At 57.0% G+C, this 50786-nt stretch carries 47 protein-coding genes; 24 read left to right on the top strand and 23 right to left on the bottom strand.

What is annotated here, in order from left to right:
* Both VGK48_02100 and VGK48_02095 read right to left on the bottom strand, forming a co-directional pair.
* The coding region (locus tag VGK48_02100; protein HEY2379951.1) for a tetratricopeptide repeat protein at positions 1 to 2218 on the bottom strand (2218 nt) is incomplete at its 3' end.
* Positions 2219 to 3040, bottom strand: a complete 822-nt coding sequence (locus tag VGK48_02095; protein HEY2379950.1) for a hypothetical protein — start codon at positions 3038 to 3040, stop codon at positions 2219 to 2221.
* A 195-nt stretch (positions 3041 to 3235) separates the two neighbouring features.
* Here VGK48_02095 and VGK48_02090 point away from each other — a divergent pair, with 195 nt between their 5' ends.
* The 3 genes from VGK48_02090 to VGK48_02080 are packed head-to-tail and all read left to right on the top strand — an operon-like array spanning position 3236 to position 5874.
* Positions 3236 to 4108, top strand: a complete 873-nt coding sequence (locus tag VGK48_02090) for a hypothetical protein (GenBank protein ID HEY2379949.1) — start codon at positions 3236 to 3238, stop codon at positions 4106 to 4108.
* Between the two features lie 3 nt (positions 4109 to 4111).
* A complete protein-coding gene (locus VGK48_02085; protein HEY2379948.1) occupies positions 4112 to 4774 on the top strand; it encodes a hypothetical protein in 663 nt (220 codons plus the stop codon).
* Positions 4771 to 5874, top strand: a complete 1104-nt coding sequence (locus VGK48_02080) for an ATP-binding protein (GenBank protein HEY2379947.1) — start codon at positions 4771 to 4773, stop codon at positions 5872 to 5874. The genes VGK48_02085 and VGK48_02080 overlap by 4 nt, the downstream gene beginning before the upstream one ends.
* A gap of 147 nt (positions 5875 to 6021) precedes the next feature.
* On the opposite strand, the gene VGK48_02075 is transcribed toward VGK48_02080, so the two are convergent.
* Entirely contained in the window at positions 6022 to 6393 is a 372-nt protein-coding gene (locus VGK48_02075) for a four helix bundle protein (protein ID HEY2379946.1), read from the bottom strand.
* Between the two features lie 118 nt (positions 6394 to 6511).
* On the opposite strand from VGK48_02075, the gene VGK48_02070 reads away from it, so the two are divergent.
* On the top strand, positions 6512 to 9700 hold the full coding sequence (locus VGK48_02070; protein HEY2379945.1) for a fused MFS/spermidine synthase: 3189 nt from the start codon (positions 6512 to 6514) through the stop codon (positions 9698 to 9700).
* A gap of 150 nt (positions 9701 to 9850) precedes the next feature.
* The gene (locus tag VGK48_02065; protein ID HEY2379944.1) at positions 9851 to 10672 is read left to right on the top strand and encodes a VWA domain-containing protein; all 822 of its coding nucleotides are present in this window, start codon (positions 9851 to 9853) and stop codon (positions 10670 to 10672) included.
* A 92-nt stretch (positions 10673 to 10764) separates the two neighbouring features.
* Here VGK48_02065 and VGK48_02060 read toward each other — a convergent pair whose 3' ends face one another.
* A complete protein-coding gene (locus tag VGK48_02060) occupies positions 10765 to 10989 on the bottom strand; it encodes a hypothetical protein (GenBank protein ID HEY2379943.1) in 225 nt (74 codons plus the stop codon).
* Positions 10990 to 11126: 137 nt separating this feature from the next.
* On the opposite strand from VGK48_02060, the gene VGK48_02055 reads away from it, so the two are divergent.
* The 4 genes from VGK48_02055 to VGK48_02040 all read left to right on the top strand — a co-directional run bounded on the left by VGK48_02055 (position 11127) and on the right by VGK48_02040 (position 13896).
* A complete protein-coding gene (locus tag VGK48_02055; GenBank protein HEY2379942.1) occupies positions 11127 to 11735 on the top strand; it encodes a hypothetical protein in 609 nt (202 codons plus the stop codon).
* Between the two features lie 213 nt (positions 11736 to 11948).
* Entirely contained in the window at positions 11949 to 12536 is a 588-nt protein-coding gene (locus tag VGK48_02050; protein HEY2379941.1) for a sigma-70 family RNA polymerase sigma factor, read from the top strand.
* On the top strand, positions 12533 to 13099 hold the full coding sequence (locus VGK48_02045) for a zf-HC2 domain-containing protein (GenBank protein ID HEY2379940.1): 567 nt from the start codon (positions 12533 to 12535) through the stop codon (positions 13097 to 13099). Before VGK48_02050 ends, VGK48_02045 begins: the two co-directional genes overlap by 4 nt.
* Positions 13096 to 13896, top strand: a complete 801-nt coding sequence (locus tag VGK48_02040; protein ID HEY2379939.1) for a hypothetical protein — start codon at positions 13096 to 13098, stop codon at positions 13894 to 13896. The genes VGK48_02045 and VGK48_02040 overlap by 4 nt, the downstream gene beginning before the upstream one ends.
* Positions 13897 to 14130: 234 nt before the next feature.
* Here the strand turns inward: VGK48_02040 and VGK48_02035 are convergent, their stop codons facing one another.
* A complete protein-coding gene (locus tag VGK48_02035) occupies positions 14131 to 15171 on the bottom strand; it encodes a hypothetical protein (GenBank protein HEY2379938.1) in 1041 nt (346 codons plus the stop codon).
* Positions 15168 to 17129, bottom strand: a complete 1962-nt coding sequence (locus VGK48_02030; protein HEY2379937.1) for an RNB domain-containing ribonuclease — start codon at positions 17127 to 17129, stop codon at positions 15168 to 15170. Before VGK48_02030 ends, VGK48_02035 begins: the two co-directional genes overlap by 4 nt.
* A gap of 235 nt (positions 17130 to 17364) precedes the next feature.
* On the opposite strand from VGK48_02030, the gene VGK48_02025 reads away from it, so the two are divergent.
* The 3 genes from VGK48_02025 (at position 17365) to VGK48_02015 (ending at position 23421) form a co-directional block, all read left to right on the top strand.
* Positions 17365 to 18894 (top strand): DUF6178 family protein, encoded by a 1530-nt coding sequence (locus tag VGK48_02025; protein ID HEY2379936.1) that lies wholly within the window; start codon positions 17365 to 17367, stop codon positions 18892 to 18894.
* A gap of 100 nt (positions 18895 to 18994) precedes the next feature.
* Positions 18995 to 19726 carry an SDR family oxidoreductase gene (locus VGK48_02020; protein ID HEY2379935.1) on the top strand — a complete coding sequence of 244 codons (732 nt, stop codon included), beginning with the start codon at positions 18995 to 18997 and terminating at the stop codon, positions 19724 to 19726.
* Positions 19727 to 20097: 371 nt separating this feature from the next.
* Complete coding sequence (locus VGK48_02015) at positions 20098 to 23421, top strand: carboxypeptidase regulatory-like domain-containing protein (GenBank protein HEY2379934.1); 3324 nt, start codon at positions 20098 to 20100, stop codon at positions 23419 to 23421.
* Between the two features lie 65 nt (positions 23422 to 23486).
* Here VGK48_02015 and VGK48_02010 read toward each other — a convergent pair whose 3' ends face one another.
* A complete protein-coding gene (locus tag VGK48_02010) occupies positions 23487 to 24428 on the bottom strand; it encodes a FecR domain-containing protein (protein ID HEY2379933.1) in 942 nt (313 codons plus the stop codon).
* Positions 24429 to 24632: 204 nt separating this feature from the next.
* Between VGK48_02010 and VGK48_02005 the strand changes: the two genes are divergently transcribed.
* The gene (locus VGK48_02005) at positions 24633 to 25259 is read left to right on the top strand and encodes a ribonuclease H-like domain-containing protein (GenBank protein ID HEY2379932.1); all 627 of its coding nucleotides are present in this window, start codon (positions 24633 to 24635) and stop codon (positions 25257 to 25259) included.
* A gap of 14 nt (positions 25260 to 25273) precedes the next feature.
* Complete coding sequence (locus VGK48_02000; protein HEY2379931.1) at positions 25274 to 26437, top strand: glycosyltransferase family A protein; 1164 nt, start codon at positions 25274 to 25276, stop codon at positions 26435 to 26437.
* Between the two features lie 99 nt (positions 26438 to 26536).
* On the opposite strand, the gene VGK48_01995 is transcribed toward VGK48_02000, so the two are convergent.
* Complete coding sequence (locus tag VGK48_01995; GenBank protein ID HEY2379930.1) at positions 26537 to 26794, bottom strand: hypothetical protein; 258 nt, start codon at positions 26792 to 26794, stop codon at positions 26537 to 26539.
* A gap of 34 nt (positions 26795 to 26828) precedes the next feature.
* Here VGK48_01995 and ligD point away from each other — a divergent pair, with 34 nt between their 5' ends.
* Positions 26829 to 29390, top strand: a complete 2562-nt coding sequence (gene ligD / locus VGK48_01990) for a DNA ligase D (protein HEY2379929.1) — start codon at positions 26829 to 26831, stop codon at positions 29388 to 29390.
* Between the two features lie 87 nt (positions 29391 to 29477).
* Here the strand turns inward: ligD and VGK48_01985 are convergent, their stop codons facing one another.
* Positions 29478 to 29618: a hypothetical protein gene (locus VGK48_01985; protein ID HEY2379928.1), complete on the bottom strand. Its 141-nt coding sequence runs from the start codon at positions 29616 to 29618 to the stop codon at positions 29478 to 29480.
* Between VGK48_01985 and VGK48_01980 the strand changes: the two genes are divergently transcribed.
* On the top strand, positions 29617 to 31278 hold the full coding sequence (locus VGK48_01980; GenBank protein ID HEY2379927.1) for an FAD-dependent thymidylate synthase: 1662 nt from the start codon (positions 29617 to 29619) through the stop codon (positions 31276 to 31278). The genes VGK48_01985 and VGK48_01980 overlap by 2 nt on opposite strands.
* An 83-nt stretch (positions 31279 to 31361) precedes the next feature.
* On the opposite strand, the gene VGK48_01975 is transcribed toward VGK48_01980, so the two are convergent.
* The 5 genes from VGK48_01975 to VGK48_01955 all read right to left on the bottom strand — a co-directional run bounded on the left by VGK48_01975 (position 31362) and on the right by VGK48_01955 (position 34705).
* The gene (locus tag VGK48_01975) at positions 31362 to 31670 is read right to left on the bottom strand and encodes a tetratricopeptide repeat protein (GenBank protein HEY2379926.1); all 309 of its coding nucleotides are present in this window, start codon (positions 31668 to 31670) and stop codon (positions 31362 to 31364) included.
* Positions 31671 to 32000, bottom strand: a complete 330-nt coding sequence (locus VGK48_01970; GenBank protein ID HEY2379925.1) for a 6-carboxytetrahydropterin synthase — start codon at positions 31998 to 32000, stop codon at positions 31671 to 31673. It abuts the gene before it with no gap.
* A 69-nt stretch (positions 32001 to 32069) separates the two neighbouring features.
* Positions 32070 to 32192: a hypothetical protein gene (locus VGK48_01965; protein HEY2379924.1), complete on the bottom strand. Its 123-nt coding sequence runs from the start codon at positions 32190 to 32192 to the stop codon at positions 32070 to 32072.
* Positions 32193 to 32308: 116 nt separating this feature from the next.
* Positions 32309 to 34264: an aconitase family protein gene (locus VGK48_01960; GenBank protein HEY2379923.1), complete on the bottom strand. Its 1956-nt coding sequence runs from the start codon at positions 34262 to 34264 to the stop codon at positions 32309 to 32311.
* A 147-nt stretch (positions 34265 to 34411) separates the two neighbouring features.
* Positions 34412 to 34705, bottom strand: coding sequence for a hypothetical protein (locus VGK48_01955; protein HEY2379922.1), 294 nt, complete (start codon positions 34703 to 34705; stop codon positions 34412 to 34414).
* 280 nt (positions 34706 to 34985) lie between these two features.
* Here VGK48_01955 and VGK48_01950 point away from each other — a divergent pair, with 280 nt between their 5' ends.
* Entirely contained in the window at positions 34986 to 36446 is a 1461-nt protein-coding gene (locus tag VGK48_01950; protein ID HEY2379921.1) for a lipase maturation factor family protein, read from the top strand.
* A 32-nt stretch (positions 36447 to 36478) separates the two neighbouring features.
* On the opposite strand, the gene VGK48_01945 is transcribed toward VGK48_01950, so the two are convergent.
* Positions 36479 to 37165, bottom strand: a complete 687-nt coding sequence (locus VGK48_01945; protein HEY2379920.1) for a hypothetical protein — start codon at positions 37163 to 37165, stop codon at positions 36479 to 36481.
* A 213-nt stretch (positions 37166 to 37378) separates the two neighbouring features.
* Here VGK48_01945 and VGK48_01940 point away from each other — a divergent pair, with 213 nt between their 5' ends.
* Entirely contained in the window at positions 37379 to 38005 is a 627-nt protein-coding gene (locus VGK48_01940) for a nucleotide excision repair endonuclease (GenBank protein HEY2379919.1), read from the top strand.
* Between the two features lie 474 nt (positions 38006 to 38479).
* Here the strand turns inward: VGK48_01940 and VGK48_01935 are convergent, their stop codons facing one another.
* Positions 38480 to 39964 (bottom strand): leucyl aminopeptidase, encoded by a 1485-nt coding sequence (locus tag VGK48_01935; GenBank protein HEY2379918.1) that lies wholly within the window; start codon positions 39962 to 39964, stop codon positions 38480 to 38482.
* Between the two features lie 475 nt (positions 39965 to 40439).
* Between VGK48_01935 and VGK48_01930 the strand changes: the two genes are divergently transcribed.
* Positions 40440 to 42767, top strand: a complete 2328-nt coding sequence (locus VGK48_01930; GenBank protein ID HEY2379917.1) for a DEAD/DEAH box helicase — start codon at positions 40440 to 40442, stop codon at positions 42765 to 42767.
* Positions 42760 to 43881: a ribonuclease H-like domain-containing protein gene (locus VGK48_01925; GenBank protein HEY2379916.1), complete on the top strand. Its 1122-nt coding sequence runs from the start codon at positions 42760 to 42762 to the stop codon at positions 43879 to 43881. The genes VGK48_01930 and VGK48_01925 overlap by 8 nt, the downstream gene beginning before the upstream one ends.
* A 122-nt stretch (positions 43882 to 44003) precedes the next feature.
* On the opposite strand, the gene VGK48_01920 is transcribed toward VGK48_01925, so the two are convergent.
* From VGK48_01920 to VGK48_01905, 4 genes are read right to left on the bottom strand one after another with little or no spacing between them, the layout of a single operon-like run.
* On the bottom strand, positions 44004 to 44267 hold the full coding sequence (locus tag VGK48_01920; protein ID HEY2379915.1) for a hypothetical protein: 264 nt from the start codon (positions 44265 to 44267) through the stop codon (positions 44004 to 44006).
* Entirely contained in the window at positions 44254 to 44406 is a 153-nt protein-coding gene (locus VGK48_01915) for a hypothetical protein (GenBank protein HEY2379914.1), read from the bottom strand. The genes VGK48_01920 and VGK48_01915 overlap by 14 nt, the downstream gene beginning before the upstream one ends.
* Positions 44403 to 45122 (bottom strand): endonuclease III, encoded by a 720-nt coding sequence (gene nth / locus VGK48_01910; protein ID HEY2379913.1) that lies wholly within the window; start codon positions 45120 to 45122, stop codon positions 44403 to 44405. Before nth ends, VGK48_01915 begins: the two co-directional genes overlap by 4 nt.
* Complete coding sequence (locus tag VGK48_01905; GenBank protein HEY2379912.1) at positions 45034 to 45363, bottom strand: zinc ribbon domain-containing protein; 330 nt, start codon at positions 45361 to 45363, stop codon at positions 45034 to 45036. The genes nth and VGK48_01905 overlap by 89 nt, the downstream gene beginning before the upstream one ends.
* Before the next feature lie 67 nt (positions 45364 to 45430).
* Between VGK48_01905 and VGK48_01900 the strand changes: the two genes are divergently transcribed.
* From VGK48_01900 to rpiA, 3 genes are read left to right on the top strand one after another with little or no spacing between them, the layout of a single operon-like run.
* On the top strand, positions 45431 to 45892 hold the full coding sequence (locus VGK48_01900) for a response regulator (GenBank protein ID HEY2379911.1): 462 nt from the start codon (positions 45431 to 45433) through the stop codon (positions 45890 to 45892).
* A gap of 16 nt (positions 45893 to 45908) precedes the next feature.
* On the top strand, positions 45909 to 46457 hold the full coding sequence (gene folE / locus VGK48_01895) for a GTP cyclohydrolase I FolE (protein ID HEY2379910.1): 549 nt from the start codon (positions 45909 to 45911) through the stop codon (positions 46455 to 46457).
* A 24-nt stretch (positions 46458 to 46481) separates the two neighbouring features.
* On the top strand, positions 46482 to 47135 hold the full coding sequence (rpiA, locus tag VGK48_01890) for a ribose-5-phosphate isomerase RpiA (GenBank protein ID HEY2379909.1): 654 nt from the start codon (positions 46482 to 46484) through the stop codon (positions 47133 to 47135).
* 105 nt (positions 47136 to 47240) lie between these two features.
* On the opposite strand, the gene VGK48_01885 is transcribed toward rpiA, so the two are convergent.
* The 3 genes from VGK48_01885 to VGK48_01875 all read right to left on the bottom strand — a co-directional run bounded on the left by VGK48_01885 (position 47241) and on the right by VGK48_01875 (position 50047).
* Entirely contained in the window at positions 47241 to 48527 is a 1287-nt protein-coding gene (locus VGK48_01885) for a M48 family metalloprotease (GenBank protein HEY2379908.1), read from the bottom strand.
* Between the two features lie 181 nt (positions 48528 to 48708).
* Positions 48709 to 49596, bottom strand: a complete 888-nt coding sequence (locus tag VGK48_01880; GenBank protein ID HEY2379907.1) for a hypothetical protein — start codon at positions 49594 to 49596, stop codon at positions 48709 to 48711.
* A 139-nt stretch (positions 49597 to 49735) separates the two neighbouring features.
* Positions 49736 to 50047: a Rieske 2Fe-2S domain-containing protein gene (locus tag VGK48_01875; protein HEY2379906.1), complete on the bottom strand. Its 312-nt coding sequence runs from the start codon at positions 50045 to 50047 to the stop codon at positions 49736 to 49738.
* Positions 50048 to 50112: 65 nt separating this feature from the next.
* Between VGK48_01875 and VGK48_01870 the strand changes: the two genes are divergently transcribed.
* Positions 50113 to 50786, top strand: a 674-nt coding sequence (locus tag VGK48_01870; protein ID HEY2379905.1) for an aminotransferase class I/II-fold pyridoxal phosphate-dependent enzyme, incomplete at its 3' end; no start/stop codon positions are given.

The following is a 50786-nucleotide window of genomic DNA, read 5'->3' as shown; positions in this document are numbered from 1 at the left end:
CCTCGACTTGTGCCTCGACCTCGTCCCGTTTGACCGGAACGCTGCGCACAGTGAACAGCGAGTCTGTCATAACCCAGATCAACAGCCGGTCCTTGAGCAAGGCATATTCGAGAATTTGTGAGTCCTTCGGTATGCGGTGCTGAGTGCTGGAGGGGTCGGGATTTGCCCGGGTCTGTTCGATATCGGGGTTGAATTCAGCCAGAAATTCGAGGAAAAGCTTGGCGCGATATTTCTGAAGATAAACCCATGCGGCGTCCGGGTTGCCTTGATCGAATGCAAATTCGATCGCCGAGTCGTACAATTCGCGGCGCGAATCGTCGAATTTGACCCGCAGGCTTTCGGACTTGAGGTACTGGTCGTCATCCTCGACGACCTGGATAGCCTCATCATATTTCTTCGATGCTTCGCTGGTGCGGCCGGTGTCTGCGTAAACCTGCGCCAGCAGCATCAGAGATTGGGACAGATGCGTCGAGGCATTGAACGGCAGCTGCGACGAGATTCGAAGATTCTCCTGCAGCACGGCCTCCGCCTGATTGAATTGCTTCCGGTGGATTTCACTTCTGGCTTTCACGATGCCGAGCCAGAGGGCGCCTTTATCGCGGTCAAATCCATCGGGAACTTTCTTGAATGCGTCTTCGGCCACCTTGAGGTATCGATCCGCCTGGTCGTGTTGAGACATCGATTCGTAAAGATCGGACAGCGTCGACGCCGTCGTAAATTCGATTCCGGCAGATTCATGGCTGCGGGCGACGGATTCATTGGCAAAGAGAATGGCCTTTTCGGCCATGCCGTGGCGGTAAAGAATAGAGCCGATCAACCAGTCCAGAGTGGCGATTTTTGAGGCGGAGGCAGCATCATCGTTTGTCAGGCATAAACATTCAAGGGCAAGACTCAAGGCTCCGTCCTGGTCTCCCGCGGCATATCGATAGGCGGCGAGATAATACAGCACGCGGATCCGATCATGCGGAGCGTCGAGATCGAGGAAACTCTGATTCGCTTCCGTCAGGAGGTTGATCATATTGTCATAGCTCGGCGTTAATCTGACGGTCGATCCGTATATCGACAGCCCGCGCGCGGCGAGCCAGATAAAACGTTCCTTCCTGGATATTGTGACCAGGTGTTCGAGCGACTGTTTTGCCTCGTCAAACCGGGCCAGCCGGATCAAAGTGTCCACGAGGTTCAAGTCGATCCAGAGACGGTCGAAGACCGAATCCGTCTGAAGCGCCAGTTGTTTGGCATGAGTATAAGCTTCGAGGCTCGCGGGATAATTTTCCGCTAAATATGCATCGGCGCCTGCTTTGACATCCTTTCTTATTTCAACAGTGCGATCCTTTGAGTCGCTAAAGAGCGGCGCAAGCATCGCTGAAATTGTCCGGTCGCCATAACGGCGCTCCATTTGAGAAGCGATAAAATGCAGTAAGGCCGATGATTCTTCCTCGTCCGAAGTGGCGTATTGCATGGCGACGCGGCGGCAGAGTTCGGGATTGTCGTCGAACAACCGTTCGGCTTCGACCAGGTTGTTCGATTCCACGGCCGTTCTCAGCTGGTCGACAATACCGCCTTCATCGATATGTTCCGGATTCGCGAGCTCGTGGTACCAGTCCGACTTTTCGTCGCGCCCGGCATACGCATGCAGGGCGTTTTCTGCAAGATTGTGGAATCGCAGCTTGCGAAAGAGGACGACGAGATTGAAGCGGGGTTCAACGGCTTTCGGGTCGGACTTCAGGGCGCTCTCAAAAGCGTCCTGGGCTTTCAAAAGAAACGCCGGATCGTTTCCGGCCAGTGCAAGGAAGCTGGCGCCGAGATTGTTCAGCGCCCCGGCATTGCCGGAGGTTTTAGGATCGGCTTGGTTGGTCGACTCGACGAACTTCTGCCAGTTTCCAGCGGCCAGATAGAGCAGACCCTGAAGCGTTTGATGGTTTTTCAAGCGCGGCTGCTGGAGGAGAAGAAGCTGCGCTTTTCCAAGCTCCTGCGCCGCGGATGCTTGATGGAGAAGCGGTGCGTAGGGGGTTCCGGACAAACGTCCGCCGCCCGGCCGCTGGCCGCTGTATGCCGCGTCGATCAGTTGGTGTATCTGATTGCCGGAGTAGGCATCCCGGGCGAAGAAGAAAACGCCAAGAGAACCGAAACAGAGCACGATCAGAGCGGCGATGAAACCCGCGGACCTGCCTCGCTTCGCGAATGACGTAATGTCTCCTCCTTCGCCCGGGCCGTTCAACTAGGGAACTGCAACCAGACTGCACATGATCCAGGCGTCAAGCATCATGAAATGATGGCCGGCGTGCGGCGTCGGCGCCGGATCGCCGGTCGCACCGACTTTCCTCGGGACAACGTCGAAATCAAGCGCCGCTGGCCGCTCGACGTACGGGAAATAGTGGTGGAAGTGATCGGCGAACGGGTCCGTAGAGTCCATTCTTTCCGCGGTATATTCCACCCGCAGCTCACGGGTTGTCTGGAGCGGAATATTGACCTTGCCTTCGTCCAGTTTCAACGTGCCGGCCGATGATAAATCAATCCTCAGGGCATCCGCAACCTGGCGCGGTCGGAATGATGTCACTTCCTGGCCGTTGTCGGCGCGGACGAAGGTATAACGGACCGGCGTCACTTCCGACGTCGTTATAGATCGAATGGCATTCCGCGGAATTGAAATCAATCCGGGGCATTGATCGATGTGAGATTTGACGTCGTTCCCGTAGAACTCCTTCATGCGGATCAATTCCGGCGCTACGATCTTCGGGTCGGCGGACGCAACGCCGGGAGCATCGATGGCGCCTTTTCCTTTAATAGCGAGAATCCTTTTTTCTCCAACTTGCGGTACCACAGACAATGTAGCTTTGTGACCGGGGGCCTTCGGAAAACCGAGCCGGATCACTTCCGGGTTTCCGAGGTCGACCATGACCAGGCCTTTAACATATAGAGAAGTTATATCTGCCCCAGCGGTATCTACTGCAGAGGTGGATGCAAGTGCTGGAATTGCCATGGACATAGCGCCGGCGCCGGCGACAACACCGATAAATTCACGTCGATTCATTCGTTTCATCTGGGACTCCTTCTTTAGTTGTTTTTAGGTTTGAACAGCGACTTCCGGTTTTCAGCCCAGTGGCGGAAAAACCCCATTTACTTAAGAAGACGTAATTCCTTAGCCCCGACATTCAAATAATTTTTTTAAATTTGAAAAATTTTTTGCGTGTTGGCGCACGCGGATTACGTCTTCTTCTAGTAGGAGGGTAAATAGGTGAGAGGTAATGAACACGGCCAGTGCATCGCTGAAGAGACCTTAACCGAATACCTGGAAGGCGTTCTAGATCCAGCACTTAAGGCCGCAAGTGAAGGCCATCTGATCTCCTGCGATGACTGCCGGGACAGGTTGGGTTTCTTCATGCGGCTGTTGGACGAAGAAGTAGCCGCAGAAGAGACTCAAAAGCTCCAAGTCATTACTGCTGAGTGGGATCGGAAGAAATCCAGCGGGCGGCTTTCCCGCGGCGCGGGGATATTTCCTTCCCGGTTCATGGGGTTCATCGGAGTTGCAGCGGTCCTTATTGTCGGAGTGCTTTCCGTCCGGTTTGTCCTGGAGCGCCAGGCAGAGTCCAACTCGGCAAGCGAAGTCGTCGAGCTGTTACTGACTCATCAGCGGCCATTCGAGTCGCGTCTGGCCGATGAACCGCACGTTCCGATGGCCCGGACTCGCGGTCCCGAGGATCCGGGCGTTTCCTACGGGCTTCTTGCCGGTGAGATGACTCGTCGTGGAGCCGACAGTCATCAGATGGGGCGTTTCTACCTTCTTCAGAAGGACTTTCCAAAGGCAATCCCATATCTGGAGATTGCCGCCCGGGAGGTAGGGGCCACGGCGGCCGTGCACAATGATCTGGGGGTTGCGTATCTGGAAAGCGGCGATCCGATGAAGTTGGAGCAATCTGGAAAAGAATTACGCCGCGCACTGGATCAGGATCCGGCATTTGCCGCCGCAGTGTTCAATCTGGCGTTGTTTTATGAGCGTACCAACCAGCCCGTGATGGCTGAAACGCAATGGAAGCGCTACCTGGCTCTGGATCCCCGATCGGACTGGGCTATGGAAGCGCAAGGACGGCTTCAAGGATTAAGTCGCTGAAATATGTCTGACAACATCCGGCGGTTTCGCTGGCAGAAGGCCAGCGAAACTTCCGCTCCTGATCTACTGCGCGAGTGTGGAGAGAAGTTGACGGACCGCGTCCTCTGGTCAAAGTTCCAGGAGCGGTTTCAAGGTCTGATCTTCCTCTATTTGATGCGAGCCATGCGTCTGAGGCGAATTCAAGACGACGCTGCCGACGTGGTTCCGGACCTGGCGCAGGAGGTTTATTTGCGGCTCGTCCAACACGACGGCCGGATCCTCAGAGGCTTTCGAGGGACGACGGAGTTTTCGGTCATGGCTTTCCTGGCGCGGATTTCATCATCGGTAGTTCAGGACTATCAACGGGCGGCCGCAAGCGACAAGCGGCGGGGCCAGGTTGTCCCCATTGAGACTGCGCGCGCAGCCGAACTCGGCGGCATGCCGTCGACGGATTCGCCGGAATTCGACTCGAGCCAGCTTGGCTCCATCCTGTCGTGGATCGATGTAGAGCGGATCGTTGAAGGCGATCCGGACCGCAAGAATGCCCGCAGGAACGCACTTATTTTCAAACTTCACTACATCGACGGTTTTCAGTCGGGCGAGATCGCCCGGCACCCGGGCTTCGAACTGACGAAGTCCGGTGTCGAAACTATACTCGCGAGATTAAGGAAGAGAATTCAGACATGAACGAGAACTTCAAGGTTGTCGAGTTCAAAGGATCTGGACTTGCCTCCCCCGGGCCGTATCAGGAAGTCGCATTGTATGTTCGCAACCTCCTGAAGTGTGATTATGCCCTGGTCGCGATCCCGGAAAAGGATTCGATCCGCATTCAGGCGATTGCGGGTGCGGAACCGGAGACCCCGGTCAACCTGGCCGCCGACCTCCTGGCGCGGCTGCGGGACTGGGGACCGATCGTGGTTGACGATTCCCGGATGATCGCTGCCCCGGTCCTGCAGGGCAGCCACATCATCGGCGTGCTTGTGGGTTATTCCGGCCAGCCAGGGACATTCACTGCTGACGATCTGGGTAGGCTATTGGAATACGGCCCCGCCGCCGCCGAACTCCTGATCGACGCCGGTTCGGGCCAGACCAGAACCAATTTCAGTACAGATGAACTCCTGCACTTCTCACGCTTGATCACAATCGGTGAACTGTCCGCCTGTTTTGCTCATGAGGTGACGAATCCGCTCACGCTCGTTCGCGGTCATCTCCAGTTTGTTGAAGAAAGTCTGCCCGCCGGGCACCCCTTGAGAATCAACTTCGAAGTGATCGACCGGGCCTCGCGGCGCATCGAGGAGATGACGAAGCGGATGCTCGACTTCAGCAAAAAGCGGACAAAACGGACCGAACCGTGCGACATCGCCGAAATCATCTCGGACGCTCTGCGGTTCATCCAGCCGTACACCCGTTCCCAGTTCGTCGATGTCGATGTCCAGCTTGAACCGGAAATACCGATGATCCGGATGGATCGCTGGCAGATGGTTCAGGCTGTCGTCAATATCCTTCAGAACGCCGCCGACGTTATGGCGGACCGGGATAGACGCTGCGTATCCATTACAGCCCGCGTCGACGGCAGCCGGCTTCAAATTGCGATTTCCGATACGGGACCCGGAATTTCACGGGTGAATATCGACAAGATTTTTAATCCCTTCTTCACGACCAAAGGTGAACGCGGTACGGGACTCGGTCTCTACATCACCAGACAGGTGATGGATGAGCACCACGGTGCCATCGACGTCCAGACCAGCGACCGCGGAACGACTTTCCTAATAAGCCTCCCTCTTTAGGCTGTAGGGCGGGAGCAACCTCCAGGATGGAGGTTTCCCGCCCTTTCTTTTTTTCTCCTTCAAATTTCAAATTGGAAATTGGAAGTTGTTTCATTGCATCAATGAAGAAATCGCCGATTTGGCGGTTTCCGCATCTGAATTTGGAAACTATTGATTAAGTTGGCGTGCCGTTCGAACTGAAGCGGCGACAATCCGGCAAAGTTCCTGGTTTTCCGCGACTATCGGTTGTGTAATTTCCGCGGGTACCAGCGCCGTTTCGTTAATCAGTTGAAGCCAGACGTCCGTCTCATTCAGTTCCTTCAACACAATCCTCAGCTTGTGGATGAAGTCCATCCTGCTTTCGGCGGCACGCGCTTCAGCGTAATTTGCTGCTGTAGCGCTGGCGGATCGCAGCATCTGACTGGATATATGCCGGCCTATCTGCGTTCGGCGTAGCTTCGGGCAGAGCGTCAGTATTTGCGCTGCAAACTGGACCAGCCGCCTTTGAAGCTCAATGCCTCTTGATGGGGTCGCATTCATGAGCCGTCCTCAGGCACGCGTGATTCCCAAAATGATGCATTGAAGCAACCTCCAATGCTGCAACCTCCAATATTTTCAAACCATTATTTTCCATTCATTGCATTACAATCCCCGCCGTATGTTTGCCAAACGCTTGAATTCAACCTCGATCTTCTATGTCATCTTCTTCCTGTCCGGCGCCACCGGCCTGGTTTACGAAGTCATCTGGGTGCGCCTGACCGGTCTTGTATTCGGGAACACGTCCCACGCGATCTCGACGGTGCTTGGCGCGTTCATGGCCGGGCTGGCGCTGGGAAGCTGGAAACTGGGCCGGCGGGCCGACCGGACGCAGAATCCGTTGCGGCTCTATGGCCTGCTGGAGATCGGGATCGGTATTTCCGCGGCCCTGGTGCCCCTGGTGTTCCGGGCGCTGGATACGTTTTACTGGGCGATGGCTCCGGCCCTTTCTTCGATTCCAGCGGGCGGCGGCATCGTCCGCTTCGGAACCAGCTTCATCGTTCTGATCACGCCGACGTTTCTGATGGGCGGCACTCTGCCCGTTCTGACGCGCTTTTTTACAGAACGCCTTGACGAGGTGGAAGGCAAGGTCGGCGTCTTGTATGCGCTCAACACGTTTGGCGCGGCCGCAGGTTCCTTGCTGGCGGCGCTTGTGCTTATTCCAGGAATCGGAAATATCCGGACCACGATCATCATTGCGAGCATCAACGTCATCATCGGCGTGTTCGCGATATGGATGTCGAGCCGCATTCACGAGGCGGCTCGAAGGCCCGGTCCTGCCGAACAGGAGACGCCTGTTTCCATGGCAGCGGATGATATCCGCAGTTCGAATCCGGCCGCGGACCGCCTGGTGCTGATGACTCTGGCGGTTTCCGGTTTTGTCTCGATGATGTATGAGGTGTCGTGGACCCGCGCGCTCTCGGCGATCATCGGCAGTTCGACCTACGCCTTCTCCATCATGCTGGTGACGTTTCTGATCGGTATCGCGCTGGGCAGTTCGATCGTCAGCCGGCGCAAGCCCGTGGCTACGCTCCGGCTGCTTGGATTGATGCAGGTTGGAGTGGCGATCGGCGGCGTGGTTTTTCTGCTGGGCTACCTGGCCGCGCCGTACGCGTTGCTGGCGCTGATCCGGGCGTTTTTTTATTCTTTCCCGGCAATCCTCACGATCCAGTTCATTCTCTGCGCCGGCCTGATGATTCTGGCCACGCTGTGCATGGGGGCGAGTTTTCCGATCGCAAGCCAGTTGTATTCGAGCAAATTCACCATCCTCGGCCGCAGCATCGGCAATATCTATTCGATCAACACGGTGGGCGCGATTATCGGGTCGCTGCTCGGCGGATTTGTCCTGATGCCCCTTATCGGCACGGAACGAACGATCCTGGTAGGCCTGTTCTTCAATTCGGCGATCGCGCTTCTGTTGCTCACGGAAGCCCGAACGGCGAAGTTTGCGCAAGGCATTGCCGCCGTCCTTCTGCTGGTTGCCACCGTTTCAATGCGGGGCGGCATGTTCTGGAAGCCGGCCTCCCTGGATCGCGGCATCCTGGTTTATGCGAAGGCGCTCGGTTCACGGCCGGAGCTCACCGTGGACGAGAACTATCAGGACACGGACGTGGTGTACTTCAAGGAAGGCAACAATGCGACGATCTCCGTCCGCAAGGGAGAGAACTACCTCGCTCTGCGGACGAACGGCAAAGTCGATGCGTCCAACCGCGACGACATGATCACGCAATTGACCGTGGGCTGGTTGCCGGGCTTCTACCATCCGAATCCGAAGGATGCGCTGGTGATCGGCTACGGTTCCGGCGTGACCGTCGGCGCTGTGACTTCGATCAAGGAGCTTCAAGACATCGACTGTATTGAAATCGAGCCTGCCGTCTATGGCGCCGCTCCCTGGTTTTCGACGATCAATCGAAAGAGCTACGAAAATCCGAAAGTCCACCTCATCTTCAACGACGCGCGCAATTACATGAATACGACGCGCAAGCAGTACGACATCATCATTTCGGAGCCGTCGAATCCCTGGATCGCGGGCGTTGCCAGCCTTTTTACGGCGGAGTTTTATGATCGCGCTTCGCAGGTCCTCAAACCGGACGGAATTTTCGCGCAATGGATTCAGCTCTACGAACTCGATCCCGAGGATCTGCGGATGGTGTTGTATGAGGTTCAGCGGAAGTTCCCTGAAGTCTCGGTCTGGGTGACAGATTCCGATTTGATCATCATCGCAAGCCGGCAGCCGCAGAAACTCGATATGTCGCGTGTGGCGGACATCGTTCGCTCCGATCCCAGCATGGTTCGGGATTTCCGCGATTTCCTTCACACCGATCAGCCGGAAGGACTCCTGGGATACTACGTAATGTCCAGCGATGCTGTACGGAAATTCGCGTCTCATGCGCGCCGCAATACCGACGACCATCCGTTGCTGGAATTCCACGCGCCCCGGCAACTCTTTACCGACACCCGCGATCTGAATCTCGATCTGCTGTACGAATCGAAGGATGGCCTGCTGCCGGCTGGAGCCGTGGCCGACCCGGAGAGCGCCTATTCCGGAATGATCGAACCGTTTCTGGTCTTCAAGCGGACGAACCTGGCCAACCAGGCGATGGCTCGTCTGGCGCAGGCTCCCAAAAAGGAGCCTGCATCGCTTCAACTGGCAATCGCCAAGTTGAATATGGATTCCGGAAACTTTGTGCGCGCTGCGGACTCTCTGAAAGAGGCCGACATGCAGCTGAAGCCGGACAGTCCCCTGCGGGGGGAAGCGGAGGAGCTGGCGGGCCTGCTGTACGACGCGATGGGAAATGCCAGTGACGCGAAACGTCATTACGAAAACTCCGTCAAGGCCGATCCGTCACGTCCGCTTCCTTTCAGGAAACTTGCCGAACTGGCGGCAAAAGATCAATCCTGGAGTGAGGCGGGCGATTGGATGGAAAAGTACGTGGCGACCCAGCCTCAGCAGCCCGGCCATTTCTGGGCAATGCTGGGCGATTATCGTCTGGCTGCGGATCAGACCGAACAGGGAGGGGAGGCGCTCCAGGCCGCCTTACATGCCGACCCGTATGTTTACTGGGCGCACTACCGGTTGGCTCGGGTCTATGAAAAAGGCAAGGACACGGAGGATGCGATCAAGGAATATGAGTTCGTCGTGCGGTATGCTTTTGATCGCGATCCCGACGTCTATGTGAAGCTTGCAAACCTGTATACAAACGCGGGACGGAAAAAGGACGCTCTCCGGGTTGTGGAAAAAGGGCACAGAATTTTCGCCACCAATCCTGCGATTTACCGTCTATATCGAGAACTGCAGGTCGGGAGCTGATGGTAAAAAACGTATGCAATATTGCATCATTCGAAGTTCCTTCATTTGAAATTTGAAATGCAGAAACCTCCAATGCTGCAACTTGCGATAGCACACGGCAGAGGCAACGGGTACAGGCCGGTTTTCATTGTCTTGTGCCTCTTATGCTTCTTGTGTTCCTTCCTGTTCGCTTCTCAGACGCTCAAGGTCGACGTCAACCTCGTCAGCCTTTTCGCCACCGTCAAAGATCCGCAGGGGAACTTTGTTTCCAACTTGAGCAAGAGCGATTTCCGGGTTTACGAGGACGACCAGCCGCAGGATATCCAGATCTTCGAAAAGCAGGATAAGGTCGATTCATCCATCGGACTGTTGATGGACAGCAGCGGCAGTATGGTCGACATCATGCCGTTTATGAAACGCGGCATCCGCGATTTCACGCGGGCTCTGCCTAAAACCGATGAGTACTTCGTCGTTTCGTTTGGAACCAATGTTCGGCTTGTCCACACGTCTTCACAGCCCCAGCGCGACCTTGAGGACGCTCTCACAAAGGTGCAGGCTTTCGGCACCTCGTCTCTCTTCGACGGCCTGCTGTATTCGATGGAACGAGTGGAAAGGTCGGATCGCCCGCGCAAGGCATTGATTGTTTTCACCGATGGTGATGACAACGCCAGCAACGCCGGCCACGGCCGCGTCGTTCAGGAAGTGCAGAATTCGGCCGTGCTGCTGTATTTCATCGCGATCGGTTCTCCGATTCTGGTGGACTCGCACACCCTGGAGCCGCTGTCGGACCTCAGCGGCGGCCGCACGTTGTATGTGCCGAAAAGCGAGGCGGTGTCTCCCGTCATGAATCAAATTCGCCAGGAACTCTCCCAGCAGTATTACCTCGGCTACTACATCCAGAAGCGCCCAGGCTTCCATCGCTTGCGAGTGGCGGTTCCCGGTCGGAGCGATCTGAGAATCCGCGCAAAGACCGGGTATCTCGGGGGCAGTTAAGACCATTGGATCAATGCATCAATTGACGTTGCTTCATTTCTTCATATGAAGCAACTTCCAATGATGCATTGATCCAATGGTCTTAACCGGTCTTAGCTGGCCTCGTTAAACGGAAACACCTGCCTGGGGCCTGCTTCGTGATAACCGTTCCACTGAGCTTCGAATGAGGTGTCGTCGATTTTGTAAACCTGAAAAACCGGCAAAGGCATGCATACGGAATGTGTCGGGCAGGATTTCCTGATTTGCAGGACCGTCTGGGCCGGTTGCGCAGTAAGCTTCCGGATCAACTTCAACTCAGCATCGGTAAAGGTCGTCATGGGATTGATTCTCGATCTCCATTTCCAGTTTTCAATTTCGAATTTCCAATAATATCAACGTTTGGACCACATCTGTCCGGGACTTGGAGCATAAACAACACAATTGGTTGTGTTCGAAAACGTCCAGGAGGCAATAGATGGTCGAGCTAAGATTCCGCATCCGAAACAACGTTTTCAATGCGCAGGAAGCCGCAGCGCGCCGCGCGACGATCCGTCCACTGTCATTATGCTTGCCGTCGGTTGAAGAGGCGGCATTGCTCGGTGAAGTGGATGAAACCGGACGCGTCATTCCGCGCCGAGGGGTTTTCTACACCGGCACTCTCCGGACCGGACCCGTGATTGAAGGTTTCGAAGATTGTGCGCTCGGTGAATTTGTCAGAGCCCAACTGGAAGCGCTTTCGCAGAACGGTGAGCCGCCGGCCCGCGTCGAGGTTCACGGACTGGATCCCTTCCTGGAAATGGCGGAGCCCGAACAGACCGAAAAGCTGCGGGACCTGATCAGTGTTTGCGAATTCCGCTCCAACGAATTTACGCCGGAGTCGGCGGTCCGGTTTTTGAAGGAAAGCGGATTCTTCGATGAATACATCATTGTGGGCGTGAAGCGCGGCAATGGCTGGCGCCGTTCGCGATGCATCACCACATTCGAGGGCCGTCCCGCTGACGCGGCCACCATTCTCGGCCATCTCGCCGAATATTTCGGCAAAGAAACCCAGGACGACAAGCCGCATGACGACCGGCACATGTAATACGTCCGAGGTCGAGCAGATCGAACGCACCTGCCCGAACTGCGGGGCACAACTCGACGAGCAGAAATGCAAGCTCGTGTGCCCCAACTGCTTCTATTTCAAATCCTGCAGCGATTTTTAGTTCTAATTCAAATTCGAGATTGCAAATAGAACTAAATAGTTCTCAACGGATTCCTGCCTCTGACAGTATTAATCATCAGAAAGGCAGCGTGAATGGAACTGCGCGCATCACCGTTGTGGATGACCGGCATCGGGTCCGAAGGGGATTCCGGGATTGAATTTGCCCGGGTCCTCGAGCGGGCGGTCTCCGGCGATGTTTCGGCTTTTGAGCAAATCGTCATTCGATACGAGCGCCGGGTGTTGACGCTCGCGTGGCGGCTGCTGGGGCGCGGGGAAGATGCGGAAGACGCTTCGCAGGAAGTCTTCCTGAGAGCGTTCCGGTTTTTGCACCGGTTCGATTCCCGGCGGCCTTTTGAGCCCTGGCTGGTGAAGCTCACCGTCAACGTTTGCCGCGATATCGGACGCAAGCGGCCGGTCGTGACGGATCTGGATACCGAAAGCCTGCGTGCCCGCGGCGACCCGCACCAGGAATGGAGTGCCGAGGAACAAAAGCAGATTCTTCACGCGGCTCTTCAGGATCTGCCCGGGAAGGAACGCGCCGCCGTCGTCCTTCGCGATATCGAAGGATTTTCGACGGCCGAAGTGGCGGAGATTCTGGGTTCGAGTGAGACGACGGTGCGTTCTCAAATCAGCACTGCCCGGCTGAAGATCAGGAAGGCTCTGAAACGGAGACGAATATGACTTGCCGCCATTCGGAAAATGAACTGGCCTTGTATGTCGAGGGAGATCTGCCTCCGGCAAAGGCGGACCAGGTGGATGTTCATCTTCATTCATGCCCGGTGTGCCGGCAATTTGTGGACGAACTGCGTGAAACGCAATCGACGTTCAAGAGTATCCGCCAGGAAACGGTCAGCCCGCAGGCGCTGGCTCATCTACGGACGCGAGTTCTCGGGCAGGTGGCTGCGCAGAACCGGAGGCCGGGGTGGGGACGCTGGGTTTATGCGCTGGCGGGAGTGGCGTTTGTGGTTGTGGTGGTGGCCGGAGCGTTGTCGAGGTACGACCGACCGGTAGCGAAGGTGCAGGCAGTGGCGGTGTCTCCTCCTGCTGTTTTGCAACCGTCAGTGGCGCTGCACGCCGAAGTTGTTGCCGATAAACAACCGCCGAAACCGCATCTGCGGCGCAGCCACCGTCCGCCGGAGACGAAGGCTGCTGAGCCGCCGAAAGAGATCATGGTCAAGCTGCTGACGGAGGATCCGAACGTCGTGATTTATTGGTTGGTCGATCAGAATGGAGGTGCGCTGTGAAGGGATTAAAAAGATTCTTATCCATCTTGCTGATAGGCGGTCTGTTGCCGTTGAGCGGTTTCGCCGCAATGCAGGGCCAGAGACAGACGTCAGATAATCCCGATGTGGAGCGCTTGCGCATCCAGGCTGAGGATCAAGCCAGGCAAGAAGCAGAGCAGCGGGACTGGGAGACGAAGATCTTCTCTGTCCGATATGTGGATCTCCTGCAACTGAGAAACGCCTTGTCCATGTTTCGTGCAAGGATGCAATCCAGCCCGGAGCTGCATGTGCTTTCGGTTAAAGCGCCCAAGGAAATCATGCCGGCGATCGAGGATGCCATCAAGCGTCTGGATGTCCCGCAACCACCGCAACCACGAAAAGAAGCGGAATTGACGATTTACGTGGTTCTCGCGTCGGATCAGCCTGAAACGGCGCCGGCGATTCCTTCGGTCCTGAACCCCGTGCTCAACCAGCTGAAAAGCGTGTTGTCATACAAGGGCTACAAGCTTCTCGATACGTTGATCACCAGGAGCGGTAATACTTTTTCCACGATGCCGACCCGGCTGGATGGAACGATTGCGCTCAGCGAAAACTCAAAGCCCTCTTATGGTTTTTCTGCCAGCTTCCAGATCGTGAACCCGGATGGAAAAGGGCAGGTGTTGCGGTTAGATAACATGTCATTCCAGCTTAGTGGCATGGGCGTGAATGCCCGCGTCGCAAGCGCCGTGGAGATTCCGCAAGGCCAGCAGGTCGTCGTCGGAAAAGCCACGTTAGGGGACAGGGCTCTGATTCTCATCATGTCCGCCAAGTTCGACTGACGGCTCAGGAAGACCGAACATTCCCCGCCTTTCCAAGGCGGGGTGGCTGCGCCATCAAAAATGGTCCTTTCCTTAGCGGCGCAGACGGGGCGGTTATCAAATTCAAACAAAAAAGGTACGCTTCGCGGTTCGTTGATAACCACCCCGTCCGCGCGGCTAAGGAGGCTTCGCAGCTTCTTGTTGATCGTGCGGCCACCCCTCCTTGGAAACGGAGGGGAATTGTCGCCGAGCCTTTCAAATTAAACCACTACCCAGCAGTCTCTTCAGCAGGAGCGCGAGCGGGTATTGAGGGTCCTCCTTCAACAGGGTATCGAGTGACCGGATACACTCCTCGTTTTTTCCCGAATCCAGCAGCTTCGCCGCTACGAGATATTTCTTATTCGCCGCAAACGGGCGATCCATCGCCGCCCAGGTTCCAGATTTTTCCGTCCCCGCGCCCCGCCCGGGCCTCTCGTCCTTTAATACCCTCTCCAGCAACGCCGCAGCCGCCCTCGGCGTCTCCTCGCTGTTAAGTACCTGCAGGATTTTGTCTTCAGTTTCCGGATCACTCCCCCGCGCGAACAAACCGGCCAACGCCAGCAGGTCCTCGTGAAATATGGGATCGTCTCCGTGCACGACGATCTCTTCCAGAATGCGGTCCACAGCGGACGGTTCGTCGCACTCGATCAGCAATTGAAACCAGCGGAACGGAATGTCTTCGTGAGTGTGCGGCTTCAGAGAATACAGAATGTAGTGGCGGGGCAGCGGCCACATCGAGCGAACATACTGGTAGGCTTTGCCCTCCAGATCCTCAGGGAGCATCGGCTCGGAGATCGCATGCGCCAGGACGCGGGCGCTGACGGCACAAGGACTGCCGCCGAGCGCATCCAGGGCCGCTGCCGCCGTTTGGCGATCGTCCGGCGACTCGAACAACACATCGGCAGCCGTGGTCAGGCGATCGTCCGGCTCTGCGGCCGCGCAGGTTTCAAGCCTTTCGAACAGGTACGCCGCATAGCTCTGGATAATTTCCGGAAAGTCCCTCAGCGGCGTCTCGATGTCTTCGATGGCGCGCAGCAGCCGTCCGGACCCGGGCCTGGGATCCTTGCGAAGATTCAATGCCATGTCCGCCCGGATATCGAGCCGGCGTTCGACGTGTTCGGCGATCCCCGCCTCGATCAGTCTCCCGAATTCCGGCTCGTCCAATGAGACTTTATCTTCTTCGATCAGCCGCCCGAGTTCGTAAAGCAGAAAGTCGTCGCACGGGATCCGGTAATCGAACTTTTCCAACGGATTCATACGTTCGATTGCCGCAACCGGATGTCGCCCCTCGCCGGATCGACGGATTCGATTGCGACATCAATCGTCACTCCAGGCAGGGCCTTGCCCGCGGCAGTCAATTTCGCGCGCAGATAATAGTCTTTCAGTTCGACATTTCCCTTGGTGTCGAGCACAACGGCCTGCAAAGGGTCGTTCGCCTTATAGCGCGACAGGTATTCCAGCAGCCAGTAATTCGTCGAACGATCTTCGATTGCGCGAATCTCCTGCTCGGCGGCTTCGGCGCCCGCCAGGATTTGCAGCAAATCCTCCCGGCCGTACGGGATCGGTTCTGCTCGAAGCAGTGCGGTGAATTGCCGTTGCGTCACCAGATCCGCATATCTCCGGATCGGAGACGAGGCCTGGGTATAGGCCGTCAGGCCCAACCCGGAATGCAGTCCCGGAGTCAGTGAAAGGCGCGATCGTTTAAAAGTCTTGCGCAATCGTTCAAAGGCCAGCGCTTCCACGGCGGGAGCCTCTTCCACAGCGACAGCCTCCCGCGGCTCCTGCGTCCGGTAGATCACGCCGAGAGCATTGACCGACGCGAAATCCGCCGAAAGACCGTTGGCCAGGATCATCATTTCGCTGACGATGAGCCGGGATGGGGAATTCGGATCGATCACGTGGACTTGGATCTCATTTCCGCTGACATGAATCTTGAGTTCCGGCCGCCGGAAGGTGATGGCGCCCCGCGCCGCCCGTGCATCGTGCAGTTGGGTTGCGATCCGATGCAGAGTTTGAAGCGCCGCATCGTCCGCTTTCAGGCCTTCATCCGCCTGATCGTACGACCAACGTCTGGCGATGTTAATCGTCGAGAGCGTGATGCGGTAGCCCAGCCGGTTGCCTTGCTCGTCGAAGCGGACCTCGACAGTGTAGGCGGGACAGGGCCGTCCGGCGTTCAGGCTCATCAGGTCGGTCGACAGCCGTTCCGGAAACATCCGGACGCTGCCGGTCGGCAGATAGATCGTCGCTGAACGCTTAGCCGCTTCCGCGTCGAGCAGATCGCCCCTGGAGATGAACGCCGAGACGTCTGCAATATGGATCCCGACAATAATTTCGTTCCCGTCGTGCACGACGGTGAGCGCGTCATCGACTTCGCGCGTGTCCTCGTCGTCGATGGTAAACGCCGCCAGGTTCTGGAAATCCGTACGCGCCGGGCTGGGAACGTACGGAGCGAAGGCGGCGGCGGCCTCCTGGAACGGCTCAGAGAATTCGGTTTCGATTCCCGCCATCACCAGGAACCGATCGGTTGCGGCGTGAACTCTCCCGGCAGCCAGCAGGATCTCGTAGGCCGCGTCTCGCGCTTTTGCCGGGCCTACAATTTCCGCGAGAAGATTACCCACTTCGTCGCCGGTTCGATGCCGCAGCCAGTTCTGGATGCGATCGATGAGAGGTTCCGCATCGGCCGGGATGACGCCGTTTTTCGTCTTCAGCAATTGAGCAATCCGCTTCGTTGCGTGCTCGCGAAAATCTTTGCGTTCCTGCTCACGCTGCCGGCGGGTGCGTTCAGCGCCGACCTGCTCGTCTGTCCTGGCCTGAAACTGCGCGCCCCTCCGTTTGAAGAACAGGTTATCTTCGGACAGGGCGCGAAACACCGCGGACGCGGCCTCCGGCGTGGCTTCGGCGAAGAACAATTCGGCCAGTTCTGTGGTTTCGAGATCGCGGTGCACTTCATTGACGGACTGCCAGAGCAATTCGATATCGATTTGCGATTGATGCGCGGCGACCTTGTCGGCCAGCTGCCGCGCTGCGGAAGGGAAGTCGTCCTCCGTAACCGGCCGGTGGGCAATGACGACGCGGTCCCCTCCGACACTGATATTCCGGCCTCGCGGATCGACGACGTGCAGCCGGTCCCGTTCCTGTTTGCGCACATATCCGACGCGCAATTGGTCTCCATCCAGGAACTCGACCATGTGTCCTTCCAGGAACATCACCGACATTCTAAACGCTGCGACACCAGTGAAGACTTCTTTTGCCTGTTAACAAACCTCGAATAAGCGATTCCCATTAAACACTTCCCATTTCCCCAATTTCTCCATAACTATTCTGTCCCTTCCACCGTCAGTCCTATCGATCAGGGACAAGGTGAAGATTGGGGCGATGGGAAGTGTTTAATGAGAATCGCTTATTCGAGGTTTGTTATCAGGGTGTCCGTTCACGCTACACTGTTCTCCTATGTCCAACGAAATGCTGAGTCCGCTGGTCGGATCTTCACTGCGGGTCGAGAACCGGGAAGAGCTCGACGAATTCCTGTCGCGTCCGGACGCCGCGCACGTGGTGCGGACCGCGTCCTTCGAGGAAGTATTCTTCACCATAAAACACCTGGGGCTGGCCGACAGCCTCGATCTGCTGTCGCTGGTTTCCGGCAGGCAGGTGCGGGGTTTCATCGATCTGGATTGCTGGCGGAAAGACACGTTCGTGCGAAAGCCGTTCATGGAGTGGGTGACCGCGTTTATTCAGTCGGGCGTGGAGGAAACCATGAAGGCGATCTCCGGAATCGACGAGGCGGTGACCGCGTTGTTCCTGAAAGATCTGATCCATGTGTATGAAATCGATCGTGACGATCCGCCGACGGGCACCCAGATGATCTTCACGCCGGATAACCGTTTCGGCGTCGAGCCGCTCGAGGAGGGGGAGCCGGCCACGATCGGGATGCTCATCCTGGATGCGCTGTTCAAATACAACCCGGCGCTCGGTACGCAGATTCTCACAAGGGTGCGGTATACGACCCGCGTCGAGCTGGAGGAAGTGGCGTACGACAACAAGAATCGCCGTCTCGAGATGCACGGGTTTGTCGATTACTACGATGCAATGTCGATCTACGCCATTCCGCCCGCATCCAAGCCTGAAGCCGTAGCTGATCGCGAAAAGCCGACCGAAAGCATTGCCGGCGAAGAAAATCCCGGCAACCTGCCGGCTGTGTTCGCGGACTCGCTGCTCGGCGGCGTGTTTCTGATGAAAGCATTCGGCCAGATCACGGATCCGGAGGAATCGGACCATTTTGCGCAGGAATTGACGGCGCTGGGAAACCGGATCCTCTCGGCCAACCTGGTGAACCTCGGAGAACTTGAAGGCATCCGGCCAGCGCTGGAAGAGATGCGGGACTTTCTGACCATCGGTTTGGAATACCTCACCGGCGGCCGTCCCGAATCCGCGCCACAGGTGCTGCGAAAGAGCTATATCCAGACGATTTTCAAGATCGGCTTCGACCAGGCTGCTCGCCTGCGCGATGAGGCCGATCGTCTCGCCCAGTTTCCCGGTTTTCAAACAGCGGCCCTCGATGAAGAAGACCAGCAGTTCCTGGAAGCGGTACGGCGGTTCAAACCTCTGGTGATCGAGGAGGGGCGCTACCGGAATTTCCAATCCCTCGCGGACGTCGAAACCGCACGAACCCGCCTGCATCAACTGCGGGACATGGTCCAGGTTTTCCTGGCAGCGTTTCCGGGAACCGCACAATCGTTCCGCCGCACCTTCAACACGGCCACGATTCAGTTTGGTGTCAGCGGGAAGCTTGAGCCCAAACCGCTCCAGGCTGCCGAAGTTGAAGCTTTCTTTAAGCAGGGATTCCAGCTGCCGGAAGTCGAGGTTCCGGCGGGGATTCGACCCTTCGCGGAACGCTGGTGGGCAGACCTTCGCGAAGAGTTCGAGCCGCTCGTGGGAAAACCGGTTGATCCCCGGTTTATCGGCAGCATTTATATGGAGTAAGGGGCCGAAACAGGTTTTAGCCGCAGATGACGCGGATGACGCAGATGCGCCATCCGCGTCATCTGCGGCTAAATAACTTTGACGGAGCCGGGGTGAAACATTGAAAGGTAAATCGATCATTCTCGCCGGCGGCTCTGGCGGACTGGGAGCCTTTTTAGCAGAGGAACTGGCCGCCCGCGGAGCTGTCCCCGTAATCGGGTGCAGGACCAACCAGGAACGCGCGGAGGCGCTCGCCGGCCGCCTTTCGGAAAAATATGGTGTCCGGATACCGGTTGTCGTGGGCGACGTTCTGGACAGCGCCGTCCGGGCGGCTCTTATGGATGCAGCGCAGGATGCCGGAGAACTCTATGGTCTGGTACCCCTCCTCGGGAATCCCGCCAGAATACCGATCGAACAGGCAACCGAACACGATCTTATTGAATCCATGCGCGTTAACTTCGCCGGCCCGGTGCTTCTGGCGCGTGATTTTGCCGCGGCTGCCGGAGATCGGGACGGGACGATTGTGTTCATCTCCACCATGCAGGCCGTGGCGGCGTTTCCCGGCAGCACCGTTTATGCGGCACCGAAGGCCGCTTTGACCCATACAGCCCGCATCCTGGCGAAACAGTGGAAGATCCGCATCAATGTGGTCGCACCCGGCGTCAATAACGCTGGAATGGCCTTGGAAAGCGTCAAAAGCGGCAAATACGATCCGTTTGTGGAGAAGAAGGCCATTCCCCGCTACGGTCGTCCGCAGGACGTCGCCCGGGCCATCCTCCTCTTTCTGGAGCCGGACAATTACATCACCGGCCAGGTTTTGACGGTGGATGGCGGGCTAACCCTCAAAATTTAAGCACTTTAAGGCCTTCCAGGCTCAAGATTTGCAGGACAGGATCGTGATTTTGAAAACAGGATCATGGTTTGTCAAACCAGGATCGTGATTTTGAAAACCACGATCCCTACCTAACGGGTCGGGTCTGACCCCCTAAAATAAAGATATTGTTGACATCCAGACGCTCTATCTTGAATATTTTAACGAGAACGGTTCAAGCGCCTGAACTCTCACCCCCTCGCGACCAGGGCGAAACACTTGAAGCGCAGACTTTGGAAACTGTCGAACACGTTCGCTAATTGGCCTGCCGCAGGTGACTTTTATTCAAAAAATTGCAATAGATCGATGACTAGTAATGTCTCTTTTCAACTCTCGAGAAGGAGGGTCAGTGAATGTTTTCTAAAACCAGATCATTGATGCTTGTGGCGTTGGTGATAGTCGGACTCGTCGGAGCGGTGCCGGGTCTGTTCGCTCAGGCTAGCGACGGCGTCATCCTGGGCACCGTAACGGATGCCACTCAAGCCGTGATTCCGAACGCGATGGTGGCGGCGACGAACAAGGCCACCGGCATCGTGTACACGGCGACGACGAATTCCGTCGGCGAGTTCCGGATCAACAACGCCCCGGTCGGTACCTATGACGTCAACATTACAGCGAGCGGGATGACACCGCAAAGACTGGCGAATGTGCAGGTGGAATTGAATCGAACCTCCACCGAAAACATCACCATGCAGGTGTCTTCGGTAAGTGCAGATGTCGTCGTGCGTGAAGCGCCGCCGCTGATCGACTCGTCGACCTCTCAATTGGAAACCACCTTCAAGGCGGATCAGGCGGTCAATCAGCCGATGGCCGGCAACTTCATCAACGACACCGGCGTATTGAACTTGAGTTTGCTGGCGCCCGGCGTCACGCAGAGCGGCGGTATGGGTTATGGTGAAGGACCGTCGGTCGGCGGCCAGAGGCAAACGAACAACGCGTTCTTTGTCGACGGCGTGGACAATAACCGTCATGACGTGACGGGGCCGACTGTGACCGTGCCTAACGACGCCGTCGCCCAGTTCTCGATTCTCGAGAACCAGTTCAGCCCGGAGTTCGGCGGCGCCTCCGGAGGCATTTTCAACATCGTCACGCAGAGCGGCACGAACGACATTCACGGTTCCTTGTATGAGTACGTCAACAACCGGAACATGAACGCCCTGGACGGAAAAGTGGCGGCACAGGGATTCCCGGCACCCGGTGTGCGTATTCCCCGTCTCGATTACAACCGCGTGGGCGGAACGGTCGGCGGTCCCATCATCAAGAACAAGCTGTTCTATTTCGGGGATTACGAGTATTCGCCGGAAGGCCAGGCTTCGGTTCCGGGCTCGCCCATCGTTGGCCCCACGGCCGCAGGCTTTGCCACGATCGCGGGGTTGCCGGGTATCAGCGCGACGAACCTCGGCATTCTGACGAAGTATCTGGCGCCCGCGCCCATTGCGAACGCGCCTTCGATCACGGTCGGTGGCGTGGCGATTCCGACGGGATCCATCAGTGTTTCGGGTCCGTCGTTCTTCAATAAGCAAAATATCGTGGCCTCCATCGACTATGACGCAAGCAATTCCGATAAGATCCGCGGCCGGTATATCTACAACAGGTACAATAGTATCGATACATTCGCGCAGTTGCCTGTCTTCTATACGCCGGTTCCGGACAATCGACACCTCTTTTCAATCTCAGAGTTCCACACCTTCTCGGCGACGGCGCTCAACGAATTCCGGGTTTCTTACAGCAGGAAGAACAATAACTTCCCGGTTGGGAACTTCACGTTCCCCGGCCTCGACCAGTTCCCGAACCTGCAGTTCGACGATCTGAATCTTCAGGTCGGTCCGGACTCGAGCGCCCCACAGGGATACATTCAGGGGCAGCTTCAGGCGAACGAGAATTTCACCAAGACGTTTTCCAGGCACACGGTCAAGGCCGGATACCAGTTCCTGGACGTGATCGCCAGCAACTCTTTCATCCAGCGTGAACGCGGCGACTATGACTATACGATGGTCGATCTGTACCTGCATGACCTGAGCCCGGATAGCGAGGGTGAGCGCAGCGTGGGAGTCACCGGAGGAACGCCTGCGGGTTATCTCTTCCATAGCATGTACGTCAATGACGACTTTCGAGTAAAGCCCAACCTGACGTTGAACCTCGGCCTGCGGTACGAATACATGACCGTGCCGGTTCTGACGCGTTACCAGAAGTTCAGTGCTCCGGCGAATGTGCCGGGACTGATCACGTTTGCGGAACCGACGCCCCAGAAGACGAACTGGGCGCCGAAGATCGGATTTGCCTGGACTCCCAGCGGCAGGACCGATTGGGCCGTGCGCGGCGGGTTCAGCCTCAATTACGATCTGACGTACAACAACCTGAATATCAACGCGAAGCCGGCGTACTTCCAGCAGACGCATGACGTCGACTTGACCATGCAGACGCCGAATTTCCTGAAGAATGGAGGCCTGCTGCCTTCCAACGCGATCGTGATCACGACCGATCCCGTGGCGGCGCGTGCGGCCGTTGCATCGTTCATGCCGAACGAACAGATCCGGCCGTATTCGATCAATTACACCGTCAGCATTCAGCGAAGTTTCGGCAGCAACTACACGATCGAAGCCCGTTACCTCGGCACCAAGGGCGTTCACCTGTTCGTGCAGGATCAGCTCAATCGCATTTCGAACATTACTCCGACGAACGGCCTGCCGACGTACTTCACGATGCCGAGCCTTGCGACTCTGGCAACGCTGCCCCGGACACTGGGTGGCCTGCAGGATCAGCTCAACGCCATGACCGGCGGGAATGGCTCCAACAGCTATGCGGCAGCGGGATTCCCCAACACGATCACGGCTTACGAGCCCATCGGGAATTCCAAATACAACGGCTTGGCTCTTCAGCTGATCAAGCGGTACACCAACAACTTCTCCTACGCCGCCGCTTTCACATGGAGTCATGCACTGGACGATTCCACCGCGACAGTGTTCAGTACCGAACTGACGCCGCGCCGCGGCCAGGATTTCGGCAATATGCGTAACGACTGGTCGACTTCGGCTCTGGATCGCCGTCTCAGGTTCACGTTTGCGCCTGTCTACGACTTCAAGCCGTTTTCGAACGGCAGCTGGTTGCTGAAGAATGTCGTCGGCAACTGGAACATCACCGGTTCATATACCTTCCAGTCGCCGGAGTACGCGACCGTTCAAAGCGGCGTCGATTCCAATCTCAACAACGACACGGCTGGGGATCGGGCTGTCGTCAATACCAGCGGCCAGGCTCTGCTCGGCAGCGATGTCACTCCATACAACGCTGCGGGTGCGGCCGTTGCAGCGGGCGACCGCAGCATCGTCGCTTACGTTGCGAACCATTCCAACGCGCGGTATGTAGTGGCCGGACTCGGGGCTTTCCCGAACGCGGGAAGGAACACCTATCCGCTACGCCGAACAGATGACGTCGACTTCCAGTTGATGAAACGTTTCGGTATCACGGAGAAGACGCGGTTCGAAGTTGCGGGGCAGATTTTCAATATCTTCAACCACCCGCAGTTCACCGGAGACCTGTTGAACGATGTCTATCCGAATCAGAACAACACCACCCGGAGTTTCCTGCTGGTCAATAATCCGGAGTTCGGTCATTTCGAAGACGGATTCTTCACAAGCAATCCGCGGCAGATTACGGTCGTCGGTAGAATCGTTTTCTAGCTTCTTTCAGACAAAAAAAGAGCACGGGGTTCAACCCCGTGCTCTTTTTTCGTCTTGAAAATCGGTTACTTCGATACCGATCTTGCAGGACCGGACGGCCTTCCGCCCCCACCGCCGGACCCGGCGCTGCTGATTCCACCGGCGGAGCCCCCGGGACCACCGCCACGGCCTGCAGCCGACGCCGCGGTAAAGGCACCGCCGCCCCCGCCGCCAGTGTTCGTATTGCCGTTATTGTTTGAAGCAATGGTGCCGCTGTTGGAGCGCCCGCCACCGCCATATCCGCCTCCGCCGTTGTAGACGGGTACGATCTGCGTGTAGGTGTATCCGTAAGGCGAACGGTATCGCCCACCCGGCATGTAAATAAAGGACCCGAGCAACTGAGACCACAGCCAGACGTCCTGGAATGAACCGTAAGGTACTCCGGCCGTCGAATTCAGGCTCCTCGCGATGTTCGCGTTGGCCGACGCAATCTGCGAGTCACGCTGCTGGCTCCAAAGCTCCAGAGCCGTCGTGAAGGTCTGCACTTTCCGGGCGCGGTACCCTTGATCATCCGAAAGCTGGAAGCCTTTGCCGTAGACGAGGCTGTTGCCGGCATCGCGGATCTTTCCTTCCACGACAGTGACTCGTCCGTCACTGAAGAGATAGATGCCGTCCTTGATGATCTGCATGTGCAGGTTACCGGTGGTGACCGTCAGCGGGAGGTCTTTACTGAAGCCGGAGGCTTCAACCAGAGCGGACCCTTGCACGACGTGAATCGCCATGTCGTCGAACTGCACTTTGTCCAGAATGACCTGCGAGTTGGCACCCATCCGCAGGTACGAGCCGGGATTCAATAGAATTTCCAGCCGGCCGTTGGGGCCGGTTCCGATCGGCACGCCTGGCTTTGCAACGGTCGCCATTTTGACTGTCGCCGCGCCCTGCACATAATTCACCACGCCGGCCTTGGTTGAAACGATGAAGGACGTGCTGGCCACCTGCATCATCAACGCAAACACGATGGTGTTCATAGTCAACTCCTTGGGGAAGGCTGCGCCTATTGTACTCCCTCTGCAATTCGAACTCCAAAAGGAGACTATTGGAAATTGCATCATTAGAGATTTCTTCATTTCAAATTTAGAACTGAAGAAACCTCCAATGATGCAATTTCCAATAGTTCTAGTGTTCCTTCCCGGGCGCCCCTGACTTGTCCGGGGGTTGCGTAAGCTGTGGGAATGGGACAGCCGTCGACACTAGTCATCGATATCGAAACGGTCGGGCAGGACCCGGACGGTATGTCCACTCGCGCGCGAGAAATACTTCTGGACGTGCCTACCGACGAGGACCGGCAGAAGGTGCTCTCGTCGCTCGGCCTGGACCCCTGCACCGGCAGAATCATCTGTATCGGCGTGCACTGGCTCGAGCTCGAGCGGTCGCGCGCCTATTGCCAGCCCGACGAGCGCGAACTGCTGGCCAACTTCTGGTCCGACATGGGCCAGATCCGGCCGCAGCGGTTCGTGACCTTCAACGGGAAGTCGTTCGATTTTCCCTACATCAATATCCGGAGCGCCATCATGGGCGTACCGATCCCCCGCGATATCCTTCTCGATACCCGCCGCTTCAGCACCGAGCGTCATTTCGACGTCCGCGAAGTCCTCACCAACTTCGAGCGCTACCGCAAGGGCACGCTGGAATTCTTCTGCGAGATTTTCGGTGTCGATTCACCCAAAAACGGCATCAACGGCAGCAAAGTCGGGGATTATTTCAAGCAGGGACGCCTCCAGGAAATCGCACATTATTGTCTCGCCGATTGTAAAGCGACGGGCGAGCTGTATCAGCGATTGAAAAATTACTACAGATAAATTAGAAGAAAGGTATGGGGTCTTGGTCTTTGCTCCAGTATGCCCTGCTATTCGTGTGCTGGCTCGCCGCTCTCGCCACGCTTCTGGTTTTTCTCGAGACCTGGCTGGGAATCTCCGGGCGTAACCGCTTCATGGCGCGGCGCGCTTCGGGGGCATACGGCGTGATTTCGGTTTTTGTGCCGATGCATGGGATCGCGGATAAGACCGCCGAGATCGAACGGGCCATCCGCTCGATTTTCGGGCAATCTTACCCCTTCATTGAACTTGTCCTGATCTACTGGGAGGAGGACCGGCGCTTCGCCGAGATGGCGAAGCAGATTCGCGGCGCCCGTTCCCATATCCCGGTGCGTACGGTCCCGACGCTGTTTCCGATCGATACCGCCAATGATCGCATTCGCGCGCTCGAACATGCGCAGCCGGTCGCCCGTGGCCGCTGGTTCGTGGTCCTCGATTCCGAGGTCATTCTGGACCGGTTCGCGGTTGAAACCGCCATCGAATTTGCCGGCTCCAATGAGATATCGGCTCTTGTGCTGCGGCCCGGCGTGCGCTGCCGCTCCTTTTTGCAGAAGATTATTGCGCCGTCCATGGAACACATCCTTCAGATGGTCCGCATCGCGAACCGCCGCCGGGAAAAGCGCAAAGGGCTGGAGTTCGAATCGTCATTTCTGCTTCTGAATCGCGAGGCGTTCGAGGTGATCAATAAGATCAACCGCATGCCGGGGATCCTGAACGACGCGGCGTGGAATCTCTGGGGATATCAGATCGAAGGGCTGCGGACCTTTGCCAGCGACGGCTCCCGATGGATGTGGCGCGATGCGAGCGTCTGTTCGTGGTCGTCGAATATGGATCCTGAACGCCGTTACGGGGCAAGTTCGGTCAGTTTTGTGATCGGAGGAGCCGTGATGGCCGCCCTGAGTGTCGCCGGCCTGATTTTCGGCCTCGTCCACGGCATCGATAACTTTGCGGGAGCCAGCATCCTGGCCTTTTCCGGCGTCAACTATTTGCTGATGTGGACCAGCTATTTTCTTTTTGCCCGCCGCCTGCGCGCCGCCGCCTGGTTCGCGCCGCTCTGGGTGTTCAGCTACATACCCGCCGCCGCACTGACATTGATCGAAATTCGGCGCACCGGGCGCGCGGTCAAGTCCCGTAAACACTCGGAAACATTGACGCGCTCCTGAAAAGTGAAAAGACGCATTGGATCATTGCATCATTGGACGTTTCTGCATTGCATCAATTGAAGAAATGAAGCAACGTCAATTGATGCAATGATCCAATAGCTATCTTCTCTTCATCCGGTTCATCGTTTCCTTAGGCACCTTCGCATCGCGCATGTGGTCGAGGTTGTAGACGATTCCGTAAGCGGAGCCCACGGCAACGAGGCCGGAGACAATCGCCAATACCAGGCTGGTCCGGAAGGCGCCCGCAAGAATGTACAGCGCCACGATGAAAAGCACGGCCCAGCCGCCGGCGATCAGCAAACGGAAGGCGACCGTTTCGCGAAACGGAATCACGGCCTCCTTCTTTTTAATTCGCATTCGGCCCATCCGCCTATTATAGATTTGATTCCGGATGGGACTTGAGGAATATAAAAAGAAACGGCGCTTCCACGAGACGCCGGAGCCCGAAGGCGAAGTCAAAAAAAGCAGCGGCAACAGCTTCGTCATCCAGAAACATCACGCCACGCGCCTCCATTACGACTTCCGCCTCGAAATGGACGGCGTGCTCCGGTCATGGGCCGTACCCAAAGGGCCGAGTCTCGATCCGGATGAGAAACGTCTCGCCATGCTCACCGAGGATCATCCGCTCGATTACGGCGGGTTTGAAGGTGTCATTCCGAAAGGGAACTACGGCGCCGGCAAAGTCATTATCTGGGACAATGGCACCTACGACATGGTCGATCCCAAAACCCCGGAGGCGGCCTGGAAGAAAGGCAAATTCCATTTCGTCCTGCACGGCAGAAAGCTTCACGGCGAGTGGGTCCTGGTGCGCGGCAGCCGTGATCCGCGGCAATGGATCTTCTTCAAGATTCGCGACGATCACGCCAACCCCCAAGTCGTCATCACCGAGGCCCGGCCCGAGTCGGTGATTTCCGGAAAGCTGGTAGACGACATGGGTGCGCAGAAGGACACCAAGCAATGGGTAACTCCCATCGAACGCGAACTCGAAAACCACGGGATGAAAAAGCCCGGCCATACGGCGATGCCGAAGTCGATTCAGCCGATGCTAGCGACCCTCAGCGACAAACCGTTCGACAGCAAAGAGTGGCTGTTCGAACTGAAACTCGACGGAATGCGCGCTCTCGTTTTCAAGGACGGCGGCAAAGTCGAGATGTGGACACGCAACGGAAAAAGCCTGGCGCACCGTTTCCCGACGTTGGCTGCCGCCGTCGCCGGCCTGCCGGTGGAAACCACCATCCTTGATGGCGAGATCGTTGCTCTCGATGAACAGGGCCGCGCGTACTTCAGCCGGATTCAGCCGCGCATTCACCTGTCCCGGGCGAAAGATATTGCGGCCGCCGACGAGCAGATTCCGGTCTACTTCTATGCCTTCGACCTGCTTTATATCAACGGCTACAACCTGATGAAGTTTCCCTTGATCGATCGCAAGGCGGTGCTGCAGAAACTCATCCAGAGCAACGGCGGATGGATTCGATTCGCCGACCATGTGGAGGACGAGGGCAGGCAATTCTTCGAGACAGTCGCCAGACACGATCTTGAAGGAATCGTCGCGAAGCTCAAGAAAAGTCCATATCAGCAGGCACGCTCCAGGCAGTGGCTCAAGATCAAGACGCATCATACGGAAGCATTTGTCATCGGAGGATTCACGCCTCCGGACGGCTCCCGCAAACACTTCGGCGCGCTCCTGCTGGGTCTGTACGATAACGGCGATCTGATCTTTGTCGGACGGACGGGCAGCGGTTTTGATGACCGGGCATTGGCCGATGCCGCAAAGCAGCTCCAGCCGTTGATTACAAAGAAGAGCCCCTTTAAGGAAGTTCCCGTGGAAGTACGAAAGTCGACCTGGGTCCAGCCGAAGCTGGTGTGCGAAGTGAAGTTCGGCGAATGGACCTCCGACAGAAAGCTCCGGTCGCCGATCTTTCAGGGCTTTCGTGATGATGTGGATCCAAAGGACTGCGTGTTGAGGGATAGCGTGGCGGGAGATCCAGCGGAGGACTCTATTGGAAATTCGAGATTGGAAATTCGAGATTCGAAATCGGATTTCCAATCTCGAATTTCGAATCTCGAATTTCCAATAGAATTCACGAACCTTGACAAGGTTTTCTGGCCCGAGGATGGATATACGAAAGGCGATCTGATTGAGTACTACGACAAAGTCTCGCCGCATCTCATACCGCACCTGCTCGACCGGCCGCTGGTCTTCGAACGTTTTCCCAACGGCATCCACGGCAAGTCTTTCTATCAAAAAGATGCGCCGGACCACACTCCGGCTTGGATCCGCACTCAGAAAATCTGGGCTGAAGATGTCCGGCGCGACATCCGGTACTTTATCGGCGCGGATCCCGAACAGTTGCTGTATATCGCTAACACCGGCAACATCCAGCAGAACCCCTGGATGTCGCGCGTTCAGCACCTGGAGTTCGCCGACTATCTGGTGTTCGACCTCGATCCTGTCGAAGCGCCTTATTCGACGGTGCAGAAGGTGGCGCTCGTCGTGAAAGATGTTCTCGATGAGCTTGGACTGCGCGGATATCCGAAGACATCGGGTGCCACCGGGATACACGTTCATCTGCCCGTGCTGGAGAAGGCGTTCACGTATGAAGACGTTCGGAGATTCGCCGAGGCGGTCGCTTCGGTGGTGGTTCAGCGGATTCCGCAGTACGCTACGATCGAACGCGTCGTGAAAAAGCGGAAGCCGCACGAGGTCTATGTCGACTACCTGCAGAACATCCGCGGCAAGACGGTCGCTTCGGTCTATTCGCCCAGGCCGCGGCCGGGCGCTCCGGTTTCAACGCCGCTGAAATGGAGTGAGTTCCAGAAACCGATTGATCCGGACGCGTACACGATCAAGACGATTTTCAAACGATTGGATAGATTTGGTGATCTCTTCGAGAAAGCGCTCTCGGATAGGCAAGATGTATCGGGATTTTTGAAGGTTTTGAAGAAAAAGTGAAAACTTATTGGAAATTGCATCATTAGAAGTTGTTTCAGTTCGAAATTTGAAATGCAGAAATTTCTAATGATGCAACTTGCAATAGAATCAAAACCAGTCCGAGAGCCATTCAACTCCGAACCAGAATGTGTAATAAAGGGCCGTGGCGAGAATGCCGACAATGATGGCAACGGCCAGCGGGATGGCGGACCCAAAAAAGCCCTGAAGAAACGTAGGCTCCTTAGCCATGCAAGAAATTGTAGATGAATACCGGCCGGATTTCTCCCCTGGTGATTGGTCGCCCCGCGACCGGCATTTCCTGGAAGCGTTTGCGACCAATCCCGAGGGGATTGTTTCTGTCCTGCGCAACCTGCCGGCGGAAATTACCGGCGCTCTATGTTCCCGCGCCAGCCGGGCGTCCGGTTCGCTGCTTGAAGTGCTGCTGAAGGAATATATTTATCCGATCGTCAATGGAGATGACGCCACGCTGGCCCAGGAACTCGAAGATACGGTCGCCTTCCTGAAAGAGCACGGATTCAAGCACATCCTCAACAATCAGCGGGCGCAGGCGTTCTATTCCAAGTGGCTGTCGCAATATGGCGATGATTCGATCGCGCAGGTTACCGGCACGCACGTCCTGGTGTGGGGAATATCCCAGGTGGCGATGAAATTCATCGAAGACCAGCGCGTCGGGTTGGAGCCAATCGAAAAATCCACTCGCTATGTCCATTTCGGATCGAAGGTGGGCGGCCGCTATCTCTACTACATTCCGAAACCCGACCTGATCCGTCACGATCTGCTCGCCGACTATACCGCCACGATCGATCACCTGTTCGATACATATGTTGCGCTGCTGCCGCGCCTGCACCAGTGGCTGAAGACGAATTTCGACGAGAAGGATTCCATCCTCGAGAAGAAGGCGTTCGACACGCTGCGCGGTCTTCTGCCCATGGCGACGCTCGGCCAGGCCGCGTTCCGGGGAAATGCGCAGGCTTTTGAGTATCTGATCAATCGGACGGCGGCGCACCCTCTGGGCGAGCTGCGGTGGTTTGCGCACGAGATCAAGACGGAATTGGACAAGGAAATTCCATCGCTGCTGCTCCGCGTGGCCGACGAAAAATCGAAGGAATACCAGAAGTATCTGAACCGGCGCTATCAAGACGTGCGCCAAGCTCTTGGTGAAGTAGAAACGGAAACGGCGCCCAAAGCGCAGGTACGGCTGGTGGAATTCGATCCGGAATCGGAAACCAGGATCCTGGCGGGCATTATCTTCCAGCAGACGCATGCCGGCTGGGACGACGCCGTGAGGCAGGCGAAATCCCTTTCAGAGGACGCCAGGCGCCGGCTCCTCGAAGCATATGTCTGCAACCGTTCCGCGCGCTGGCAGAAGGTCGGCCGCGCCTTCGAGAATGCGTATCTGCGTTTTGAGATCGTGATGGATATCGGTTCGTATCGCGACCTGCATCGGCATCGCATGATGACGCAGGAGCGCCAGACGTTTTCGACGTTTCACGGATACAGTGTTCCGGTCGAATTGCAGCAGGCGGGGCTTGCGCCGGAATTCGAAGAGGCTTTGACGGGCGCGGACCGGCTGTTCCGGAAAATGGACGGCATCGACCGCGACCTCGCGCAATACGCCGTGCCTCTTGCGTATCGCATGCGTTTTCAGCAGTGGCAGAATTTCAGGCAGCTGTTCTGGGAAGCCGAGCTCCGCACGGTTTCACAGGGCCATCCGGACTACCGGTTCATCGAGCAGGAAAAGTACCGGCTGGTGAAAGAGAAGTTTCCGTTGATCGCTTCATTCATGCTGGTCGATATCAACGAATACGCGATCGCCCGCCGCGGCACCGAAGAGCAAATTGCGGCTAAGGAAAAGCGATTGATGGAGAAACTTCGCGAGAGGAAATAGCTATTGGAAGTTGCATCATTCGAAGTTTCTGCATTTCTATATTTGAAATGAAAAAACTTCTAATGATGCAATTTCCAATGGTCTTATAGGATCGTTTCCAGTGCGCTTTCCAGTTCACTCCGGGTGTGCTCGTCGCCGGCTTTCGCCGCGACCGTAATCCCGGTGCGGAACGTTTTTTCCGCGTCGTGGGTCCGTCCCAGCTTCTGGTAGAGCTGTCCCAATTGAAAATAGGTCGCAACGTAGCCGGGATCGTTGGATTGGACCGTTTCAAACTCCTGCAGCGCGTCATCGTGCTGCCCGATCTTGGCGTATTCCAGGGCAAGCGCGTAGCGTGAGAAGGAGTCATTCGGGTTTTCGTTCAGGAAGCCTTTAAGGATCTCGATGCGATTCATTTAAATCTCCGCCCATTTGCCGTGGCCTTCCCAGACGCGCAGCGTGAATGGAAACCCGAGGTTTTCTTTCAGCTTGCCGCTGAGTAACTCACAGATATTTTCGACCGAAGGATACTCGAGAAAATCATTCCAGGAGCGGTGGTCGTAGCGTGCCAGGACTTCGCGGGCGATCCGCTTGAGGTCCGCAAAGTCCATGATCATGCCGCTTTTGGGTTCGCCCGCAATGGTGATTTCGACTTTATAGGTGTGTCCGTGCAGCGGTCCGCATTTGGGATGGCCTGGAAGGAAATGTGCACAATCCAGGTACTCGGTCACACCAATCTTCATCATGGTGTGAGGATAGCATACGGGAAGTGGAGACAATTTGCGGGCGGCCCCGGCGGGCCGCCCGCGGTCACATTAGTGCTTATGACACTTGGCTATGGGCAGAACGGTTTCTCCACCGTCTGGCGCAACTTTTGCTTCGAGTTCTTCGATCTGAATTTCAAGCTCGAATCCTTCATGTTTCGTTGCTGGGGTCATTCCTATTACCCTCCTTCTGACGCGCACTCGCCATTAACACTGCGGAAGCTTTTATGCCTTGCTGTCGATCTGTTGTAAAGGAAAATCGGAATGGGATTGTAAATGCGGAGTTTTACTTACTCTTTAGGTAAATCTTCCGGGCCGCAGATATAACCATTTACGGCCGAAGCTGCTACAACATAAGGGTTTGCCAGAAAGGCATCCCCTTCGCCCATGCGTCCCGGCATATTTCGGTTTGTTGCAGAAATAGCAGTTTGGCCCTTCTGAGGCCCTCCGGGGCCGGCATTGATGCAGGCGCCGCAGCCCGGTTCTTCGATCATACGGACGCCGGCGGCCAGAAGGCTCTGGTGGACGCCGCGGCGCTTGGCCTCCTCCCGAACCCGTTCGGAACCATATTGGATAAATGTCGGTATGCGGACGTGACGTCCCTTCAACACCTGCGCATACATGGCAATCGAAGTCATATCGCCGGCGGTGCAGGAGCCGGCATATGCCATATCCACAGGAGTGCCGCGCACTCGTTCCAGCGGCAATCCGTTTCCGGGGTGTCCCGGCAGCGCAACCAGAGTTTCGACCGCCCCAAGATCCAGTTCGATTTTTTCATCCACCTCCGAATCGGGATCGGGATAGACCAGCATCGATTCCACGGCCTCCCGCGTCAGCCCGCGGCGTTCGATCAGGTATTGGATCATGGGCTCGCTCGGTTCCATGACAGCCGTCAGGGCATTGCATTCGACGGCCATGTTCGAAAGCACCGCCTGCTCTTCGAAGGGAATCCCGGCGAGGCCGGATCCCCCGAACTCCATGACCTTGCCGGTGAATGTGCCTTTGAGTTTGCCTTCGTGCGCGAGTGACAGGATCACGTCTTTGGCGGTGCACGACGCGGGCAGTCTCCCGCTGAGCCGGATTCGAACCGTGGCCGGCACCCGGCCAGCGGCTTCGTTATGCTCCCAGATGCAGGCCAGTTCGGTATTGCCGATGCCGTAAGCCAGGCAGTTGAGCGCTCCCGCAGAGCAGGTGTGGGAATCCGTTCCAAGGATGACCTTGCCGGGCAGAGCGATCTCCTCCCGAATCACCGTATGGCAGATTCCGGTGCTGCCGCCGGATGCGGTCGCATGAAACTGGATACCGAGCGTCTCTGCAATGCGCCGCTGTCCTTCGCGCAGGTCTTTGATTCCGGCGAGCGCTTCGCTGGTGATACCCGGCAGGTTGCCGGCGAGGGTCAAATGATCTGGAAAGGTGTGGATCGATGCGGGGTTCTTGATGCGCGGAGGGCGCCCCAGCGCCGACCGGATCATGGCATCCGCCGGTGCCGTGGTGTAATCGTGGGAAAAACCGGCGTCAACCTGAATGAAGCCCGCGTCGCCGGGCTTGACTGCGCCGTGACGGGTTTGCATGTGGCCCGCCAGAATCTTTTCTGCGATGGTCATCGGCCGATGCGGCGTTTCAATGGGACGATCGCTTTCACGGCCCTGCGCCCGGGCTTCCATGAAACGGAACAACCCGCCATAACGCACGACTTTTTGCGACAGCTCATCGAAACCGCGGATCAGTTCCTCGACGCCGATGCGCTCGCGCGTGGCAAGCCGGCCGGCGAGTTGAAGATCCGTCACCGGAAACATCCCGTTGTTGATCAGGTTCTGGCGATGGATCGGAGCCATGCTGGGAGCGAACACGATGCCGATGCCCGCATATAACAATGCGAGCGCCGCCACTTCCCGGGATGAACCTTCACCCCATCCATCGCCCGCGAACAGTATCCCGAAACCGCCGTTGCGGATATCTCCGGGTTCGACAAATCCGCCGTTTCCGAGCGACCGCAGCACCAGCGTTCCAAGCCGGTCATCGTAGTAGTAACAATCGGGATTCGCTTTGATGATTGCGTCGGTCGAGACGTGCGCGTAGAGTCCGCTGAGCGGAGGAGCCGGTTTAAGTTCCTCACCGCGAAATTGTTTCTGGAGGAGTGCGGGATCGGACGTGAGGTACAGGGCGCGGCCGGAGAGCTGAATGGCTTCAACGAATCCCGCCGCGTCAAGGAATACGTCGACGTGTCCTACCTTCCGGACGGCCATGTTTTTATCGTATCAGCCTCGTCAAAGTTCCGTGAGTTTCTGATTCTGCGAAACAGGTTTAGCCGCAGAATACGCGGATTACGCAGATGGGCGCATGAACGAGTCTTTTTTTGCCCCATCTGCGTAATCCGCGTAATCTGCGGCTAATCATCGTTTCCTCAGCTCTTCCATCGCGGCAATGATCAGGCCCTTGGAATCCTCGATCTGCTGCATCACCAGCCGGACATCCATCGCCGGAAACTGCGGCTGCCGCTGGCTGCGGCAATAGACGCCGTGCTGGCCGACCAGCGCCAGCGCATCGGTGAGGATGTCCAGCGCCGTCGCGAGCCCTCCGCGAACCGGTCCCATCTGAAAATCGTAACGTTCCCTGGCTTCACGATAATGATCGAGCAAAGGCACGGCTCCTCTGTTGCTTGGCCGGCGATCCGCCGTCCTGGGCATAGGCCAGAATATTCGAGTCGAGAAAGGTCTTACCGGGCATACAGATCTTGACGCGTGATTAAAAGCTCTCGTACCAATGCGTTAAGAGTAGTCTGATGACGCTCGGCGTAGGCGCGGCCCGCCTCAAGGGTCTCGTCGTCCAGGGCGAGAGTAATGTTTTTCATGACTAAAGAGTAAGTCTTCCACATAGCCTGCGTCCACTCTTGATGTGTAGATCGACACCGTCGAGGGAAAGAGGTGTGCACACATACTCCGTGAAGGCTTTTCTGCAGGGGGCCATATGGGCTATTTCGGTAGCGTGCAACTCTCGCGATTTCTCCTGCAGCGCGGGTTCGCGGCCATCTACCTGATCGCATTTCTGGTTGTTCGGAATCAGTTCAAGCCGCTGCTCGGCGAACATGGACTTTTGCCCGTTCCGTCGTTTCTGAAACGGGTCCGTTTCCGGGATGCTCCAAGCATCTTCTGCTGGCATTATTCCGACCGGCTATTGGACGGCGTCGCATGGGCAGGTCTTTTCCTGTCCGCGCTTGCATTGATAGGCGTTTCGGAGGCCGGGCCGTTCTGGCTTTCGGCAACCGTCTGGCTCACGCTGTGGGTCTTCTATCTTTCGATTATCAATGTCGGCCAGACCTTCTATGCCTTCGGGTGGGAATCGATGCTGGTCGAAGCCGGATTTTTTGCCGCATTCCTGGGCCCTTCGCGGATGCAGCCTTCGATCGTTCCGATTCTCATTCTGCGCTGGATGCTGTTCCGCACCGAGTTCGGCGCCGGCATGATCAAGCTGCGCCATGACCGGTGCTGGCGCGATCTGACCTGCCTCTTCTACCACTACGAAACGCAGCCGCTGCCGAACCCCCTGAGCTGGTATTTCCATCGTCTTCCGAAGATCGTTCACCGGGCCGGCGTGCTGGGCAGCCATTTCGTTCAGGTCGGCGTTCCCTTCGCATTGTTTGCGCCGCAGCCGTTCGCTTCGCTGGCCGGAGCGCTGATCATCTTCCATCAACTCTGGCTGATTGTCAGCGGGAACTATTCGTGGTTGAACTGGATCACGGTCGTGCTGGGATTCACTGCCCTCGACGACAAAGTGCTGAGATGGATCCTTCCCATCGCGATGCCGCAGACTGTACCGCGCACGGTAATTGAAGACGTTCTGATGCTGGCGGTGGGGCTGGGCACCATCCTTCTGAGTATCCAGCCGGCACGGAATCTGCTTTCGAAAAGTCAGCTGATGAATTACAGCTACAACCCGTTTCACCTTGTGAACGCCTACGGCGCATTCGGCAGCGTCACGAAAGAGCGCTATGAAATTGTCATCGAGGGAACCGCCGATCCGGAGCCGCTGCCCGGCGCGCAGTGGGAAGAGTATGAATTCAAGGGAAAGCCCGGCAACCCGATGCGGAGGCCGCCGCAGGTGGCGCCGTATCACCTGCGGCTGGACTGGCTCGTCTGGTTCCTTCCGTTTTCAGTGGCGGTTCACTCCAAAGGCATCCGCATCCCGGGGTACGACCGCTGGTTTATGCGATTCATCCAAAGACTTCTGGAAAACGATCGCCCCACGCTGAAGCTCTTACGGCGAAATCCTTTCGAAACGCGCCGTCCCACCTTCGTTCGCGCGCTCTTCTATCGTTACCGCTACTCGACTGCGGAGGAAAGACGCCGGACGGGCGCGTGGTGGATACGGAAGCTGGTGGATGTTTATCTTGAGCCGGTGTCGCTTGCAGACTGCAGGCGCGGTCTATGACCGCGCCTGCAATAATGTGCAAAGCCCTGACCTTACCGCCGCAGGAATGTTGTGAAATAGCCACCCATCGAGAGCAGCCCGACGAGGCCCAGGAGATCGAGCGATCCCGCAGTTCTCGGCAATTCGCGCGGCTCCGTGTTCTGCGGTTCTGAATTCGAAGCTATCGATTGTGTGGGTTGATTGGATTGCGTCGATTCGGTCGACGGCGCAGATGGTGCAGGTGCAGGCGGCGCCGATTCCGCTAAGTTGGACTGCGGCTGTTCCGTTTCCGGTATCGACGGCGCGGGCGCCGGCGCTACGGGAGCGGGCTCTGCCTCGGCAATATTGGTCTGGGTCTCCTCTGTTGAGTTACGCGCAACCGCTGTATTGCCTTGCAACGAGTTCAGACGGGCCTGGGCCTGCGACAGTTCACATTGCCTCTTTTGCAGTATCGCGTTGTATTTTTCGAGTTTGGCATTCGCTTTCGCCTGATCGCCGCTGCGTTCGGCCTTCATCGCCGCGCGCTGCCGGGCCTGGCAGGCTTTTGCAACGTCCGCCTGCGCCCGGTCGACTTCTTTTTCCGCTTTCCTGATGTCCGTAGTGCTTGCTGACGTGGTCCCCTGGCAGGAGCACGCCGTAGCGGTGGAGCCCACCTGCTCGGGAGACGCGAAACCTGCAAAGGCAAACAACAGGCTGACGGCCACCGCCAGCCTCGCCGAAGTTCTGGATGAAACCAGCATTTTCCCTCCTACTGAGCAGTCAAGTTTCTCTGATGAATTGTTCGGAATTGTCCTTAGTTGTTTAGACGCCAATGCCGCCAGTAAAGAATCGGGGAGCGGACCGAAATAAACCAGATTTCCAATCTCGAATTCCAATGGACAAGACCCTATTGGAGATTCGAAGTTTCGACAGCGGAAATTGGAAATCCGCCGGCTGAACAACTACCATGAGCCATGGCCGTCAGAAATTTCGACCGGAAATTCGGCGCGGAATTCCTGGAGTCGCTTCCCGGCTCTCCCGGCGTCTACCTTGTTTACGGCCGGCAAGACGAGTTGATTTATGTCGGAAAGGCGAAGAACCTGAGGCGCCGTCTTTCGCAGTACCGGAACGCTCTGCAGCGAAAAAAACATCGCCGCATGCGCGGGATTGTGAGGGAAGCCGCCCGCATCGAGATCCAGCGCGCGGAGACGGACCTGGACGCCTGCCTCCGCGAGACGATGCTCATTCAAGAACATCGGCCCCGGTGGAACATCGTCGGCGCCTATTCTTTTCTCTATCCGCTGATCGGGATTCGCTCCGCAAACGGCAACATCGACTTCTGCATGACAACGACTCCGGACGCCTTCCTCAAAGAGCATCCCGGCTTCGAGTTTCACGGCGCGTTCCGCTCGAGGCGGAGAACCGGCGACGCATTCTTCGCGCTGATGCGGCTCCTGAAGTTCGCCGGTCACGTCAATCCCGCGAATCGCCGCGCCCGCCTGCCAAAGCACAGCTACCTCTTCAGCTTCAGAAAACTGCCTTCGAACTGGGCCGACATGTGGGCCGCATTCTATAAAGGGGGAATCGTCGCGAGCGATTGAAGAACTCATCCTCCAACTCGTCGATAGCCACGGTGCGCGGCGCAGGCTGAGCAAGGTCCAGGAACATCTGGACGAACTCAAGCGTTTCTGGAGACATGAGGTCTTGACTCTCGCCAAAGCGCGAAAGGCGACTGGCTGCACGGAGTGGCCGGTTCCTCAATATCAGAGAGATCTAGTCTTTCTGTCTTTCAAGGCCGGAGCCAAAGTTGCGGTAACTGTATTCCAATTCGAATTTCCAATAGAGCCAGCCCCTTTTTCAAAGTTCGTGGGCGGCCGTTCGGATCCAACATGAGGGAGCTCCCCCGTTTCTTTTTGATCGAAAAGGATATGTATGGCAACCGAGGTCATTAAGAAACGATTCACCGTGGATTGGACCTCGGAAAGTTAGAGAACTCCCACAGATGTGACTGTAGGCGCGGTCTATGACCGCGCACGGCGTCTAAACGCGATACAGTGCGCGGTCATAGGCCGCGCCTACAGCGGGAAAAGCCCGTATTCCCCGAAGCGTTCGGCCAGGTCGACCAGGGTCTTCAGGCCGAATCCTATGGCTCCCGCTTCGTAGTACTTCCACTCTTTCTCGCGAATGAATGGCCCGGCGATATCCAGGTGCGCCCATGCAGTTCCTTCGGGTACAAACTCCTGAAGGAATAGTCCGGCAGTGAGCGCCCCGGCGACGGGGCCGCCGATGTTATTGAGATCGGCGTACGGCGTTTTCAGCAGTTCTTTGTACTCTTCCGGCAGCGGCAGTTCCCAGAACGCTTCGCCCTGGTTCTGCCCGGATTGCGTTACCGCCTGAATGAGTTTTTCATCGTTGCCCATGATGCCGGCGATGCTGAGCCCGAGGGCTCGCACGCATGCTCCGGTCAGCGTAGCGATGTCGAGAATGTGCGTGGCTTTCTCCTCGCCTGCGAGGTGGAGACCGTCGGTCAGAATCAGGCGGCCTTCCGCGTCCGTGTTGTCGACCATGATCGATTTGCCGTTCTTCGCATAAAAGATGTCACCGGGCCGCTGCGCATTCGCGTCGGGAAAGTTTTCGGCGGTGGGAACGATGCCGGTCACGTGGACGTCCGGCTTGAGCTTTCCGATCACCTTCATCGCATAAAGCACGGCGGCGCCGCCGGACATGTCGCCTTTCATCTCGTACATTTTGTCGGCCGGTTTGATGGAAATGCCCCCGGTGTCGAAGGTGACGCCTTTGCCGACCAGCGCCAGGTGCGCTTTGGCTTTTTTCGCGCGATACGCCAACCGGATCAGTCGCGGAGGGAAGGCGCTGCCGCGGCCGACTTGCAGCAGACCGTTGTAGCCGTCCTTTTGAAGCTTCTTTTCGTCCCAGACTTTCAGCTCGAGGCCGGATTCTTTGGCGATCGTGCGTGCCGCCTGGGCGAGGTATTCGGGGGTGACGACCGATCCCGGTTCGTTGATGATGTCGCGGGCCTCGTTGACGGCTTCGGAGACGAGCGTGTACCGGGAAACGGTGCGGCGGTTCTGCGCATCGTGTTCCTTCAGCCCGACGATGTTGACCTGGATTTTGTCGAATCCGGCCTTGTCCTTTTTGTAGCGGTCGAAGCTGTAGCTGCCGAGGATCGCCCCTTCGACGGCTTTACCGACATAGGGCAGGGCATCTCCGGTATTCAGCACCAGCGAGACGTCGCGAAAGCCATGGTCATGCGCCTTGCGCACCGCTTGCGCGGCGAAGATTTTCACATTTTCCCAGCTGTTATAGCTTGTGCTTAAAGAGGTCGAATAGACAAGGAGATGACGCGCGGCGCTCTGGGAGTCCAAAGAGGTGAAATAGCTGGTTCTAAGACGTTTTTCCTTTAGGTCGCGGGTCACCCGCTGCACGATGTCGTTCAAAGGCGAGCCTGGGAGATCGTGAAATCGTGTTTCGGTATCTAGAATTATGACAAGCAGGTCGGTCCGAACTTGAGAGGGCTGGTCGTAGTTCAGCTGGATCTTCATCGCTTCTCCTTGAAAATCTGACTGTAACAAACGCGGGCTGAAGCCTGCGACTACAAAGTCGGACGTCCTCGTCGAGCGCCCACAATGCGGTTTGCGTTTGTTTCCATACGAAACACCTGTCCCGTGAAGTTGCGGAGGATGGTTACAGTTGTAATAATCCGCCTCGAAGCCGGCCAGGGCATCTTGACCTGTAAGTGGTTGATCATCGGGCGTTTGCATTTTTTGTCTCAAAACTTCACGGGTTGGCAATCGTCCTGCAATAATCCAGCACGCTGGCGTCATAAATAGCTTGTAACCAGCGTGAAATAAGGAGCGTATTCGAGGCTGACTTCATACATTTTATAGAGTTTTCTCTCCCTCGCCCACTCCTCTCATAGGCGCGAAAGGCGGTTTCGATGGTCCGCTCCCAACGAAACCGCCTCTTTTTTTGTCTTGCGGACCTGAGTTGGGCGCGAGCCGCGGCATCTTGGGCTTCATGCGGCCGAAGTCACAGCTGGTCCTTAAGGACTCCGCTTTCGTAAAACCTTCACTGCTCCCTGAATTCCTGGTAGAGCTCAAAAAGAACAGTTGTGTTTCCGGTTATCACTACGTTCCCGCCAAGGAACCGCAGCTCGTCGAGTTTCCATCGGCGCTGGACGCGCGGCTCAAAAAGACGCTCGAGCACCGCGGCATTCCGAAGCTTTACTCGCACCAGGGGCGGGCCTTCGATCTCGTCAGCGAAGGCAAAAATGTCGTGATCGTCACACCGACGGCTTCGGGAAAGACGCTTTGCTACAACCTTCCGGTGCTTCAACGCATTCTGGAGAATCCGGATTCCCGCGCCCTCTATCTCTATCCGACCAAGGCGCTGACCTACGATCAGCTGGATGATCTGATGCATTGGTCCGACGACCTCGCGGATGCCGAGGCCATCGCAGTTTATTCCTATGACGGCGATACCCCGCAGGATGCCCGCTCCGCCATCCGTTCGCGCGGGCATATTGTTCTCAGCAATCCGGACATGCTCCACAAAGGCATTCTGCCGCACCACACCAAGTGGGCCAGGCTGTTCGAGAACCTGAAGTTTATCGTTGTCGATGAGCTGCACACCTACCGGGGCATCTTCGGCAGTCATCTGGCGAACCTGTTCCGCAGGGTCGCTCGCATCTGCGAGTTCTACGGAAGCAAACCGCAGTTCATTTGCACGTCCGCGACGATTGCCAATCCCCAGGAGCTTGCCGAGAAGCTCACCGGTGTCCCGTTCGAATTTATCCGGGAAAGCGGCGCCGGCGAGGGCGAAAAACATGTGTTCTTCTACAACCCGCCGGTGGTGAACCGGCAGCTCGGTATCCGGAGATCCTACGTGAAGGAGTCCGAGCACATTGCCGCGGCATTTCTGAAGCGGAAGATCCCGGCGATCGTTTTCGCCAACAGCCGGTTGATTACGGAGATCCTGGTCCGCTATCTGAAGGAATCGCTGGAACAGGGGCCGGTGGCCGAAGAAACGGTTGTCGGATACCGGGGCGGATATTTGCCGAACGAGCGCCGGCAGATCGAGCGCGGACTGCGGGAAGGCCGGATTCGCGGCGTCGTATCGACGAATGCGCTGGAACTGGGAATCGACATCGGCAGTCTGGACGTCTCCGTCCTCGCAGGATATCCAGGCACCATCGCTTCGACCTGGCAGCGGATCGGCCGCGCCGGCCGCCGCAGCGGAATGTCGGTTGCCGTGCTGGTCGCATCCAGCTCGCCGCTGGACCAGTTCATCGTCAATCATCCGGAATATTTCCTGAACCAGCCGCCGGAGATGGGATTGATCAATCCCGAGAACATCCACATCCTCATCAATCACCTGCAATGCGCCACCTTCGAACTGCCGTTCGATGTGAACGAGCGGTTCGGCGGCCACGACGTTTCCGAGATTCTGGATTTTCTGCGCGACCGCGGATTCATTCACCGCGCCGGCAACAAGTGGCATTGGACGAACGATTCATATCCGGCAGACTCCATTTCGTTGCGCAGTATCAGCAGCGACAATTTCGTTGTCGTCGAGACCAGCGAAGAGAGCCGGATTATCGGAGAGGTCGATTACACCAGAGCCTTCTCGACCCTGCATGAAAAAGCCATCTATCTGCACCAGGGGCAGCAGTACTACGTCCATCAACTGGATATCCCGGAACGCCGCGCTTACGTGAAACGGGTCGATTCCGACTACTTCACAGATGCCATTACGTATACGAAGGTCAAGATTCTCGAAATGATGGAATCGGCAGCCGAACACAATCACGGTGAAGTCCACGTCGCCCATCAGATTGTCGGCTTCAAGAAGATCAAGTTCTACACCATGGAAAACGTCGGTTCCGGAGACCTCAATCTGCCCGTGCAGGAAATGCATACGACTTCGTACTGGATCACGATCCCGCGCGCCACTCTGGAATCGATGCCGTATTCCGCGATCGAGAAGCTGAACGGCCTTCATGGCCTTGCGTATGCTCTGGCGCAGCTCGCGTGCGTTTATCTGATGTGTGACCGGCGCGATATCGGGTCGGCGGTCGATGACGGGCTGGAGAATCCGGCATGTATTGATGCTGCGCGGGATGGCGCTGGCGCTTCGCGTCATCCGACAATTTTTCTATACGACAATTTTCCAGGCGGAATCGGCCTGAGCCGGCCGTTGTACGAAATCCGCGAGCAGGTGCTTCAGGCGGCACGGCAGCTCATTCGCTCCTGCGCCTGCGATGAGGGATGTCCGTCGTGTGTTGGACCGTCGGCGATGGCGAAGGATGTTGCGCTGGCGCTTCTGGAGTTTTTGATTCATGCCTGATTTCGGCAAAGCCCTCCGGGGACTGCAACGCGGGCCGAAACCCCCGGCCACGGATTGGAAATCGGCACTGGCAAACTATGTAACCGCGGGCTTCAGCCCGCGTTCGGTTCTGCCGCCGGGTGAGATCCAGTCGACGGCGTTCGGCTCGCATTACTTCATCCGCGCCGTCTATCCCCACGATCATTTTCACGGCAAAGTGGCCTTGAACCGGCTCTCTTCCGCCGATCTTCAGTCGCTGATCACGCTGATGCGTGAGGAAGCCGGCGTGCCGCACCGGAATCGTATTCTGTTCCTCGATACCGAAACCACAGGCGTTCAGGGCGGCACGGGGATCTGCCCGTTTCTGGTCGGGCTCGGTTATTTCGCCGGGGATGACTTTCACATGATCCAGTTCTTCATCCGGGACTTTGATGAAGAGCCGTCGATGCTGTCCGCTCTTGCCGAACTTCTCAAGAGCTTCGATCTTGTCGTGACATACAACGGCACCACATTCGACATCCCGCTGCTCGAGACCCGATTCACACTCGCCCGTCTGGATAACCCCTTCGCGGCAATGTCGCATTTCGATCTGCTGTTTACGGCGAGAAGGCTATGGCGTAACGGGCACGGCAGCTGCCGGCTTGTTGCGCTCGAGCGCGAATTGCTTTCATTCATGCGCGGCCCCGATATTCCCGGCGCGATGATTCCCCGGGCTTATTTCGAGTACCTGCAGCGGCGTACCAATGCGACGTTTCGTTCCATATTTACCCATAACGTCGATGATGTGCTCTCATTGGCCGCCCTTACGGTGCATGCCTGCGATCGCGTCGTTTTTGAACCGGCGCCTCTCGACGATCCACTGGATCTTTATTCACTGGCGCGCATTCTCGATAAATCTGCGGATTCACCCCGCAGCATTCGTCTATACGAGATGGCGCTCGCAGGAGGCGTCGAAGGGCCGGCTCAGCAGAAAATTCTGGAAAGACTCGCAGTGCTTTATCGGCGTAACGGCGAATACGTGGCGGCGCTGGCCATGCTCGAGCGAGCCTTGCCGGGTGCAGGAACGGACCGGAAATTCCGGCGATTGCAGAAGCTGATGGACGCCATGCGAAACAGGCGGTTGGCCGAACTATAGGCGCGGTTATTCCGCAACCAAACTGTTTTGGCCGCAGATGACGCGGATGCCGCAGATGGGACGCAAGAACAGACGTTTGAGGCGCCCCATCTGCGTCATCCGCGTCATCTGCGGCCAAAAAGTTACCCCGTCATCGGACACCTGGTGAACAGCTCGACGACATAGTCCGTCAGGCAGTCATAAAGCAGCTTCTGGAAGGTCCAGGGAAACTGAGAACTCTGAAGGTCGCGTTCATGGAATGTGATCCGGTATGTGGGCGACAGGACGCCGGGGACTGTGGAGTGGATCAGCAATTCGACGCCCTCGGCCTTGTCCTGCGCTTCGAACCGGAAAAACGGATGTTCGTATTTTTCGATCTCCTCGCGGACGCGCTCAATGGAGCTCATCGGGTTTGTCCTTTTTCACAATCATTCTGACCATCCAGCCGCACAGGACGAGCGTTCCCGCCACCGAGACGATTGCGATGGCCCACTCGACGATTCCTATAACGATCGCGAACAGATGATCGAACGTCAGGCCTTTCATACCGTCTTATCTTCGGCATAACAGAGATCTTCAATCGGGCACTCCGCGCATTTCGGCCGCAGCGCCCTGCATTTGGCGCGGCCGTGATGAATCAGCAGGTGGGCGAGCAGAATCCATTTATCGCGCGGAAAAAGCTGCATCAGGTCCTGTTCGATCCTGTCCGGCCGCTCTTCCTTCGTGAAATCGAGCCGCCGCGACAACCGCTGCACGTGGGTATCGACGACGACGCCCTCCGCCTTGCCATAAGCCACGCCCAGTACGACATTCGCCGTCTTTCTCGCAACTCCGGGCAGCTTGAGCAGCTGGTCCATCTCTTCGGGAACTTTTCCGCCGTATTCATCAGCCATGAGGCGGGCCGCTGCTTTGATGCTTTTGGCTTTATTCCGGAAAAACCCGCTGGAATGGATCATGGTTTCCAGGTCCGCCGTGTCCGCGTCCGCGAGCTGCGCAGCGGTGTTGTATTTCTTGAAGAGCGCGGGAGTGATGATGTTTACCATTTTGTCCGTGCTCTGGGCGGACAGGATGGTGGCGACCAGCAGCTGGAGAGGATTCTGGTGATCCAGGGCGCATTTCGCGTCGGGGTAGGCGCTCTGGAGACGGGAATAGATCTGTTCGGCGCGAAGGTACTTATTCTTTTTTGCCGCCGGACTTGGCGCTGCTGTCTTTCTTGCCGGTTTTTTCTGTGCCGGTTTTGCTGCTGCCTTCCTTGTTGCCATTGGAGGAGGTGTCTTTCGTTGAAGTGGAATCCTTGCTCTCTGTCGTTTCGGTTTTGGAGTCCTTGCGGGCATAGTCCGTCACATACCATCCCGTGCCTTTGAACTGAAAGCCGGAGGCGGAGATCAGCTTGGTGAGCGTACCGCCGCAGCCCGCGTGTTTTTTCAAGGGTTTGTCGGACATCTTCTGGATGGTTTCGATGGTTTTGCCGCACTTGGCGCACTCGTATTCGTAGATCGGCATATCGCTTTAATAGCACACTTTCGAAAAATCTGTCCCTGTCCTACCCACACTGTCTCGATCGGTAACAATGCCTGCAGGCCGGAATGCGGTTACACATGGGGTTAGCCATGGCACCGGGATTGCCAGCGTAAACGGAATGTCGGTGCCGTTGAAAGTGTTACTTGTCGAGGACGATCAGGCGATGGCACAGATGTGCGCAAAGCTGATCCGCAGGCGCGGACACCTGGCCGTGATTGCGAACTCCTGCGAAAACGCGGTCCGAATCGTATCGGATTCCGATGACATCGACGTTGTCGTGTCCGATGTCCAGATGCCGGAGATGAGCGGAATCCAGCTGCTGGAAGTGCTGCACAATCTGAGAGAAACGCTGCCGGTCGTTCTGATGACGGGCTATGGCAATACCGCCAGCCCGGCACAGGTTCTGGCCCTGGGCGCCGCCGACTACATCATCAAGCCTTTTGAACCGGATGCCTTTGTCGCCTGCGTGGAGCGGGTTACAAGATCCCGTCACAACACGGCCGCCAGTTAACCTATACTAATCCGGCATGATTGACGAGATACGGTCGATCCTGGAGCAGATCGGCGAGGATCCGGCGCGTGACGGCCTTCAGAACACCCCTTCCCGGGTCGACCGGGCGATGCGTTTCCTGACCAGCGGCTATCAGATGGATCCCGAAGAAATTCTGGGTAAGGCGCTCTTCGATGTCGCATACGACGAGATGGTCATCGTTCGCGATATCGAAGTTTTCAGCCTGTGCGAGCATCACCTCCTGCCGTTTTTCGGCAAGTGCCATGTCGGCTATATTCCGAACGGCCGCGTCATCGGCCTCAGTAAGATTCCGAGACTGGTGGACATGTATGCCCGCAGGCTCCAGGTGCAGGAACGGCTGACGACCCAGATTGCAGACACCATCAACAACAAAATTCATCCTCGCGGTGTGGCGGTGGTTGTCGAGGCGCAGCACCTTTGCATGATCATGCGCGGCGTGGAGAAACAGAATTCGGTCGCGGTGACGAGCTCGATGCTCGGCGCTTTCAAAGACAACCAGAATACTCGAAACGAATTCCTCACTCTGGTGCGTAATCCGAAGTGATTTTCTGCGCCTGAACGATTTTCTATGAGCGACAATCTCAAACGCGAAGCCGCGCTTGCCGCGCTGGAAGAGATCCGGGACGGAATGGTCGTGGGCTTGGGTACGGGTTCGACCGCTTCTATTTTTATTCGTGAACTCGGCAAGGCCGGGCGGCAGGTCCTGGGGATTCCGACTTCCGAAGAATCGGGGCGGATTGCCGCGGAAGTGGGAGTCCGGCTGACGACTTTCAGCGAGCATCCGGTTATCGACGTCACGGTCGACGGCGCGGATGAAGTCTCTCCGGAATTACACCTGACAAAGGGCCTGGGCGGCGCCCTTGTGCGCGAGAAGATCGTGGCTCACGCCTCGACGCGCGTCGTGATCATCGTCGATGAAACCAAGCTGGTTCAGAAGCTCGGATCAAAAGCGGTGATTCCCGTTGAGGTCATTCCTCTCGCCGTTCCACGGATTCTGCTTCAACTGAAACAGGCTGCCGTTCGACAGAAGAACGGCAAGCCATTCATCTCCGATAACGGCAACAACATTCTCGACTGGAAAAGCGGCCCCCTCGACGATCCGGCCGCCGTCGAGAAGGAACTCAAGGCGATGACCGGAGTGGTGGATTCCGGGATTTTTGCAAATGTTGCCAATGTGGTCATTGTTGCGGGTTCATCGGGGATTCAAAGAAAAGGGAAGTAACCACAAAAAGCACAAAAGGGAGCGACTGAATCTCTTATGCGCCTTTTGTGCCTCGCGAAGCGCAAGGGCGACAGCGCGCAGCCTAAAGTTTTGTGGCTATTTTTCTTATCTCAGTCTGGCGTTTCGGATCATCTGCTCAAACACCGGCTGATACATCGGGAATTCGTCTTCCGGCGCGACGAACACCATATAAAAGAGGCTCTGGTAGTAGAGGCGAGTCACAACCCATGCGACTTCAGAGCTGCTGCTGGTGTCGGACTTGCCGATCATGATGGTTCGGACGCCGGGCTCGTCGCTGACGAGCATCTGGGTCTGAGCGCCAGGTACGATTCGCAGCGACTGATTGCGCTGGCGCAGGAACACCATGAGGCGATTCGTGGCTTCTTCGAGTGTGAATGAGCGGTCGGTTCCGGAAATATCAAACAGATCGAACATGACACCGCGATGAACATCTCCCGAAGGCTGAACGCCATCTGCCGGCGCGATAATCGCGCCATTCGCGCCTGTTCGGGTCACTTGCCATCCCGCCGGATATCCAATGCGGTAATAATCCATCGGGTGCGTGAATACATTGGCGAGTTCGTCCGGCGGCGCATCGGCGGGGCTTGCGGCTTTGACGGGTTCGGGGAAAGAGAGTTTCAGCAACGCGGCTCGGAATCCGCGGAAGCCGGCGTTGTCGTGGGCATGATGTGCCTGAAGGCTGAGGCGGTCGATTTCCCCGGCGAGTTCCGGTGAAATGATTTTCGCTTGCGGATGATTGAACAGAAACGGCGCCTGAGATTCGTTGATCTTCTCGATCAAGGTAAGAAACGCATTCGGATCGAACTGCGCATTGGCCATCAGGTGTACTGCCATCAGATCGGCTTCCAGTTCCTGATCGCGGCTGTACCTCAGGAATGGAGCATCCACACCGAGAGTAATTCCGAGTTTCGAGATCTCTTCCTTCCAGACCTCCGAAATCGGTAAGCCGCCCGCAATCGAAATCGGAGCCTCGAGCAGAAGCTGCTTCGACAGTTGCTGAGTTCCGTGCCGTGACGCGACATGGCTGACTTCGTGCGCGACGATTGCCGCAAGTTCGTCGTCATTCGACGCCATATCGACGAGGCCGCGGTAGAGGTAAATCGGACCGCCGGGGAATCCCAGCGAATTGATCTCGCGAGAATTTACGATTTGAAACCGGTATTTGAGCGGCGGCAGGGAACGATTCTGTGTGATCCGCTGAGCGATCGCGCCCACATATTGATTCAACGTCAGGTTCCTGATGAGCCGGAGAGAGTGCTCCGCCTCTTTGGAAGATTCCGCTCCAATCTCCACGTCCTGTTTCACAGAAAAGAAATTGACGCTATTGCCGGAAGTCAGGAGCAGCAGGGCTCCCAACAGGAAACTGATCATGGCCAAGTATTTTAAGGGGAATTCAGTCGCGGATTGAACGGATTTAACGTCTGACTCCCCCTCCTGCGACAGGAGGGGTGGCGCGAAGCGCCGGGGTGGTCGGCCCGGAATCGACCTGAATCGTGAGCGACCACCCCGCCCTTCGGGCACCCCTCCTCTCTGAGGAGGGGAGTTATGCAGCTTACGACCTGGACGACAAGACCTTCATGCCAAGTCCCCCGCCCAGACAGAGCGCACCAATCAGGGCAATCAGCGGCAACTCGCCTGCGGTTCGCGGAAGCTCCTTATTTTCAGAAGCATTGGTTTCGGTATTCTTGCTTTCGGTATTCTGTTCGGTTGTGGCAGCCTGCTCCGAATTGTCATTCTGAGCGATCTGTGCCGGTTCCTGAGCAGGTACCGGTTCGGGTTGCTGAACAGCCGGCTCAGCCGCTTCGTTCGTGACGTTGCTCTGTTCTGAGTTGTTTTCGGCTTCAGCCGGAGCGCTCGGTTTGGTTTCCACTATCGGCGCTTCGGTCACTTTGGTGACGCTCGCGGTCGATGCCGTGGATGCCGGTATTTCGAATCTGCCCAGGCTGTTCGCCTCCACCCTTAAAGTGGCCAGGTCGTGCAGATCCGCCGCGCTTGCAGACTGGATCGGCTCGATCGCATGTTGCGCGATTTCCCGGGCCTGTTTGTTCGAATAGATGAATTCCAGCCCGTCGCTATGTCCGGGATAGAACCATTCCTTGATCGGCAATGGATATCCGGGCTCGGTTTCAATAAACGTGAACATCGTGCGATCCGTCGGCGTCGCCCGTTCGTCCGAGACCGCCATAAACATTGTCAGCATTCTGGTCCGGTCGGCATTGAAAACCTGAACCACACGGCGCTCGGCCGGGGAGTCCAGGAGCCGGATCTGATATCGAGTATTCGGCTGCAGCACGAGGCCGGGAACCTCGGTGGCCTGATTAACCATGAACCGGGTCGACAAATTCCATTCGTCTCCGTGCGTTGCGACCGGCATCAAGAACACCAGTGCAAAGACAAAACAGCCAACAAGGATGGCTGTATCCTTTTTTATGAAATGCATAGCTCTAACCTCCAGATTGGTGAACCCTACGATGATGGCTGCATATGGAGGCCCGTATCTATAACTCAATGAATTGTATGGATTTAATGAATGGGCGGGGAAGGGAATCAGGGAATTCGACCATGAATTGCGGGGATTCCTATCGGAGATTGACGTAGATCTCCCCATCGCGGATCTCGCAATCCCAGACTTTGGCCCGCTCCCGTTCCCGCCGGCAGGTCCCGTCTTCAAGGCGTACATGCCAGCCATGCCAGCTGCAGATGACTTCGCCGGATTGCATCATGCCCTCGCTGAGCGGAAAACCAAGGTGAGGACAGCGATCTTCAATGGCGTAGACGCGCTCGTTCCATCGGAAGATGGCAATATCCAGGCCGTCGGCCTTGACGGCATGTCCGAGCCCTTCGCCGGGTAATTCCGACAGGTTTGCGGCACGAATCCACTTATCGCTCACGACAAATATGTCTCCCGGCTAATGTTATACTTTGAGGCCATTTCGATCGAGAGGGAGTTCACCGGGTGAAGCTGGATACGAAGGGCCGGATCGCAAAAAGGATGCAGGGAGTTCGCGGCGAGGCCGCGTTCGAGATGTTGGGGCGCGCCAATGAGTTGGAGCGGCAGGGCCGCGACATCATCCACCTGGAAATCGGCGAGCCGGATTTCGATACACCGGGCCCGATCATTCGCGCCGGCATCGAATGGTTGAAGAAAGGCGCCACCCACTACTCTCCGGTTCCCGGCGTCTGGGACCTGAGATCGGCCATCGCGGCCCATCTGTCGGCGCAGCACCCCGCGAAGGTTGATCCGAAAAATATCCTGGTCACGCCCGGCGCAAAGATGATGATCTTTTCCATCATCCAGTCGATCGTGGATCCGGGCGACGAAGTCATCTGCCCCGATCCCTCCTATCCCGCGTACGAGGCGGCGATTCGGATGGCAGCTGCGGTTCCGGTCCGGGTGCGGCTCGAAGAGTCAAAGCAATTCCGCTTCGATCTCAATGAGCTGGCGCGGCAGATTACGCCACGCACCAAATTGATCGTCGTCAACTCACCGCAGAATCCGACCGGCGGGGTACTGACGCTGGACGACCTGAAGAAAGTGGCGGACCTCGCAAGGAAACATGACCTGTTGATCCTTTCCGACGAGATCTATTCCGAGATCTACTACACCGAGCGGCCGGCAAGCATTCTGGA

This window comes from Terriglobia bacterium (assembly GCA_036496425.1).
Lineage (GTDB): Bacteria > Acidobacteriota > Terriglobia > 20CM-2-55-15 > 20CM-2-55-15 > 20CM-2-55-15.
This window is presented reverse-complemented; position numbering and strand designations above follow the sequence as displayed.

Coding starts and splice junctions, on each gene's coding strand:
- VGK48_02095 (HEY2379950.1), bottom strand. CDS start 3,040: ATGAAACGAATGAATCGACGTGAATTTATCGGTGTTGTCGCCGGCGCC.
- VGK48_02085 (HEY2379948.1), top strand. CDS start 4,112: ATGTCTGACAACATCCGGCGGTTTCGCTGGCAGAAGGCCAGCGAAACT.
- VGK48_02080 (HEY2379947.1), top strand. CDS start 4,771: ATGAACGAGAACTTCAAGGTTGTCGAGTTCAAAGGATCTGGACTTGCC.
- VGK48_02075 (HEY2379946.1), bottom strand. CDS start 6,393: ATGAATGCGACCCCATCAAGAGGCATTGAGCTTCAAAGGCGGCTGGTC.
- VGK48_02070 (HEY2379945.1), top strand. CDS start 6,512: ATGTTTGCCAAACGCTTGAATTCAACCTCGATCTTCTATGTCATCTTC.
- VGK48_02060 (HEY2379943.1), bottom strand. CDS start 10,989: ATGACGACCTTTACCGATGCTGAGTTGAAGTTGATCCGGAAGCTTACT.
- VGK48_02055 (HEY2379942.1), top strand. CDS start 11,127: ATGGTCGAGCTAAGATTCCGCATCCGAAACAACGTTTTCAATGCGCAG.
- VGK48_02050 (HEY2379941.1), top strand. CDS start 11,949: ATGGAACTGCGCGCATCACCGTTGTGGATGACCGGCATCGGGTCCGAA.
- VGK48_02045 (HEY2379940.1), top strand. CDS start 12,533: ATGACTTGCCGCCATTCGGAAAATGAACTGGCCTTGTATGTCGAGGGA.
- VGK48_02035 (HEY2379938.1), bottom strand. CDS start 15,171: ATGAATCCGTTGGAAAAGTTCGATTACCGGATCCCGTGCGACGACTTT.
- VGK48_02030 (HEY2379937.1), bottom strand. CDS start 17,129: ATGTCGGTGATGTTCCTGGAAGGACACATGGTCGAGTTCCTGGATGGA.
- VGK48_02025 (HEY2379936.1), top strand. CDS start 17,365: ATGTCCAACGAAATGCTGAGTCCGCTGGTCGGATCTTCACTGCGGGTC.
- VGK48_02015 (HEY2379934.1), top strand. CDS start 20,098: ATGTTTTCTAAAACCAGATCATTGATGCTTGTGGCGTTGGTGATAGTC.
- VGK48_02010 (HEY2379933.1), bottom strand. CDS start 24,428: ATGAACACCATCGTGTTTGCGTTGATGATGCAGGTGGCCAGCACGTCC.
- VGK48_02005 (HEY2379932.1), top strand. CDS start 24,633: ATGGGACAGCCGTCGACACTAGTCATCGATATCGAAACGGTCGGGCAG.
- VGK48_02000 (HEY2379931.1), top strand. CDS start 25,274: ATGGGGTCTTGGTCTTTGCTCCAGTATGCCCTGCTATTCGTGTGCTGG.
- VGK48_01995 (HEY2379930.1), bottom strand. CDS start 26,794: ATGCGAATTAAAAAGAAGGAGGCCGTGATTCCGTTTCGCGAAACGGTC.
- ligD (HEY2379929.1), top strand. CDS start 26,829: ATGGGACTTGAGGAATATAAAAAGAAACGGCGCTTCCACGAGACGCCG.
- VGK48_01980 (HEY2379927.1), top strand. CDS start 29,617: ATGCAAGAAATTGTAGATGAATACCGGCCGGATTTCTCCCCTGGTGAT.
- VGK48_01985 (HEY2379928.1), bottom strand. CDS start 29,618: ATGGCTAAGGAGCCTACGTTTCTTCAGGGCTTTTTTGGGTCCGCCATC.
- VGK48_01975 (HEY2379926.1), bottom strand. CDS start 31,670: ATGAATCGCATCGAGATCCTTAAAGGCTTCCTGAACGAAAACCCGAAT.
- VGK48_01970 (HEY2379925.1), bottom strand. CDS start 32,000: ATGATGAAGATTGGTGTGACCGAGTACCTGGATTGTGCACATTTCCTT.
- VGK48_01965 (HEY2379924.1), bottom strand. CDS start 32,192: ATGACCCCAGCAACGAAACATGAAGGATTCGAGCTTGAAATTCAGATC.
- VGK48_01960 (HEY2379923.1), bottom strand. CDS start 34,264: ATGGCCGTCCGGAAGGTAGGACACGTCGACGTATTCCTTGACGCGGCG.
- VGK48_01955 (HEY2379922.1), bottom strand. CDS start 34,705: ATGCCCAGGACGGCGGATCGCCGGCCAAGCAACAGAGGAGCCGTGCCT.
- VGK48_01950 (HEY2379921.1), top strand. CDS start 34,986: ATGGGCTATTTCGGTAGCGTGCAACTCTCGCGATTTCTCCTGCAGCGC.
- VGK48_01945 (HEY2379920.1), bottom strand. CDS start 37,165: ATGCTGGTTTCATCCAGAACTTCGGCGAGGCTGGCGGTGGCCGTCAGC.
- VGK48_01940 (HEY2379919.1), top strand. CDS start 37,379: ATGGCCGTCAGAAATTTCGACCGGAAATTCGGCGCGGAATTCCTGGAG.
- VGK48_01935 (HEY2379918.1), bottom strand. CDS start 39,964: ATGAAGATCCAGCTGAACTACGACCAGCCCTCTCAAGTTCGGACCGAC.
- VGK48_01930 (HEY2379917.1), top strand. CDS start 40,440: ATGCGGCCGAAGTCACAGCTGGTCCTTAAGGACTCCGCTTTCGTAAAA.
- VGK48_01925 (HEY2379916.1), top strand. CDS start 42,760: ATGCCTGATTTCGGCAAAGCCCTCCGGGGACTGCAACGCGGGCCGAAA.
- VGK48_01920 (HEY2379915.1), bottom strand. CDS start 44,267: ATGAGCTCCATTGAGCGCGTCCGCGAGGAGATCGAAAAATACGAACAT.
- VGK48_01915 (HEY2379914.1), bottom strand. CDS start 44,406: ATGAAAGGCCTGACGTTCGATCATCTGTTCGCGATCGTTATAGGAATC.
- nth (HEY2379913.1), bottom strand. CDS start 45,122: ATGGCAACAAGGAAGGCAGCAGCAAAACCGGCACAGAAAAAACCGGCA.
- VGK48_01905 (HEY2379912.1), bottom strand. CDS start 45,363: ATGCCGATCTACGAATACGAGTGCGCCAAGTGCGGCAAAACCATCGAA.
- VGK48_01900 (HEY2379911.1), top strand. CDS start 45,431: ATGCCTGCAGGCCGGAATGCGGTTACACATGGGGTTAGCCATGGCACC.
- folE (HEY2379910.1), top strand. CDS start 45,909: ATGATTGACGAGATACGGTCGATCCTGGAGCAGATCGGCGAGGATCCG.
- rpiA (HEY2379909.1), top strand. CDS start 46,482: ATGAGCGACAATCTCAAACGCGAAGCCGCGCTTGCCGCGCTGGAAGAG.
- VGK48_01885 (HEY2379908.1), bottom strand. CDS start 48,527: ATGATCAGTTTCCTGTTGGGAGCCCTGCTGCTCCTGACTTCCGGCAAT.
- VGK48_01880 (HEY2379907.1), bottom strand. CDS start 49,596: ATGCATTTCATAAAAAAGGATACAGCCATCCTTGTTGGCTGTTTTGTC.